The following is a 57,671-nucleotide window of genomic DNA, read 5'->3' as shown; positions in this document are numbered from 1 at the left end:
CGTCCACCACTGGACCCAGGACGTCCCGGGCTCCGGGCTGACCGCCCGCACCCAGCTCGACGCGGGCCCCGTGCCCGGCACGTCCCCGGCCGCGCTGACCGGCGCGGACGGCACGGTGGAGGTGTACCACCGGGGGCAGGCCAGGGCCGAGCTCACCGCGGTCCACGGCGACACCGCGGCGGACCTCACCGGCCTCGACGGGTACGGGCCCGTCATCGCCGCCGCCTCGCCCCGGGGCACGGTCCTGCTCGGCCGCAGCGAGGAGGGCCGACTCCAACTCCGCGCCGGCGGGGCACTCGCCGTACGGACGACCGGGCCGGTGCCCCTGGACGGGCCCGCGCTCCAGCTCGGCGCCGAGGGCCGGCCCACGGTCGTGGGGCTGGGGACGGACGCGCTGCCCTGGCTCTGGCGGCCGTGACGGCCCGCCGAGGGAGGGCGCCACTGAGCCCGTCGGCCGGACGGAGGCACACGCCGGACACCGTCGGCCCCTGCGGCTGACATGCCCGGCCCCCGGCGGCCGAGCCGGTCCTCACATGTGCCGGAGGGTGTATTCCGCGTCGGCGTACTCGCCGCCCTGCGGATCGGTCCCGGCCGGGTCCTGGCCGGCCGGAAGACGCGAGGCGAAGGCTTCGGCGTCGTCCACGGGCGTGTAGCCCAACTCCGCCCCGGCATCGGTGTCCCAGAAGCCGCGGGTGTTGGCGGACACCGCGTAGACGGTCTTGAAGCCCACGTCCGCAGCGGTGAGAGCCGTCCGGACGAAACCGAGGCCGTCGCGGGGGCTCAGCCACGTGGACAGATGCCGTCGCTCGCTCGGCTCGTCCTCGAAGCTCCCGATCCGCAGGCACACCACCGACAGGCCGAACTTGTCCGCGTACAGGCGCCCGAGCGCCTCCACCGCGACCTTGCTGACCCCGTACAGCCCGTCCGGTCGCGCGGGCATCTCGGGTGTCACGGTCTCCGCGACCGAGTAGAAGCCGCTCACACGGTTGCTGCCGGCCAGCACGACCCGCCGCACCCCCTGCCGACGCGCTCCCTCCAGCACGTGGTGCGTCCCCCGGACATTCGCGTCCAGCAGTTCCGGCAAGGGCGCCTCGTCAGGGACCCCGCCCAGGTGCACCACCGCGTCCACGCCCTCCAGGGCTGCTGCCACCGCTTCGGCACCGCGCAGGTCGAGCTGGTGAACGTCCTCTGCCGGTGTCCGCGCGGTGAGCCCCACCCGATCGATGAGCACCAACCGCGTCACCTCGTCACGCAGGCCCGCCCGCACCACCGATCCGATCCGCCCGGCAGCGCCCGTGATCGCCACAGTCCCCAGTCTCGTCCTCATGGCACCACCCTGCCGCACACCACCGACATCCACACCGGTGCTCCGCCGCCGAGGCCGCCGTACGCGAGGGGAGCTTCATCAAGGCCACGGTCGGAAACGGACCACCGACGCCCCCGGCAGACGCGACAGAAGCCCGGAGTCCGGAGTCCGGAAGACGCCTACGCCGTCAGCCGTCCTGCCCGGCAGAGTCCGCCCGGCGGTTCCCGCGCATCAGGCCCGCGACAGACCCGCCACGGCCGTCCTCGCCGAAGTCTCCCGCCCCGGCATAACGCCGTGACATGGGCAGGCGTGAGGTACCCGGCACCACCGTTCTCCGGGAATCTGGGGCCGTCGATCCGACCCCCACAGACACGCCCCGGCGTGTCCTCGCGAAACGAGGAACCATGCGCATAGCCAGGTTGGTCCCCGCCGTCTCGGCCGCGGCGGTCACCGTCCTCGCCCTGCTCTCCCCCACCGCGTCGGCCACCGAGGCCGCCCCCGCACCGGCGGCCCAGGCCGTGCAGCCCATCATCGGCGGCGGCTACGCCCAGAGCGCCCCCTGGGCCGCCCGCCTCCTGTCCAACGGCAGCGAGACCTGTTCCTCCACGCTCATCGCCCCGACCTGGATCCTCACCGCCAAGCACTGCGTCACCTCCGGCGGCCTGTCCTTCCGCATCGGCAGCCTCGACCAGTACAGCGGCGGCACCGTGGCCAACGGCGTCCAGACCTACACCCACGGCGCCGACCTCGCACTGGTACGCCTGGACCGCTCCGTGCAGGGCACCTACGCCCGGCTCGGCCAGCCCGGCACGGTGAGGGTCGGGCAGAACGTGCAGGTCTACGGCTGGGGCGCCACCTCCCAGTGCGGCTCCGAGGCCACCTGCCAGTCCCGCTACCTCAAGGTCGCCGACGTCACCGTCACCAGCGGCTGCACCGACGCCTACGGCGGCTCCGCGATCTGCGCCCGGCGCGGCAACGGCATCACCGCCGGCGGCGACTCGGGCGGCCCCATGATGGCCGGCGGCGTCCAGGTCGGCGTCGCCTCCACCAGCGACCGCCAGACCACGACGGCGTACACGAACGTCACCGCGTACCGCTCCTGGATCCAGTCGGTCGCGGGCGTCTGACCCGTCGTCCCCACGCCCGTACACGCGGAAGGGCCCCGCACCTCTGCAGAGGTGCGGGGCCCTTCTGGTGCTCTTGTGCGGAGCAACCAGGTCAGACGGTCAAGTGACTACTTGACGATCTTGGTGACCTGGCCGGCGCCCACGGTCCGGCCACCCTCACGGATGGCGAACTTCAGGCCCTCTTCCATGGCGACCGGCTGGATCAGCGCGACGGACATGACGGTGTTGTCACCCGGCATGACCATCTCGGTGCCCTCGGGAAGGGTCACAACGCCCGTCACGTCCGTGGTACGGAAGTAGAACTGCGGGCGGTAGTTGTTGAAGAAGGGGGTGTGACGGCCACCCTCGTCCTTCGACAGGATGTAGGCCTGGGCCTCGAACTCGGTGTGCGGCGTGACCGAACCGGGCTTGATGATGACCTGGCCGCGCTCGACGTCCTCGCGCTTGATGCCACGGAGGAGCAGACCGACGTTCTCACCGGCCTGGCCCTCGTCGAGCAGCTTGCGGAACATCTCGATGCCGGTGACCGTGGTGGTGGTCTTCTCCTGCTTGATGCCCACGATGTCAACGGTCTCGTTGACCTTGAGGACACCACGCTCGATGCGGCCGGTGACGACCGTACCGCGACCGGTGATCGTGAAGACGTCCTCGATCGGCATGAGGAACGGCTTGTCGACGTCACGCTCGGGCTGCGGGATGGACTCGTCGACAGCCTTCATCAGGTTGAGGACGGACTCACCCCACTCCTTGTCGCCCTCGAGCGCCTTGAGCGCCGAGACCTTGACGACCGGGAGGTCGTCGCCCGGGAACTCGTACTCGGAGAGGAGCTCACGGACCTCGAGCTCGACGAGCTCCAGGATCTCCTCGTCGTCCACCATGTCGGCCTTGTTCAGGGCGACGACGATGTACGGAACGCCGACCTGGCGGGCCAGGAGCACGTGCTCCTTGGTCTGCGGCATCGGGCCGTCGGTGGCGGCGACCACGAGGATGGCGCCGTCCATCTGCGCCGCACCGGTGATCATGTTCTTGATGTAGTCGGCGTGACCCGGGCAGTCGACGTGCGCGTAGTGACGCGACTCCGTCTGGTACTCGACGTGCGCGATCGAGATGGTGATACCGCGCTGGCGCTCCTCAGGAGCCTTGTCGATCTGGTCGAAGGCCGAGGCCTCGTTCAGGTCCGGGTACGCGTCGTGCAGCACCTTGGTAATGGCGGCCGTGAGGGTCGTCTTACCGTGGTCGATGTGACCGATGGTGCCGATGTTGACGTGCGGCTTAGTCCGCTCGAACTTTGCCTTCGCCACTGGGGTCCTCCTGAGTGGTTCTGTACGCCTTGCTTCATCGGCGCCAGGTGATCTTTGCTGGAATGCCGGTGCCGGGGGCATTCGCCGCGCTGCTCTCGCGCGACGACGAATGCCCGACCGGGCTCCGGTGACAAGCCTAAAGCGTGTGCTCGGAAGAGTTACTCGCCCTTGGCCTTCGCGATGATCTCCTCGGCGACGTTCCGCGGAACCTCGGCGTAGGAGTCGAACTGCATCGAGTAGCTTGCGCGACCCGAGGTCTTGCTGCGGAGGTCTCCGACGTAGCCGAACATCTCCGAGAGGGGCACGAGGCCCTTCACGACGCGAGCGCCGCTGCGCTCCTCCATGGCCTGGATCTGGCCACGGCGGGAGTTGAGGTCGCCGATCACATCGCCCATGTAGTCCTCGGGCGTGGTGACCTCGACGGCCATCATCGGCTCCAGGAGCACGGGGGACGCCTTGCGGGCACCCTCCTTGAACGCCTGCGAACCGGCGATCTTGAAGGCGAGCTCCGAGGAGTCGACCTCGTGGTAACCACCGTCGAGAAGGGTGACGCGGACGCCGACCATCTCGTAACCGGCCAGGATGCCGAACTGCATGGCTTCCTGGGCACCCGCGTCCACCGAGGGAATGTACTCACGGGGGATGCGGCCACCGGTGACCTTGTTGACGAACTCGTAGGAGGCGTCGCCACCCTCGATGGGCTCGAGGGCGATCTGCACCTTCGCGAACTGGCCGGTACCACCAGTCTGCTTCTTGTGCGTGTAGTCGATACGCTCGACGGTCTTGCGGATCGTCTCGCGGTACGCGACCTGGGGCTTGCCGACGTTCGCCTCGACGCGGAACTCGCGCTTCATGCGGTCGACGAGCACCTCGAGGTGAAGCTCGCCCATACCACCGATGATGGTCTGGCCGGTCTCCTCGTCCGAGTGCACCTGGAAGGAGGGGTCCTCCTCCGAGAGACGCTGGATGGCGACACCCAGCTTCTCCTGGTCGCCCTTGGACTTGGGCTCGATGGCGACCTGGATGACCGGCGCCGGGAAGTCCATGGACTCCAGGATCACCGGGTTCTTGTCGTCCGACAGCGTCTCACCGGTGGTGGTCTGCTTCAGGCCCATGACGGCGACGATGTCACCGGCGCCCACCGACGCGATCTCCTCACGCTTGTTCGCGTGCATGCGGTAGATCTTGCCGATGCGCTCCTTCTTGCCCTTGACCGAGTTCAGCACCGCGGTGCCGGCCTCGAGGCGGCCCGAGTAGACCCGGACGAAGGTGAGCTTACCGAGGTGCGGGTCGCTCATGATCTTGAACGCGAGTGCCGACAGCGGCTCGTCGTCGGACGGCTTGCGCTTGACGACCAGCTCCGGGTCCTTGACGTCGTGGCCCTCGATGGCCTCGATGTCCAGGGGGGACGGCAGGTAGCGGACGACGGCGTCGAGCAGGGGCTGAACGCCCTTGTTCTTGAACGCGGTACCGCAGAACACGGGGGTGACCGTGGTCTCGCCGGCCTTGCCGGAGTTGAGGGTGATACGGCGGACCGCCGCGTAGAGCTCCTCCACGGAGGGCTCGTTGCCCTCCAGGTACTGCTCCATCACCTGGTCGTCGTTCTCCGCGACGACCTCGACGAGCTTGGCGTGCCACTCCTCAGCGGCGTCCACGAGGTTCGCCGGGATGTCGACGGTGTCGTACATCTCGCCCTTGGAGGCTTCCGCCGAGTAGACGTACGCCTTCATGGTGACGAGGTCGACGACGCCCTCGAAGTCGGCCTCGGCGCCGATCGGCAGCTGCATCACGATCGGGGTCGCGCCGAGGCGGTCCTTGATCATGTCGACGCAGCGCAGGAACTCGGCGCCGGTGCGGTCGAGCTTGTTGACGAAGCAGATACGCGGAACGCCGTAGCGGTCCGCCTGACGCCACACGGTCTCGGACTGCGGCTCGACGCCCGCCACACCGTCGAACACGGTGACGGCGCCGTCGAGGACGCGGAGCGAACGCTCCACCTCGACGGTGAAGTCGACGTGACCCGGGGTGTCGATGATGTTGATCGTGTGATCGACATCATCGAGCGGCCAGTGACAGGTCGTCGCGGCCGACGTGATCGTGATGCCGCGCTCCTGCTCCTGCTCCATCCAGTCCATCGTGGCTGCGCCGTCGTGGACTTCACCGATCTTGTACGAAACGCCGGTGTAGAAGAGGATCCGCTCGGTGGTGGTCGTCTTGCCCGCGTCGATGTGGGCCATGATCCCGATGTTGCGGACCTTGGCCAGGTCAAGCGAAGTGGTGGCCATAAGGCTCAATCTTCTCTCGGTCTCGATGGGGAAGCGACTACCAGCGGTAGTGCGCGAAGGCCTTGTTGGACTCGGCCATCTTGTGGGTGTCCTCGCGCTTCTTGACAGCTGCGCCAAGACCGTTGGAGGCGTCGAGCAGCTCGTTCATGAGGCGCTCGGTCATGGTCTTCTCGCGGCGGGCGCGGGAGTAACCGACGACCCAGCGCAGAGCGAGGGTGGCGGCGCGACCGGGCTTGACCTCGATCGGCACCTGGTAGGTGGCGCCACCGACACGGCGGGACTTGACCTCGAGCGAGGGCTTGACGTTCTCAAGCGCGCGCTTCAGCGTGATGACCGGGTCAGCGCCGGTCTTCTCGCGGAGGCCTTCCATGGCGCCGTACACGATCCGCTCGGCGGTGGAGCGCTTGCCGTTGAGCAGGATCTTGTTGATCAGCGAGGTGACAAGAGGAGAACCGTAGACCGGGTCGATGATGACCGGGCGCTTCGGGGCGGGGCCCTTACGAGGCATTCTTACTTCTCCTTCTTGGCGCCGTAGCGGCTGCGGGCCTGCTTGCGGTTCTTGACACCCTGGGTGTCAAGGGAGCCGCGGATGATCTTGTAACGAACACCCGGCAGGTCCTTCACACGGCCACCACGCACGAGCACGATGGAGTGCTCCTGCAGGTTGTGTCCCTCACCCGGGATGTAGGCCGTGACCTCGATGCCGGAGGTCAGACGCACACGCGCGACCTTACGGAGCGCCGAGTTCGGCTTCTTCGGGGTGGTCGTGAACACACGCGTGCAGACACCGCGACGCTGGGGCGAACCCTCGAGCGCGGGCGTCTTGTTCTTCTCGACCTTGTCCTGCCGGCCCTTCCGGACCAGCTGCTGGATCGTAGGCACTACTTCTCCGGTTTCTGTGTGCCGTTCGTGAAACTAACCTGGAACACTCGCCGACCCACGCGGTCGGGTGTGTCGAATACTGCGAGCTCCCGCCGCGAGGCGGAGAAAGCGCAGATTGCAGTGACCACAAACGGACTCGCCATGCGGTTGAGGACACGCACACGAGCCCAGGCACACCCCAGGCACAAGGCTTGAGCGTACCTACCTCACGGACCTGGGTCAAAACAAATGCTGTCCACCGCGGACCGCCGGAACCCGGCATCCGGCGCCCCCGGCCGCCCCACTCCCCCGCCGCGGCGGCCGCACGTCCAGCACAACGCCTCTCACCAGCGAAAACGTCCTGGCCACGGCTCGCCCGACGCTCCCCGCCCGCACCGGCGCCGGTCACGCCGGGTGACCGACCTCACGGCCGGCCACCGGGCACGCGGAAGGGCGCCCACCCCGTACGCGACGGGGTGGGCGCCCTTCTCACTCACTTCTACTGGTTGTACGGACCGTAGTCGTAGTCCTCCAGCGGAACGGCCTGGCCGGAGCCCGTACCGAACGGCGAGTAGTCGATGTCGTCGTAACCGACGGCCGAGTACATCGCGGCCTTGGCCTCCTCGGTCGGCTCCACCCGGATGTTGCGGTAGCGGGACAGACCCGTACCGGCCGGGATGAGCTTACCGATGATGACGTTCTCCTTGAGGCCGATGAGCGAGTCGGACTTGGCGTTGATCGCCGCGTCCGTCAGCACTCGGGTCGTCTCCTGGAAGGAGGCGGCCGACAGCCAGGATTCCGTCGCCAGCGAGGCCTTGGTGATACCCATCAGCTGCGGACGGCCGGAGGCGGGGTGACCGCCCTCGGTGACCACACGACGGTTCTCGGTCTCGAACTTCGAGCGCTCGACGAGCTCGCCCGGCAGCAGCTCCGCGTCGCCGGACTCGATGATCGTCACACGGCGCAGCATCTGCCGGATGATGATCTCGATGTGCTTGTCGTGGATCGACACACCCTGCGAGTTGTAGACCTTCTGGACCTCGCCGACCAGGTGGACCTGGACCGCGCGCTGACCGAGGATCCGCAGCACGTCGTGCGGGTTGGTGGCACCGACGGTGAGCTTCTGGCCCACCTCGACCGGGTCCCCCTCGCCGACCAGGAGACGGGCACGCTTGGAGATCGGGAACGCCGTCTCCTCGCTGCCGTCGTCCGGGGTGACGACGAGCTTCTTGGTCTTCTCGGTCTCCTCGATACGGACGCGGCCCTTGGCCTCCGAGATCGGCGCGACACCCTTGGGCGTACGGGCCTCGAAGAGCTCGACGACACGCGGCAGACCCTGGGTGATGTCGTCACCGGCCACACCACCGGTGTGGAAGGTACGCATCGTCAGCTGGGTACCGGGCTCACCGATGGACTGGGCGGCGATGATGCCGACCGCCTCACCGATGTCGACCAGCTTGCCGGTGGCGAGCGAACGTCCGTAGCAGAAGGCACAGGTGCCGACCGCGGACTCACAGGTCAGGACCGAGCGGGTCTTGACCTCCTCGACGCCGGCGCCCACCAGGGCGTCGATCAGGACGTCACCGAGGTCGACGTTGGCAGGCGCGATGACCTTGCCGTCGACGACGACGTCCTCGGCGAGCATGCGGGCGTAGACCGAGGTCTCGACGTCCTCCGTCTTGCGGAGCACACCGTCCGCACCCTTGACGGCGATCTTCAGCTTGAGGCCGCGGTCGGTGCCGCAGTCCTCCTCGCGGATGATCACGTCCTGCGAGACGTCCACCAGACGACGGGTCAGGTAACCCGAGTCGGCGGTACGCAGGGCGGTGTCCGCCAGACCCTTACGGGCACCGTGCGTGGAGATGAAGTACTCCAGCACCGTGAGGCCCTCACGGAAGGACGCCTTGATCGGACGCGGGATGGTCTCGTTCTTCGCGTTCGACACCAGACCACGCATACCCGCGATCTGACGCATCTGCATCATGTTTCCTCGGGCACCCGAGTCGACCATCATGAAGATGGGGTTCGTCTTCGGGAAGTTCGCGTTCATCGCCTCGGCGACCTCGTTGGTCGCCTTGGTCCAGATCGCGATGAGCTCCTGCGTGCGCTCGTCCTTGGTGATCAGACCGCGCTCGTACTGCTTCTGGACCTTCTCGTCCTGGTCCTCGTAGCCCTTGACGATGGCCTTCTTGGCCTCGGGCACGACGATGTCCGACACGGCGACGGTGACGCCGGAGCGGGTCGCCCAGTGGAAACCGGCGGCCTTCAGGTTGTCGAGCGTCGCCGCCACGATCACCTTGGGGTAGCGCTCGGCCAGGTCGTTGACGATCTCGGAGAGCTGCTTCTTGCCCACCGAGTAGTCGACGAACGGGTAGTCCTCGGGCAGCAGCTCGTTGAAGAGCGCGCGGCCCAGGCTCGTACGCAGCCGGAAGGTGTCACCCGGCTGGTACTCGGGCTCGCCCTCCTCGGCGACCGGAGGCACCCAGCCACGCGGCGGGATGGTGCCCACCGGGAAGCGGATGTCGACCTTCGCCTGGAGCGACAGCTCGCGGGCGTCGAAGGCCATGATCGCCTCGGCCGTGGACCCGAAGGCCCGGTCCGCGCCCTTGACGTTGCGGCCCTCGTCGTCCGTGGTGAGGAAGAAGAGGCCCAGCACCATGTCCTGGGTCGGCATGGTGACGGGACGGCCGTCGGCCGGCTTCAGGATGTTGTTCGAGGACAGCATCAGGATGCGGGCCTCGGCCTGCGCCTCCGCGGAGAGCGGCAGGTGCACGGCCATCTGGTCACCGTCGAAGTCCGCGTTGAACGCGGTGCAGACGAGCGGGTGGATCTGGATGGCCTTGCCCTCGACCAGCTGCGGCTCGAAGGCCTGGATGCCGAGGCGGTGCAGGGTGGGCGCACGGTTCAGCAGCACCGGGTGCTCGGCGATGACCTCTTCGAGGACGTCGTACACGACGGTGCGGCCGCGCTCGACCATGCGCTTGGCCGACTTGATGTTCTGCGCGTGGTTCAGGTCCACCAGGCGCTTCATCACGAACGGCTTGAAGAGCTCCAGCGCCATCGCCTTCGGCAGACCGCACTGGTGCAGCTTGAGCTGCGGGCCGACGACGATCACGGAACGCGCGGAGTAGTCCACGCGCTTGCCGAGGAGGTTCTGACGGAAACGGCCCTGCTTGCCCTTGAGCATGTCGCTCAGGGACTTCAGCGGGCGGTTGCCGGGACCGGTGACCGGGCGACCGCGGCGGCCGTTGTCGAACAGCGCGTCGACGGCCTCCTGCAGCATCCGCTTCTCGTTGTTCACGATGATCTCGGGGGCACCGAGGTCGAGGAGACGCTTGAGGCGGTTGTTGCGGTTGATCACGCGGCGGTACAGGTCGTTCAGGTCGGAGGTCGCGAAGCGGCCACCGTCCAGCTGCACCATCGGACGCAGGTCCGGCGGGATGACCGGCACGCAGTCGAGCACCATGCCCTTGGGCTTGTTGCTGGTCTGCAGGAACGCGGAGACGACCTTGAGGCGCTTGAGCGCACGGGTCTTCTTCTGGCCCTTGCCGGTACGGATGATCTCGCGGAGGCGCTCGGCCTCCTCGTCGAGGTCGAAGGACTCCAGGCGCTTCTGCAGCGCGGCGGCGCCCATGCAGCCGTCGAAGTACGTGCCGAAGCGGTCACGCAGCTCGCGGTAGAGCAGCTCGTCGCCCTCGAGGTCCTGGACCTTGAGGTTCTTGAAGCGGCTCCACACCTCGTCGAGACGGTCGATCTCGCGCTGCGCACGGTCACGCAGCTGCTTCATCTCGCGCTCGGCGCCTTCGCGCACCTTGCGGCGCACGTCGGCCTTGGCACCCTCGGCCTCGAGCTCGGCCAGGTCGGTCTCGAGCTTCTTGGCGCGGTTCTCGAGGTCCGAGTCGCGGCGGTTCTCGATCTGCTGGCGCTCGACGGAGACGTGCGCCTCCAGCGACGGGAGGTCGCGGGTGCGGCGCTCCTCGTCGACGAACGTGATCATGTACGCGGCGAAGTAGATGACCTTCTCGAGGTCCTTCGGCGCGAGGTCCAGCAGGTAGCCCAGGCGCGACGGGACGCCCTTGAAGTACCAGATGTGGGTGACGGGAGCGGCAAGCTCGATGTGGCCCATGCGCTCACGGCGCACCTTGGCGCGCGTGACCTCGACGCCACAGCGTTCACAGATGATGCCCTTGAAGCGGACACGCTTGTACTTGCCGCAGTAGCACTCCCAGTCCCGGGTCGGACCGAAGATCTTCTCGCAGAAGAGTCCGTCCTTCTCGGGCTTGAGCGTGCGGTAGTTGATGGTCTCCGGCTTCTTCACTTCGCCGTGGGACCAGGTCCGGATGTCGTCCGCGGTGGCAAGGCCGATCCGCAGCTCGTCGAAGAAGTTGACGTCGAGCACTTGTCGTCAATCCCTCTTTCGGGGGTTCGAGCCCCCTCGCTTCACGCGAGAAATCGGGGCACTTCAGCAATGGTCTGAACGGGTCCGGGGAGAGCCGGCCGGATCACGGGGATCCGGCCGGACAACCCGTCAGACCTCTTCGACGCTGCTCGGCTCGCGCCGGGACAGGTCGATACCGAGCTCCTCCGCCGCGCGGAAGACGTCCTCGTCCGTGTCGCGCATCTCGATGGACATGCCGTCCGAGGACAGCACCTCCACGTTGAGGCAGAGCGACTGCATCTCCTTGATGAGCACCTTGAAGGACTCGGGAATGCCCGGCTCGGGGATGTTCTCGCCCTTGACGATCGCCTCGTACACCTTCACGCGGCCGGTCACGTCGTCGGACTTGATCGTCAGCAGCTCCTGGAGGGCGTATGCGGCGCCGTAAGCCTCAAGGGCCCACACCTCCATCTCGCCGAATCGCTGCCCACCGAACTGCGCCTTACCACCCAGCGGCTGCTGCGTGATCATGGAGTACGGGCCGGTCGAACGGGCGTGGAGCTTGTCGTCGACCAGGTGGTGCAGCTTGAGGATGTACATGTACCCGACCGAAACCGGGTCCGGGAACGGCTCGCCGGAGCGGCCGTCGAACAACTGGGCCTTGCCGGAGGGCTGCACCAGGCGGTCGCCGTCGCGGTTCGGGATCGTGGCTCCGAAGAGACCGGAGATCTCGTCCTCGCGCGCACCGTCGAAGACGGGCGTGGCGACGTTGGTGCCGGGGGCGACCTGGTCGGCGCCGATGGCCTGCAGGCGCTGTGCCCACTCGTCACCGAGGCCGGAGACGTCCCAGCCGCGGCTGGCGAGCCAGCCGAGGTGGATCTCCAGGACCTGTCCCGGGTTCATTCGGGACGGGACACCCAGCGGGTTGAGGATGATGTCGACCGGGGTGCCGTCCTCCAGGAACGGCATGTCCTCGATCGGCAGGATCTTGGAGATGACGCCCTTGTTGCCGTGACGGCCGGCGAGCTTGTCACCATCGGTGATCTTGCGCTTCTGCGCGACGTAGACGCGGACCAGCTGGTTCACGCCCGGCGGCAGCTCGTCGCCCTCTTCACGGTCGAAGACGCGGACGCCGATGACCTTGCCGATCTCGCCGTGCGGCACCTTCAGCGAGGTGTCGCGCACCTCGCGCGCCTTCTCACCGAAGATCGCGCGGAGCAGGCGCTCCTCGGGGGTCAGCTCGGTCTCACCCTTGGGCGTGACCTTGCCGACGAGGATGTCGCCGGCGACGACCTCGGCACCGATACGGATGATGCCGCGCTCGTCGAGGTCGGCGAGGACCTCTTCGGAGACGTTCGGGATGTCCCGGGTGATCTCCTCCGGGCCGAGCTTGGTGTCCCGGGCGTCGACCTCGTGCTCCTCGATGTGGATCGAGGAGAGGACGTCGTCCTGCACGAGGCGCTGCGACAGGATGATCGCGTCCTCGTAGTTGTGGCCCTCCCACGGCATGAACGCCACGAGGAGGTTCTTGCCGAGCGCCATCTCACCGTTCTCGGTGGCCGGCCCGTCGGCGAGGACCTGGCCCTCGACGACCCGGTCGCCCTCGGAGACGACGACCTTCTGGTTGACCGAGGTGCCCTGGTTGGAGCGCGAGAACTTGGCGATGCGGTACGTGGTGTACGTGCCGTCGTCGTTGGTGACGGTGATGTAGTCCGCGGAGACCTCCTGGACCACACCGTCCTTCTCGGCCTTGAGCACGTCACCGGCGTCGGTGGCGCAGCGGTACTCCATGCCGGTGCCCACGAGCGGGGCCTCCGACTTGATGAGCGGCACCGCCTGGCGCATCATGTTCGCGCCCATGAGGGCACGGTTGGCGTCGTCGTGCTCCAGGAAGGGGATCATCGCGGTGGCGACGGACACCATCTGGCGCGGCGAGACGTCCATGTAGTCGACGTCCGTGCCGGGCACGTAGTCGACCTCTCCGCCACGGCGGCGGACCAGGACGCGGGGCTCGGTGAAGCGCAGCTCGTCGGAGAGCGTCGCGTTCGCCTGGGCGATGACGAAGCGGTCCTCCTCGTCGGCGGTGATGTAGTCGACCTCGTCGGTGACCTGACCGTCGACGACCTTGCGGTACGGCGTCTCGATGAAGCCGAACGCGTTGACGCGGCCGTACGAGGCGAGCGAACCGATCAGACCGATGTTCGGGCCCTCGGGGGTCTCGATCGGGCACATGCGTCCGTAGTGGGACGGGTGCACGTCTCGGACCTCGAAGCCGGCCCGCTCACGGGAGAGACCACCCGGACCGAGCGCCGACAGGCGGCGCTTGTGGGTGAGACCCGACAGCGGGTTGTTCTGGTCCATGAACTGCGACAGCTGGCTGGTGCCGAAGAACTCCTTGATGGAGGCGACGACCGGCCGGATGTTGATCAGGGTCTGCGGCGTGATCGCCTCGACGTCCTGGGTGGTCATGCGCTCACGCACGACGCGCTCCATACGGGCGAGACCCGTACGGACCTGGTTCTGGATGAGCTCGCCGACGTTGCGCAGACGGCGGTTGCCGAAGTGGTCGATGTCGTCGGTCTCGACGACGATCTCCCGGCCCGACTCACCGATCGTCTCGGTCTCGCCGGCGTGCAGCTTCACCAGGTACTTGATGGTCGCGATGATGTCGTCGCTGGTGAGGACACCCGCGTCGAGCGGCTCGTCGGCGCCGAGCTTCTTGTTCACCTTGTAGCGGCCGACCTTCGCGAGGTCGTAGCGCTTCGGGTTGAAGTAGAGGTTCTCGAGCAGCGTCTGAGCGGCCTCGCGCGTGGGCGGCTCGCCCGGGCGCAGCTTGCGGTAGATGTCGAGCAGCGCGTCGTCCTGGCCCTGGGTGTGGTCCTTCTCCAGGGTGGCGCGCATGGACTCGTACTCGCCGAACTCCTCGAGGATCTGCTCGGTGGTCCAGCCGAGCGCCTTCAGGAGGACGGTGACGGACTGCTTGCGCTTGCGGTCGATACGGACACCGACCATGTCGCGCTTGTCGATCTCCATCTCCAGCCAGGCACCCCGGGACGGGATGATCTTGGCGGAGAAGATGTCCTTGTCGGACGTCTTGTCGATGGAGGAGTCGAAGTAGACGCCCGGCGAGCGGACGAGCTGCGACACGACGACACGCTCGGTGCCGTTGATGACGAAGGTGCCCTTGTTGGTCATGAGCGGGAAGTCGCCCATGAAGACCGTCTGGGACTTGATCTCGCCGGTCTCGTTGTTGGTGAACTCGGCGGTGACGAAGAGCGGGGCGGCGAACGTGAAGTCGCGCTCCTTGCACTCGTCGATCGAGTTCTTCGGGGGCTCGAAGCGATGGTCGCGGAACGTCAGCGACATCGACCCGGAGAAGTCCTCGATCGGGGAGATCTCCTCGAAGATCTCCTCCAGGCCGGACTTGGTGGGGACGTCTTGTCCGCTGTCCAGAGCAGCCTCGACGCGAGCCTTCCACGCGGCGTTGCCGAGGAGCCAGTCAAAGCTCTCGGTCTGCAGCGCGAGGAGGTTCGGAACCTCGAGGGGCTCCTTGATCTTTGCAAAAGAGATGCGCAGCGGGGCGGTGCTGGCACCGTTGTTCGTATTCGAGGTCGAGGCGTTGCGCGAGGCGGCCAAGAGGGGGTCCTTCCGAGGGCTCGGACTCACTACGCGCGTACCGGCCCCAAGCCACGCACAGCGACAGAAATCCCTAGGTCAGGGACGATCCGGTCATCGGTGCTAGGCGTGGGCATGCCCCTGGTGACGGGCAGGAGGCAGCTAACAGGCAGCGCAAAGGGTCAGTGTAGCCAAGTGCCACACTGATGTCCAGTCGGGGTTCTCAGAGACCCTCGTAGCTCGCAACAGCTGTTCTCAACACCTATGAATAGACCTCGCGCGGTGCGCGCTCTTCTTTACTGCCCTCTTCGCTCGCGATCCATGCCTCGGAACCGGATCGAGATGACGACGCGTCCTGAGAATTGCGCGCCGCGTGCGGTTCGTCAAGGCCCTGCGGCCCGGACGGTCGCCCCGCGATCTTCACCCGTCGCCCAGGGACACCGGTTGACGCCCCCGGAGAGACGCACGGCGAAGATCACCCTACTCGTCACCGGCAGAAGATCAAGGCAGCCTCCCGGAGCACGCCGAAGGGCGACCACCCGGATGGGTGATCGCCCTTCGCGATGGGACGTCCCCGCGCGTGGCAGGGGCCGTCCTACAGGAGTCCGGGGACTCCAGGGGTCACTTGACCTCGACGGAGGCGCCGGCGCCCTTGAGGGACTCGGCAGCCTTCTCCGCGGCCTCCTTGGCGACCTTCTCGAGGACCGGCTTCGGAGCGCCGTCGACGAGGTCCTTGGCCTCCTTCAGACCCAGCGAGGTCAGCTCACGCACGACCTTGATGACCTGGATCTTCTTCTCGCCGGCGCCGGTGAGGATGACGTCGAACTCGTCCTGCTCGGCGGCGGCCTCGACCGGAGCGCCCGGAGCGGCAACGCCGGCGGCGGCGACCGGGGCGGCGGCGGTGACGTCGAACTTCTCCTCGAAGGCCTTCACGAACTCGGAGAGCTCGATGAGGGTCATGCCTTCGAACTGCTCGAGCAGGTCGTCCTGGGACAGCTTCGCCATGACAGGCGTCCTTCCACTATTCGGCTGGTGCCGGATGTATATGTCGGCGGGCGTACGTGGAGCCCGCTGGACCGCGGAGCGTGATTACTCTGCGGCCTCGGCGGGAGCCGGAGTACCGGCACCGCCCTGCTCTTCCTTCTTGGCACGAAGCGCTTCCGCGGTGCGGACGAACTTCGAGGGCAGCGCCTGGAAGAGCGCGGCAGCCTGAGACTGCTTGCCCTTCATGGCACCGGCCAGCTTGGAGAGCAGAACCTCGCGGGACTCGAGGTCCGCGAGCTTCTTGATCTCATCGGCGGACAGCGCCTTACCGTCAAGGACACCGCCCTTGATGATGAGGTTGGGGTTGTCCTTGGCGAAGTCACGAAGACCCTTCGCCGACTCCACCGGGTCACCGGTGACGAAGGCAACCGCCGTCGGACCCGAGAACAGGTCGTCCAGCGCGTTGATCCCGGCCTCGTTGGCCGCAATCTTGGTCAGCGTGTTCTTCACCACGGCGTACTGGGCGTTCTCACCGAGCGAACGGCGCAGCTCCTTGAGCTGTGCCACGGTGAGACCCCGGTACTCGGTCAGCACGGCGGCGTTCGAGCTGCGGAACTGGTCCGTCAGCTCGGCCACCGCGGCAGCCTTGTCGGGCCTTGCCATGAGCGTCGGCCTCCTTCCGGGTGATGAGGACCGCTCAGAAGGGGCCGGGAAAGACGAAACGCCCCGGCGCAAGTGCCAGGGCGTAGCTCGACCGAACGAAATCCGGGAGACCGGACGAAATCCGGGAGCTTTCCACAGTCACCTGCGCAGGTCGTCCGTCTCGACGGATCCTTCGGTCACCCGCCCTCTGACGAGAGCGCGGCAACGACCAGCGGTCTTTGGCTTCCGGGAAAGACTACGGGAACGGATCCCGGTCAGGCAAATCGGGCCAACGAGGTGAACCTCGCCGGCCCGGCGGCGTCACTGAGCGGTGGTGTCCGCGCCCGCTCCGGCGGCACCGAGCTCTTCGAGCATCTGCGCCAGGTCGAAGGTCTCGCCGGCCGGCGGCGCCTGGACGGAGGCAGCGGTCCCGTAGTCCGAGTAGTCGGCGGTCATCCGGATCTCTCCCTGCGGACTGTCGATACCGACGTTCATCCGGATCGGGTAGCCGTCCTCGTCGACCCAGACCTCGGTGTCGTAGCCCTTGATGCCGGACTTCTCCATGCCGTCCAGCAGGTCCTTGCGCTCCTTGTCGCTGAGGACGTCGAGCGACTCGTTGGCCTCCACCATCTCGTCGGCCGTGAGGGAGCCCTTGTAGTGCTCGGTGTCGACGCCACCGATCTTCTCCGCACCCACGTGCTTGAGGTTCGGCGAGCCCAGGAGGACGGCCAGCTGCTGGGACGGGTCCTGGTTGGCGCTCTCCAGGCCGCTCGTCAGCTCCTTCTGGGCGGCCGCGTCACCGGACTGCTCCGCGATGGCGGCCAGGTCCATCTTCATCCAGCGCTTGCCGTCCATCTCCGGTACGGCCTGCTCGCCCATGTCCATGTACATGACGTTGTCGAGCATGAGCATGCGTATCTGCTCGGGCGCGTCGGCGGAGACCTGGAACGCCTCGCCCTTCATGGTCATGTCCATCACGCCGGGGTTCCACCCCAGGGTGCCGGTCATCTCCATCGTGCCGCCGGCCTCCAGGGAGGCGGGCATCTCCATCGTCATGTGCACCTTGGCGGACCCGGCGGCCGCGGTCTTCTTGTACGCCGCCGTCAGCACCTGCGTCACCGCGGCCCCCGACCCGCTCTCCGCCTTCGGCGCACCGGACGCCGGCTCCTTCTCGCCGCTCTGACAGCCCGCGGCACCGGCGACCACGATCGCTGCCACCAGCGTCACACCCGCGCGCCTCCATGTGGACGTGCTCATGTCCCCCACCCCCTGTTGTTCTGTTCTCGGTCCTTGCACCGTAACGCAGACCACTGACAGCCCGTCGGGAAAAAGCCCGCCCCCGCCGGCTCCGGAGAGCGGCGGGGGCGGGCTTCAGGTCACGGGAACCGCGACGCCGTCAGGATCAGACGGCGGCCGGGTCCTCCTCGACCAGGAGGTTGCGCACACGGTTGGCGTCCAGCGGGATGCCGGGGCCCATCGTGCTGGCGAGGGTCGCCTTCTTGATGAAGCGGCCCTTCGCGGCGGACGGCTTGAGACGGAGGATCTCCTCCAGGGCCGCGCCGTAGTTCTCGACCAGCTTCGTCTCGTCGAAGGAGACCTTGCCGATGATGAAGTGCAGGTTCGAGTGCTTGTCGACGCGGAACTCGATCTTGCCGCCCTTGATGTCGTTGACAGCCTTCACGACGTCGGGGGTGACGGTGCCGGTCTTCGGGTTCGGCATCAGACCACGCGGACCGAGCACGCGGCCCAGGCGGCCGACCTTGCCCATGAGGTCCGGCGTGGCGACGACGGCGTCGAAGTCCAGACGGCCCTTCGCCACCTCGTCGATGAGCTCGTCGGCGCCGACGATGTCGGCGCCCGCGGCTTCCGCGGCCGCAGCACGGTCACCGGTCGCGAAGACCAGGACCCGGGCGGTCTTGCCGGTGCCGTGCGGGAGGTTCACGGTGCCACGGACCATCTGGTCGGCCTTGCGCGGGTCGACACCCAGGCGGAAGGCGACCTCGACGGTGCCGTCGAACTTCGTGGTGGCGGTCTCCTTGGCGAGACGGACGGCCTCGAGCGGGGCGTAGGTACGCTCCCGGTCGATCTTCGCGTCCGCAGCGCGGAGGTTCTTGCTGCGCTTCACTTCTGCTCCTGAGGTTTTCAGAGTGTGGAGTCGTGGTGCGGACCAGCGCTTGGCCCTACCACTGGGGGCTTACGGGGCTGACTCAGCCTTCGACCGTGATGCCCATGGAACGGGCGGTGCCGGCGATGATCTTCGACGCGGCGTCGAGGTCATTGGCGTTCAGGTCGGGGAGCTTCGTCGTGGCGATCTCGCGGACCTGGGCGGCCGTCAGCTTGGCGACCTTGGTCTTGTGCGGCTCGCCGGAGCCCTTGTCCACACCCGCGGCCTTGAGGATCAGCTTGGCGGCCGGCGGAGTCTTCGTGACGAAGGTGAAGGAGCGGTCCTCGTAGACCGTGATCTCCACCGGCACGACCATGCCACGCTGCGACTCGGTCGCGGCGTTGTAGGCCTTGCAGAACTCCATGATGTTGACGCCGTGCTGGCCCAGTGCGGGACCGACCGGCGGCGCCGGGTTGGCCGCACCGGCGTTGATCTGGAGCTTGATAAGCCCCGTGACCTTCTTCTTCTTGGGAGGCATTGCTCTCTCCGGGTCCTAGTGAGAGTGTTTCGCCGCCATTCCGGTCATCCGGATGGAGGCATACCGCACAACGATAACGGGTATAGCTGTGCGACCAAAAACCGAGCAGGTCAGACCGGCGATGAAGCCGGTCCGACCTGCTCGGTAGGCATGTGTCCAGAGGGGGGCGGAACGCCCTAGTTCTTCTGGATCTGGTCGAAGCTCAGCTCGACCGGGGTCTCGCGGCCGAAGATCTCGACGAGGCCCTTGACCTTCTTCGAGTCGGCGTTGATCTCGTTGATCGTCGCCTGCAGCGTCGCGAACGGGCCGTCGGTGACGGTGACCGAGTCGCCGACCTCGAAGTCCAGCACCTGGACCTCGACCTTGCGGGCCGGAGCCGGCTTGCCCTCGGCCTCGGCCGCCTCGCGGGCCGCCTTCTCCTCGGCCTCGGGGGCGAGCATCTTGACGATCTCGTCCAGGGTCAGCGGGTACGGGTCGTAGGCGTTGCCCACGAAGCCGGTGACACCTGGGGTGTTGCGGACGACGCCCCAGGACTCGTTCGTCAGGTCCATGCGCACCAGGACGTACCCGGGGAGCTTGTTCTGACGGACGTTCTTCCGCTCGCCGTTCTTGATCTGGACGATCTCTTCCTCGGGCACCTCGGCCTGGTAGATGAAGTCCTCGACGTTGAGCGAGACGGCGCGCTGCTCCAGGTTGGCCTTCACACGCTTCTCGTACCCGGCGTACGTGTGGATGACGTACCACTCGCCCGGAAGACCGCGCAGCTCCTCGCGGAGGGCGGCGACGGCGTCGACGGGGGCGGCCGGCTCGGCGGGCTCCTCCTCGGCGGCGTCCTCGTCACCGGGCTCCTCGGCCTCGTCGGACTCGGCGGCCTCCTCGGCCTCCGCCTCCTCGTCGGACTCGGCGGCGACGGCGGCCTGCTCGGCGGGCTCGCCCGCCTCGGCGTCAGCAGCTTCGACCTGGTCCGGCGCCACGGCATCCGCCGACTCGACGATGTCGAGCTCGTCCTCGGCGGACTCGACGGCGCTCGCCGTGGGCTCGGCGTCGTCGTTCAGGTTCGGGTCAGACACGATGGCTGCTTCTTCCTGGATACAAATGGGTGGAACATGCGAAAGGGGCGCCGATGAGGCGCCCTTCGCGGGATCAGCCGAAGACGTACTTGATGACCCGCGCGAAACCGAAGTCAATCACGGTGACAAGGCCGATCATGACCACCACGAAGGCGATCACCACCGTGGTGTACGTCGTCAGCTGGCTGCGCGTAGGCCAGACGACCTTGCGGAGCTCGGCGACGATCTGGCGGTAGAACAGCGCGAGACGGCCCAGAGGGCCCTTCTTGCCGCGCTTGCCGCCCTTCCGAGGCTTTTTCGACTCGGGAGCTTCGTCCTCGGCATCAGGCATGTCGATGGAGCCCACGGCGTCCGTCACGCTACTCACCTGATTCCGGGTCGTGGCCGTGCCGCGCCCGGTGGAGCCGCACGGCGGTGCATTGAAGTACGTACATGCGCACACATCCTGGCGAAGGAGTGTGTAGCAGGGCCGGAGGGACTTGAACCCCCAACCGCTGGTTTTGGAGACCAGTGCTCTACCAATTGAGCTACGACCCTTTGTGGTTCCACCAACCTACCGCATCCTCCCCGGTGGGCCGGGTGCAAAAACGGTGCGGCTGATGAAGGCCAACGACAGGTGAGTGTACGTGCTCAGGGCCTCCGCGTCGAACAGACCACTACCGACCGGTCCTGTCCGGATGCTGTCCGAGTCCTGTCCGGTCCCTGAAACCCCTGTGCCGACGGTGTTTCCGGTCTGCGAGCATGGGGGCATGAGCGCTGCAACTTCTCCGTCCGAGCGCCGGGTCTCGGCCCGCATCGGTGCGATCTCCGAGTCCGCCACCCTCGCCGTCGACGCCAAGGCCAAGGCCCTCAAGGCCGCCGGACGTCCGGTGATCGGCTTCGGCGCCGGCGAGCCGGACTTCCCGACCCCCGGCTACATCGTCGACGCCGCGGTCGAGGCCTGCCGCAACCCGAAGTACCACCGCTACACCCCGGCCGGCGGGCTCCCCGAGCTCAAGGCCGCCATCGCGGAGAAGACGCTGCGCGACTCCGGCTACGAGGTCGACGCCTCCCAGATCCTGGTGACCAACGGCGGCAAGCAGGCCATCTACGAGGCCTTCGCCGCGATCCTCGACCCGGGTGACGAGGTCATCGTCCCCGCCCCGTACTGGACCACCTACCCCGAGTCGATCCGTCTCGCCGGCGGTGTGCCGGTCGAGGTGGTCGCCGACGAGACCACCGGCTACCGCGTCTCCGTCGAGCAGTTGGAGGCGGCCCGTACCGAGCGCACCAAGGTCGTCCTGTTCGTCTCCCCGTCCAACCCGACCGGCGCCGTCTACAGCGAGGCCGACAGCGAGGCGATCGGCCGCTGGGCCGTCGAGCACGGCCTGTGGGTCATGACCGACGAGATCTACGAGCACCTGGTCTACGGCGACGCGACGTTCACGTCGCTCCCGGCGGTCGTGCCCGAGCTGCGTGACAAGTGCATCGTGGTCAACGGCGTCGCCAAGACGTACGCCATGACCGGTTGGCGGGTCGGCTGGATCATCGGCCCCAAGGACGTCGTCAAGGCGGCGACCAACCTGCAGTCGCACGCCACCTCCAACGTGAGCAACGTCGCCCAGGTCGCGGCGCTGGCCGCCGTCTCCGGACCGCTGGACGCGGTCGCCGAGATGCGCACCGCCTTCGACCGCCGCCGCCGCACCATCGTGCGCATGCTCAACGAGATCGACGGCGTCGTCTGCCCCGAGCCCGAGGGCGCGTTCTACGTCTACCCGTCGGTGAAGGGGCTGCTCGGCAAGGAGATCCGCGGCAAGCGCCCGGCGGACTCCGTCGAGCTCGCGGCGCTCATCCTGGACGAGGCCGAGGTCGCCGTCGTCCCCGGTGAGGCCTTCGGCACCCCGGGTTACCTGCGGCTCTCCTACGCCCTGGGCGACGAGGACCTGGCCGAGGGTGTCTCGCGGATCCAGAAGCTGCTGGGTGAGGCCCGCGCCTGACCGGCACGGCACCGAAGCAGGCCTCCGGCTCCGGCCGGGGGCCTGTTTTTCTGTTCGAGGCGTCACTCCGGGCGGGATCCGCTACCGCGGCACCCCGGCGATGCGGCAAGATCCTTGAATGGAGCGTGACGTACGGCTGTTGCCCAAGGCCCATCTGCATCTGCACTTCACCGGGTCGATGCGGCCCACCACCCTGCTCGAACTGGCGGACAAGTACGGGGTGCGCCTGCCCGAGGCGCTGACCGGCGGCGAACCGCCCGAACTCCGGGCCACGGACGAGCGCGGCTGGTTCCGCTTCCAGCGCCTGTACGACATCGCCCGGTCCTGCCTGCGCGAGCCGGAGGACATCCGGCGGCTGGTGCGCGAGACGGCCATGGAGGACGTCGCGGACGGTTCGGGGTGGCTGGAGATCCAGGTCGACCCCACCTCGTACGCGCCCCTCCTCGGCGGGCTCATCCCGGCCATCGAGATCATCCTGGACGCCGTGGACAGCGCGTCGCGGGAGACCGGTCTGGGGATCCGCGTGGTGATCGCGGCGAACCGGATGAAGCACCCGCTGGACGCCCGGACGCTGGCACGGCTGGCCGTGCGGTACGCGGACCGGGGCGTCATCGGCTTCGGCCTCTCCAACGACGAACGCCGGGGCATGGCACGCGACTTCGACCGGGCCTTCGCCATCGCACGGGAAGGCGGTCTGCTCGCAGCCCCGCACGGCGGGGAGCTCTCGGGCCCCGCCAGCGTCCGGGACTGCCTGGACGACCTGGAGGCGTCCCGGATCGGGCACGGCGTACGGGCGGCGGAGGATCCCCGGCTGCTGAGCAGGCTCGCGGAGCGCGGGGTGACCTGCGAGGTCTGCCCGGCCTCCAACGTGGCGCTCGGGGTCTACGAGAAGCCCGCGGACGTGCCGCTGCGCACCCTGTTCGACGCGGGCGTCCCGATGGCCCTCGGGGCGGACGACCCGCTGCTCTTCGGTTCGCGGCTGGCCGCCCAGTACGACCTGGTACGTCGCCATCACGCGTTCACCGACGAGGAACTGGCCGAGCTGGCACGGCAGTCCGTACGGGGGTCGGCGGCGCCCGCCGACGTACGGGCGGACCTGCTGAGCGGGATCGAGGACTGGCTCGCGCCGACTCCTGAGAGCTCCTGAGAACTCCCGGGAACTCCTGGAGAGGGGGCGGGCGGAGCCGGTGCCCTCCCCGTCCGTCAGAGGCTGACGCCGACGGTCACCGGTTCGTTGACGAGCGTGACCCCGAAGGCCTCACGCACGCCGTCGACGACTTCCCGGGCCAGCGCCAGCAGGTCCTCGGTGGTCGCGCCGCCGCGGTTGGTGAGGGCGAGCGTGTGCTTGGTGGAGATGCGGGCGGGGCCGGTGCCGTATCCCTTGGTGAAGCCCGCCTTGTCGATGAGCCAGGCGGCGGAGGTCTTCACCCGTCCCTCGCCCGCGGGGAAGGCCGGAGGGGTGACGTCGTCGCCCAGGCGGTCCTTGACGCGGGCCAGGAAGGCGGCGTGGGCGTCGCCGTCGAGGATCGGGTTGGTGAAGAAGGACCCCGCCGACCAGGTGTCGTGGTCCTCCGGGTCGAGCACCATGCCCTTGTTCGCCCGCAGACGCAGGACGGTCGCGCGGGCCTCTGCGGCGGGCACCCGGTCGCCCTGCTCGACGCCCATGGCGCGGGCCGTCTCCGGGTACCGCAGCGGTGCGGAGAGCCCGCCCGCGTCCTCCAGGGCGAAGCGCACGCGCAGCACCACGAAGCGGTCGGGCTCCGCCTTGAAGCGGCTGTGGCGGTAGGAGAACGCGCACGCCTCGTTGGGGATCGTGACGGTCTCGCCCGCCTGCCGGTCGTAGGCGACGACCTCGGTGACGACCGAGGCCACCTCCTGGCCGTACGCGCCGACGTTCTGGATCGGGGTGGCACCTGCGGAGCCGGGGATCCCGGCGAGGCACTCGATGCCCGCCAGACCCGCCTCGACCGTGCGGGCCACGGCGTCGCTCCAGACCTCGCCGGCGGCGAGTTCGAGCGTCGTCCCGGTGAGCGTGAAGCCCTTGGTCGCGATGCGCAGGGCGGTCCCGTCGAAGCCCTTGTCGCCGATGACCAGGTTGGAGCCGCCGCCGATGACCAGCAGCGGGGTGCCGCTGCCGTCGGCTTCGCGTACGGCGGTGATCACCTCGTCGTCCGTGGTGGCGGTCAGCAGGCGGCCTGCGGGACCGCCGAGCCGGAAGGTGGTCAGGGGGGCGAGGGGGGCGTCATGGAGTTCCTGCACGGGGACAAGAGTACGGTCCACGGCCCGGGTCGGGGCCGTGGACCGTGTGCGTCCGGGTGGCGGGTCAGGCCGCGGCGGTGACCTTCTCGGAGGCCCGCTCGGGCACGGGGCCCCGCGCCGCACGGCGGCCCGGGATGAGCAGGGCCACGCACGCGGCGAGCGCGACCACGCCGGCGCCTATCCAGACGGCGGGCACGGTGCCGTCCGTGAAGGACCGGGCGGACCCGTAACCGCCGCGTGCGGAGAAGACGGAGGCGAGTACGGCGACGCCCAGCGCCCCGCCGACCTCCCGCAGGGCGTTGTTGGCCCCGGAGGCGATGCCCTGTTCGCCCGGCCGGACGCTGGACATCACCAGGCTGGCGGCGGGCGCGAAGTAGAGGGCCATGCCGATGCCGCCGACGATCAGCCCGGGCAGCTGCGCGGCGTACCCGACGCCAGGTTCCAGGACCGCGGCGAAGAGGCCGAGGCCCACCGCCTGGAGGGCGAGGCCGGCCACCACCACGGGACGGCCGCCGAACCGGTCGGAGAGATATCCGGCGACGGGTGCCACCAGCATCGGCATCCCGGTCCAGGGCAGCATGCGCAGGCCCGCCTCGGTGGGCGAGTAGCCCAGCGCGCTCTGGAGGAACTGGCTGAGCAGGAAGATCGAGCCGAACATGCCGAGGAACATCAGCAGGCTGGCGATGTTGATACCGAAGAAGGCGCGGTCACGGAAGAGCCGCATCGGCAGGACCGGGTTCGCGGCGCGGAAGCCATGGCGGACGAAGACGCCGAGGAGGGCCGTTCCGGCTGTCAGCCCGGTCAGTACACCGGGGCTGGTCCAGCCGTCGCCCGTGGCGCTGACCAGGGCGTAGACGATGCCGAAGAGGCCCGCGCTGATCAGGACCGTGCCGGGGATGTCGAGGCGGGCCTCGGGGGCGTACGACTCCGCCAGCCGGAGTCGCGCCAGGGGCAGCAGGACCAGGCCGATCGGCACGTTCAGCCAGAAGATCCACTGCCAGGAGAGGTGTTCGGTGAGGCTGCCGCCGATCAGTGGACCGCTGGCGACCGCGAGGCCGGTGATCGCGCTGAAGATGCCGAGGGCCGTACCGCGCCGGGCGGGCGGGACGGCGGCGGTGAGCAGGGTGAGGGTGAGCGGCATCATGACCGCGGCCCCGACGCCCTGGACCGCGCGGAAGGCGATGAGTTCACCGATGCCCGGCGAGAGGGCCGCCGCGGCGGAGGCCGCGGTGAAGACCGTCAGACCGGCCAGGAAGAGCCGACGCCTGCCGAAACGGTCCCCGAGCGCGGCGCCCGTCATCAGCAGGACCGCGAAGGTGAGGGTGTAGGCGTTCACCGTCCATTCGAGCTCCTCCAGTTCGCCGCCGAGGCTTTCGCGGATGGAGGGCAGGGCGGTGGTGACGACGAGGTTGTCGAGTGCCGCCATGAATCCGGCGATGCTCGTCAGGACCAGGGCCCAGACCGCTCCTCTGCGGCTGGACGGTTGCTGCTCCATCGTTCCCCCTGTGGGTTAGTAATTGATGACTAACTTTCATGGACAGAAAAACGGGCCGATCCCGACCCCGGAGCGACGGCCCGCCACCGGCCCGGCCGACACACCTGGCGCCGGCCGACCGACACTCCTGGCGCCGACCCGACCGACGCCCTTGACACCGGCCCGGCGTCACCCGACCGACGGTCCGGCCTCACCCGACCGACAACCCGTCCGGTGGTCCGGCGCCGCTCAGCTGACCGGCCTGGCCGAGAGGTAGAAGCCGGACCACACGCGATGTCCGGCCGGAAAGCCCAGCGACGCCAGGGTGTTGGCGAGCATGCCGTAGGCCAGGAACGTGGTGGTCTCGTCCACGTCCGCACCCAGGACGAGGTGGACGTCCTCCCACATCCGCAGCCAGCCGGCCCGCAGCCGCTCGCCGAACTCGGTGTCCCCGTCGACCTCGGCCACCGCCGTGGCCGCGTACATCTGCATCTGCATCTGGAACATGTCGGGTTCGTCGATGACGTACCGCTGATAGGCCGCCGCCATGGCGTGCAGCGCTTCCTCGCCCTCCAGCCCTTCGGAGGCACGGGCGAACACCCCCCGGGTGTCCTCCAGGCAGCGTTCGGCCGCCGCCAGGAAGAGGGCCTGCTTGTTGGGGAACAGCCGGAAGAGATAGGGCTGCGACACACCGACACGCCGGGCGATCGACTCCGTCGACGTGCCCTTGTAGCCGCCCCGGGCGAACTCGGTGACCGCTGCCCGTACGGCGCTCTCACGCCGCTCCTCCGCACTCATCCTTGCCATGGAGAGAAAGTTATTGCTCAATCACTAACTATGTCAAGCAGCTGTCGGCGGGTACGCCGGAGGGGCGCCACCAGGGCGCCCCTCCGCACGGTCACCGGCACGGCCGGCGGGTCCGTGGCCGTCAGGCCAGCCGGACCACGGCGCGGGACATGCCCAGCACCTTCTTGCCGTCGCTCATCGCGACCAGGTCCACCCGGACCAGGTTGTCGTCCAGCTTGGCCGCGACCTTGCCGCTGACCTCGACCGTGGCGCCCGTCTCGTCGTCCGGCACGACCACCGGCTTGGTGAACCGCACGCCGTACTCGACGACCGCCCCCGGGTCGCCCACCCAGTCGGTGACCACCCGGATCGCCTCGGCCATCGTGAACATGCCGTGCGCGATCACGTCCGGCAGTCCGACCTCGCGGGCGAACCGCTCGTTCCAGTGGATCGGGTTGAAGTCGCCCGAGGCACCGGCGTACTGCACCAGCGACGCCCGGGTCACCGGGAAGGACCGCGCCGGCAGTTCCGTGCCGACCTCGACCGACTCGTAAGCCTTGCTCGCCGTCATCACGCCTCCTCGGCGGCGCGCGCCACCAGCTTCGTCCACGCGGTCACCACGTGCTCGCCCGACTCGTCGTGCACCTCGCCGCGGACGTCCACGATGTCGTTGCCCGCCAGCGACTTGATGGTCTCGATCGTCGAGGTGACCGTGAGCCGGTCCCCCGCCCGCACCGGACGCGTGTACGCGAACTTCTGGTCGCCGTGCACCACACGGCTGTAGTCCAGGCCCAGTTGCGGGTCCCGGACGACCTGGCCCGCGGCCTTGAAGGTGATGGAGAACACGAATGTGGGCGGGGCGATCACATCGGGATACCCGAGAGCCTTGGCTGCCTCAGGCTCCACGTACGCGGGATTGGCGTCACCCACCGCCTCCGCGAACTCCCGGATCTTCTCCCGGCCGACCTCGTACGCCGGGGTGGGCGGATAGGTCCGCCCCACGAAGGACTGGTCGAGCGCCATGAGCCCGCTACCTCCTGATGAAAAAAGTGGAACAAAGGCGAGGAACAAACCAATACAACGACACGAGGCCGCCCCCAGTGGGGACGGCCTCGTGTACGAGCCTGTTTCAGCGCGTTTCGCGGTGCGCAGTGTGCGAGTTGCAGCGCGGGCAGTGCTTCTTCATCTCAAGACGGTCCGGGTTGTTACGCCGGTTCTTCTTGGTGATGTAGTTCCGCTCCTTGCACTCCACGCAGGCCAGCGTGATCTTCGGGCGGACGTCGGTGGCAGCCACGTGAGTGCTCCTTGGACGGACGGTGGACGGATGAACGCAAAAAAAGAGTAGCCGATCGAAGGACCGACCCCGCAATCGGCTACCGAGAGTAGCGGTGACCGGACTTGAACCGGTGACACAGCGATTATGAGCCGCTTGCTCTACCGACTGAGCTACACCGCTTTGATGACGAGTTTCCCCGCCGAAGCGGGGTCCCTCGATCACCAGAGCCCCAATGCGGAATCGAACCGCAGACCTTCTCCTTACCATGGAGACGCTCTACCGACTGAGCTATTGGGGCGAGCGAGGAAGACATTACACGGTCTGTCGCCGATCGCCCAAATCCGTTTCCACCGCTCCTGTCCGTCCCGGGACGGACCCCGGGACCCCGCCCGGCACCCATGGGCGATCCGGCCCCTGATCAGGACTTGATCGCTTCACGCGCCCTCCTGCGGTGACGTCCGGGCGCTCATGGAAACCGCTCCGGGGCGCCGCTTCCATGAGGCCGCACTCGTACGACTATTCCGCTCCTCCTCAGGACGAACCGGGCACCGTCCTAGGCTCGGCCGCACTCCGCGTGATCTTGCACTCCGCGATCCCGCCTTCCCCACCAGGAGCGCGATGCCCGACAGCCGACCGCGGCGGCCCGACGACGGCACGGCCGGACCCGGGCCGGCCGCCCTCCTGCTCAGCGGCGTCCGGCTCGCCGACGGGCGGACCGCCGACGTCAGGATCGACGGGCGGCGCATCGAGGCGGTGGCCGATGCGGGCAGCCTCGCCACCCGGGGCACCCGCCTGGACCTGCGCGGCTATCTCCTGCTGCCGGCCCCCGCCGAGCCGCATGCCCACAGCGACACCGCGCTCACGGCCGCCCCCGAGTACGCGGACGCGCACGCCGGTGACCTCCGGCGCCGCGCCACCGAGGCCGCTCTCCTCCAGCTCAGCCACGGGGCCACCGCGCTCCGCGCCCAGGTACGCGTCTCCGAGGCCACCGGTCTCGCGTCCCTCGAAGCGGTGCTGGAGGCCGCCCGCTCACTCCGCGGGCTCACCGAGGTGACCACCGTGGCCGTTCCCGGACCGCTCACCGGCCTCGCGGGAGCCGACGGGCTCGCCCTCCTCCGCGACGCCGTGGACCTGGGCGCCGACGTGGTCGGTGGCCGCCTCGACCTCGACCCCGATCCGGCCCGCCACACCGAGGCCGTACTGGAGCTCGCCGCCGGCCGCGGCCGCCCCGTCGACCTGCACACGGACGCGGAGGACCCGGGGGTCCTGGTCCGGATCGCCGCGATGGCCGGCGGGCACCACCCCGGGGTCCTGCTCAGCCCCTGCGCGGGCCTCGCCCGGCTCCCCCTGGACGTGGCCTCCCGGGTGGCCGATCGGCTCGCCGCCGCCGCGGTGTCGGTGGTCTGCCTCCCCCAGGGCGGCTGCGCGGCCTCCCGGCTCCGGGGCACGCCACCTGTACGCCTGCTGCGCGCCGCCGGCGTACGCCTCGCGGCGGGGGGCGGCGCCCTGCGTGACGCCGCCAACCCGGTCGGCCGGGGGGACCCGCTGGAGGCCGCGTACCTCTTGGCCGCGCAGCACGGCCTGGGAGCCGTGGCCGCCTACGAGGCCGTCTCCACGTCCGCCAGGGCCGCCATGGGCCTGCCCGAGGTCCGCGTCGAGGCTGGGAGCCCCGCGGAGCTGCTGGCCGTACGCGGCGGCGACCTCCCCGGGGCGCTCTCCCTGGCGTACAGCCGCATCGTGGTGCATCGCGGCCGAGTGGTCGCCCGGACCAGTGCCGTACGCGAGTACTGCGACTCCGGGACCACCGCCGCCCTGGACCTTCCGCGGCAGGGGCGTCCCGATCCAGGCCCCGGCGGCGGGCCTTGAGCGCGGGCGCGCGCACCCCGGCGTACGGTCGGGAACATGCGCATTGTCATTGCAGGTGGACACGGACAGATCGCGTTGCGGCTGGAGCGGTTGCTCGCCGCGCGCGGTGACGAAGCGGTGGGCGTCATCCGCAACCCGAAGCAGAGCGACGACCTCCGGGAGGTGGGGGCCGAGCCGTTGGTCCTCGACCTCGAATCGGCCGGCGTCGAGGAGGTCGCGGACGCGCTGCGGGGCGCGGACGCGGTGGTCTTCGCGGCGGGCGCGGGCCCGAACAGCGGCGCGGAACGCAAGGACACGGTGGACCGGGGCGCGGCGGTGCTCTTCGCGGACGCCGCGGAGCGCGCGGGCGTACGCCGCTACGTCGTCGTCTCCTCCATGGGCGCCGACCCCGATCACACGGGCGACGAGGTCTTCGACATCTACCAGCGCGCCAAGGGCGAGGCGGACGCGTACGTGCGCTCCAGGGCGGACCTGGACTGGACGATCCTGCGCCCCGGGATGCTGACGAACGACGCCGGCACCGGCCAGGTCCAGTTGGCGGTCTCGACGGGCCGGGGCCCGATCCCGCGTGACGACGTGGCGGCGATCCTGCTGGAGCTGCTGGACACCCCGGCGACGGCGGGGCTGACGCTGGAGGCCATCAGCGGAAGCAAGCCGGTGTCGGTCGCGGTCCACGACATCGCGGGGAACTGAACTCTTTCCGCCCACGCGGGAGGGAGCCCCCGTCCGGTCTGACCGGACGGGGGCTCCCTCACGGCGCGGCGGCGTTCGGGGGCGGGGAGCGGTGAGCGATGAGCTGAGCGCGTGCGGTGCGCGCACACGCGAAAACCCCGTCCGACCTGCCGTGAAGCAGATCGGACGGGGTTTCCCGTCCTGTGGCGGCGCCAGGGTTCGAACCTGGGTAGGCTGAGCCGGCAGATTTACAGTCTGCTCCCTTTGGCCACTCGGGCACACCGCCTGGAACGACGCGTCGGAGTCCTGTTCGAGGGCTCCTTGGCGACGACGTAAACGATACCTGATGCCCAGGGGTGCTCCGCCACCTGATTGATCAGTGCGTGGTGGGGGCGGGGTGGCCGAGGGCCGTCTCTCCCTCCCCGGCGGATCAGCGCGCGGCGTCAGGCGCGGTAGGCGCCGCGGGGCGGAGGGGCGTTCGCGTACCGCGTTGCCGCCACCTGACGTCAGACGCCGAAGGGCTGGAGTGATCGGCTCCCGGAACTCCCACCCTGTTCACGGGTGAGTGTCCGTTCAATCGCGGCCAGCGGCCTGTTTCCTGGACCAGGCGGTGGCGTCGGCTCCGTATCGAGTCAGGAGCCGGGCGAACTGGATCCGCTCCTCCGGTGACCAGGCGACGGTGATCTCCAGGAACGCTTCTCGCTGTTCGACGGCGAAGCGGTTGCGTTCGGCCTCGCCCTGCTCGGTGAGTTCGAGCACGGTGCGGCGTCCGTCGGACTGGGATGCCGCTCGCCGCAGCAGCCCGTCCGCTATGTAGGCGGCGACGGTCCGGCTGGCCACCGGTTGCGCGACGCCCATCTCGGCGGCAAGCCTGCCGACGGTCGTCTCGCCCGGCGCGTCGGCGATGACGTTGAGCACGAGGTTGCGGGAGAGGTCCTTGCCCGATGCCGGTGCGCGTCGCCGCAGACGGGACAGCGCCGGGCCGATCTGATCCAGCGCCCGGTCGTCGGGAGCCTGCTCGGAGGAGGACGTGCTGCTCATGCGCCGAGTCTAGGCCCGACCGGCACATTTGCATACCCTTCGATAAGTGCATAGCGTTAGGTATGTAAATCCTGAACGAGCTAGGAAATGAGGCGGCCCGCCATGGCGCTCACCGCGATCACCAACGCGCAGGTCTTCGACGGGGAAAAGGCGGTCGGCGTGCGGACCGTGGTCATCGACGGCGGGAGGATCGCCCGCGTCGGTGGCGACGCTCCCGAGGGCAGCGAGATCGTCGACGGCAGCGGCGCCACACTGCTGCCGGGACTCATCGACGCCCACGTCCACTCCGCCCCGGGCTCACTGGCGCTCGCACTGCGGTTCGGGGTGACGACCGAACTGGAGATGCAGGGGATGAACACCCGGGAGAACCGGGGGGCCATCACCGACGACGACGCACAGGCTGACGTGCGCTCCTCCGGTTTCGCGATCACACCGCCGGGCGGCCACCCGAGCGAGCTGATGCCCGAAGGGTTCCGGCCCAAGTGGGACCTTCCCCCGGTGATGCCCCTGATGCCGTTCTCCACCACACCCGAGGAGGCCGCCGCCTTCGTGCCGCAGCTCCTCGCCCGGGGATCCGACTTCATCAAGTTCATGATCGACGACGGCAGCGTGGAGGGACACCCCGGGCTGCCCGCGCTCGACCAGGCCACCGTGCGCGCCGGTGTCGCCGAAGCCAAGAAGTACGGCGCCCTGACCGTGGCCCACGCGCTGACCGTGGAGGCCACCCGGACGGCCGTCGAAGCCGGCATCGACGGCGTGACCCACGTGTTCATGGACCAGCCGCACACCGCCGAGATCATCAGCCTGATCAAGAACGCGGGCATGTTCGTCATCCCCTGCATCACTCTCAACGCCTCGATGATGGGAATCACCGGCAGCGAACTCGCCGACGACCCCCGGGTCGCCGCACGCCTGGACGCCGACTGGGACCGGACCCTGCGCTCCAGCTACGACCGCTACCCGCAGGGCGAGCTCCACGACGTGTTCGCCACCGTGCGCGCGCTGGACGCCGCCGGTGTCGACGTGCTGGCCGGCACCGATGTCTCCATGCCCGAGAGGTTCTTCGGAGGCCTGGCACACGGAGCGAGCCTGCACCACGAACTGCAGTACCTGGTGGCGGCCGGCCTCACCCCCGCACGGGCCCTGCGCGCGGCCACGGCGACCACGGCCCGCCGCTTCCGGCTCAGCGACCGGGGCCGCGTCGCCGAGGGCCTCCGCGCCGACCTCCTGCTGGTCGACGGCGACCCGACCAGCAACATCAGCGACACCCTCAACACTCGTGCCGTCTGGCGCCGCGGAACCCGCCTGGCGGCATGACCGCGGTCCCTCCTCTTCGAGGCGGCCACGCGGCGAGGTGCCGGAGCTGTCGTCGCGCGCCCGCCGGGGAGGAAGGGACAGCCCTTAGGCTTTGTGCCGTACCCAACGCATACGACGCAAGGAGCCACACGTCATGGCCGACTCCAGTTTCGACATCGTCTCGAAGGTCGAGCGGCAGGAGGTCGACAACGCCCTCAACCAGGCCGCCAAGGAGATCTCCCAGCGCTACGACTTCAAGGGCACGGGCGCCTCGATCTCGTGGTCCGGCGAGAAGATCCTCATGGAGGCCAACGGCGAGGAGCGGGTCAAGGCGATCCTCGACATCTTCCAGTCCAAGCTGATCAAGCGCGGGATCTCCCTGAAGTCGCTGGACGCGGGCGAGCCCCAGCTGTCCGGCAAGGAGTACAAGATCTTCGCCACGATCGAGGAGGGCATCTCCCAGGAGAACGCCAAGAAGGTGGCGAAGATCATCCGCGACGAGGGCCCGAAGGGCGTCAAGGCTCAGGTCCAGGGCGAGGAGCTGCGGGTCAGCTCGAAGAGCCGGGACGACCTGCAGGCCGTGCAGACGCTGCTCAAGGAGAAGGACCTGGACTTCGCGGTGCAGTTCGTCAACTACCGGTAGGTGGTCCCGCTGCCGTGTGCAGCGGGTGACGGGCGGGGCGGGGTGTGCCGGTGGCGCGCCCCGCCCCGCCTTCGTGCGCGATGTCCGAATTCCGCCGGTCGCGCGGCGGGGCGGGCCGCAGACTCGTACGTACGGGGGCGCGACGAGGAGTGGAGAGGGTGACAGGGATGACCACGGTGTACGCGAAGGTCGGCAGCCCGCTGGGTGAGCTGCTGCTCGCCGGTGAGGAGCGGCCCGGGGGCGAGGTGGCGCTGGCGTCGTTGTCGCTGCCGGGACAGAAGGGCGCGGCGGTCGTGCGGGACGGCTGGCGGCAGGCCCCGGGGGCGTTCGCCCCGGTCGCCGAGCAGCTGGCGGCGTATTTCGAGGGCCGTCTGACGCGCTTCGACGTCGTGTACGCGGACGGGGTGGGCACCGAGTTCCAGCGACGCGTCTGGGGCGCCCTGGACGCCATTCCGTACGGCGAGACGGTGTCGTACGGGCAGATCGCGGCCCAGGTGGGTTCCACGGGGGCCGGGGTGCGGGCGGTGGGTACGGCGATCGGGCGCAATCCGCTGCTGGTGGTACGGCCGTGCCACCGGGTGATCGGGGCGGACGGGGCGCTGCGGGGTTACGCGGGCGGTCTGGAGTGCAAGGAGCGGCTGCTGGGGCTGGAGGGCGCCCTGGCGGTCCGGCGCTGACGTGGCGGGGCCGAGCGGCGGACGCGGGGTCCCGGGGCCGTCCGAGGGGCTGTTCCCGCGACCGCGGAAGGTCGTGGCCCCGGGGGCCGTGCACGTGCCCGGGTGGCTGCCGGAGGAACGGCAGCGGGAGCTGGTCGAAGCCTGCCGGGAGTGGGCGCGGGGGCCCGTGCCGTTGCGGAACACCGTGCTGCCCGGGGGCGGCGTGATGTCGGTGCGGACGGTGTGCCTGGGGTGGCACTGGCAGCCGTACCGCTACGCGCGGACGGCCGACGACGTGAACGGGGCGCGGGTGGCGCCGTTCCCGGAGTGGCTGGCCGCGTGGGGGCGCGCCGCGGTGGCGGAGGCGTACGAGGACGCGGTGGCCGCCGAGGCGTACGCGCCGGACACGGCGCTGGTGAACTTCTACGACGGTGCCGCGCGGATGGGGATGCACCAGGACAAGGAGGAGCGGTCCCACGCTCCCGTGGTGTCGCTGAGCCTCGGTGACACCTGTGTGTTCCGCTTCGGCAACCCACAGGACCGGGGGCGGCCTTACACGGACGTGGAGCTGGCCTCCGGTGATCTGTTCGTCTTCGGCGGCCCGTCGCGGTACGCGTTCCACGGGGTGACGAGGGTCTTCGAGGGAACGGCCGGCGCCGCATCCGGGATGCGGGCCGGCCGGCTGAACGTGACGCTGCGCGAGACGGGGCTGTGAACGGGACGGGCCGTGCCGGGGCCGGGGTTCCGGTCAGCGGCGGTCGCGGGAGTTGCCGAAGAGCAGCCGGTACGCGATGAGCAGGACGAGGGAGCCGGCGATGGCCGCGACCCAGGTCGCCGTGTCGTAGAAGTCGGTGCTGATGGGGCGGTCGAGGAAGCGGGACGACAGCCAGCCTCCGAGGAACGCCCCGACGATGCCGATCAGCGTGGTGCCGATGATGCCGCCCGGGTCCCTGCCCGGAAGCAGGATCTTGGCTATCGCTCCGGCCAGCAGTCCGAGAATGATCCAGCTGATGATGCTCATGGTCGCCTATCTACCCGTCGGTCGGTCCTGTAGGACAGGACGCAGCCGACGGGCGTTCCGGTTGCCCGGCCGGGGGTGCTACCTGGTGGCGAACGGCTGGTCGCTGCGGACGATCTCCTTGCCGAAGGGCATCAGGGAGACCGGGATGAGCTTGAAGTTGGCGATGCCCAGCGGAATTCCGATGATCGTGACGCACAGCGCGATGCCGGTGAAGATGTGGCCGAGCGCGAGCCACCAGCCGGCCAGGATCAGCCACAGGACGTTCCCGACGCAGGACGGGCCCCCGGCGTCACGCCGGTCGACGACGGTGTAGCCGAAGGGCCACAGGGCGTAGACACCGATGCGGAACGCGGCGATCCCAAAAGGGATACCGATGATCGTGATGCACAGCAGGACGCCTGCGGCGAGGTAGCCGAGGAAGAGCCAGAAGCCGCTGAGGACGAGCCATATGACGTTCAGGATTGTCTTCACGGTCGATAGCCTGCCATCTGCTCGAGTCGGGCGATGCGTTCCGCCATGGGCGGGTGTGTGGAGAACATCTTGGACAGACCGGGGCCGGGCCGGAACGGGTTCGCGATCATCATGTGGCTCGCGGTCTCGATCCTCGGCTCGGGCGGGAGCGGTAGCTGCTTGGTACCGGCGTCGAGCTTGCGCAGGGCGGCGGCGAGGGCGAGGGGGTCGCCGGTGAGCTGGGCCCCGGAGGCGTCGGCCTCGTACTCGCGGGAGCGGCTGACGGCGAGCTGGATGACGGAGGCGGCGAGCGGGCCGAGGATCATGACCATCAGCATGCCCACGATGCCGGGCCCTTCGTCGTCGTTGGACCGGCCCACGGGGATGAGCCACGCGAAGTTCACCAGGAACATCACGACGGAGGCGAGGGCGCCGGCCACGGACGAGATGAGGATGTCGCGGTTGTAGACGTGGCTGAGCTCGTGTCCCAGGACGCCGCGCAGCTCGCGCTCGTCGAGGATCTGGAGGATGCCCTCGGTGCAGCACACGGCGGCGTTGCGCGGATTGCGGCCGGTGGCGAAGGCGTTGGGGGCCTGCGTCGGGGAGATGTAGAGCCGGGGCATCGGCTGGCGGGCCGCGGTCGAGAGCTCGCGGACGATGCGGTAGAGCTGGGGCGCCTGGAATTCGCTGACGGGGCGGGCCCGCATGGCCCTCAGGGCGAGCTTGTCGCTGTTCCAGTACGCGTAGGCGTTGGTGCCGACCGCGACGAGCAGGGCCACGATCAGCCCGGTGCGTCCGAAGAAGCTGCCGATGACGATGATGAGGGCCGACAGGCCCCCGAGAAGTACGGCGGTCTTCAATCCGTTGTGCCGGCGGTGCACGGTACGCCCTCCAAGTGGTGCAGCAGGGGAACCCTTGCTCGGTGGTGCTCCACTCCCCAGTGGAGCCTCCCGTACTGGTCAACGCGAGGCGGCGGAAGCTAGTTCCCTTGTGCCCGGTGGCGCCCCGGGGACAAGGCGAAGGGGCGGATCCGGGTGGATCCGGGTGGATCCGCCCCTGGGCCGTACGAGTGGGGGGTGCGCCGCCCTCGTACGGGTCAGCTCTTGACGGGCTGGGCGGGCAGGTTCGCCAGCGCCCGTGCCTCCGGGTCCGGTTCGACCTGGCTGGTGCAGTGGGCGCAGCGGGAGGCGACGGCCGGGATCTCCGTGTAGCAGTGCGGGCAGTCGCGGAGGGCCGCCTTGATGTCGACCTCTTCCTTCTCCTTGGCCGTGAAGCGGTTCTGCACCTTGTTCATGGGCACCACGACCAGGAAGTACAGGACGGCGGCGGTGATGAGGAAGGCGATCGCCGCGGCGAGGAACTTCCCGTAGGGGAAGATGGCGCCCTCGACGGAGAACTCCGCGGAGCTGAAGTCGCCGACGGAGCCGGTCGCCAGGCCGATCAGAGGCGTGATGAAGGCCGTGCTGAAGCCGGTGACGACGGCGGTGAACGCGGAGCCGACGGCGAGGCCGATGGCCATGGAGATGACGTTTCCGCGCAGGATGAAGTCTTTGAACCCGTTCAGCACCGCTCCGGCTCCTCTTTGCTCTCTTCAGGTGACGCGTGCAGCCAAGACCATGCCTTGTGCGCGGGCCGGCGGGCAAACCGATCTACGGCGCTCAGAAGAGGCCGACGGCGGCGAAGCGGAGGACGAGCTGGGGTGCGCCGGACAGTGCCACGCCGGCGACCGCGGTGAGGGCGATCGCGGTGGTGAGGGGCGCGGGGACCCGGGGACGGGGGGACGCCGGGGGCTGTTCGCCGCCGGTCACCGGCTCCGGTGAGCGGAAGAGCTCCGCGGTCCACCGAAGGTAGTAGTACAGCGCGATCACGACGTTGACGGCCATGACGACGGCGAGCCAGCCGAGGCCGGCGTCGACGGCCGCGGAGAAGACGGTGACCTTGGCGAAGAGCCCGATGATCCCGGGCGGCAGACCGGCCAGGCAGAGCAGGAAGAACGCCAGTGTCAGGGCGGCCAGGGGGCGGGTGGCGTAGAGGCCGCGATAGTCGCCGAGGCGGTTGCCGGGGTGGCTGCGGGCCACCAGGGCGGCGACGGCGAAGGCGCCGAGGTTCACTACGGCGTACATCAGGGCGTAGGCGACGGTGGAGCCGATCTGTTCGTCGCTGGAGTACGCGGCGGCCGCGATCGGGACGAGGAGGTAGCCGGCCTGGCCGACGGAGGACCAGGCGAGGAGGCGTACGGCACTGCGGGCCCGGGTGGCGCTCTGCCGGAGTGCGGCGACGTTGCCGACGGTCATGGTGAGCGCGGCCAGGACGGCGAGGGCGGGACCCCAGACGTCGGCGTACGACGGGAAGCCGACCACGGTGACCAGGATCAGGCCGGAGAAGCCGACCGCCTTGCCGACGACCGAGAGGTACGCGGCGATGGGCAGCGGAGCACCGACGTAGGTGTCGGGGACCCAGAAGTGGAAGGGGGCCGCGGCCGTCTTGAAGGCGAAGCCGACGAGGGTCAGGACGACGCCCGCCCCGGCGAGGGTGGCGAGCTGTCCGGGTACGTCGCCGAGGCGGCCGGCGATCTCGGTGAGGTGCATCGTGCCGGTGGCGGCGTACACGAAGCTGACGCCCAGCAGCATGACGGCGGTGGCGACGACGGAGGAGAGGAAGAACTTCAGGGCCGCCTCGGAGGAGCGCCGGTCGCCGCGCTTGATGCCGACGAGGGCGAAGGCGGGCAGGGAGGCCACTTCCAGGGCGACGACGAGGGTGGCGAGGTCGCGGGCGGCGGGCAGCAGCGTGGCACCGGCGGCGGAGGACAGCAGCAGGAACCAGAACTCCCCGGCGGGGAGCCTGCGGGTGTCACCGAGCGAGAGCAGCGCGGTGAGGAGGGCTCCGCCGAGCACGAGGGCCTGGATGACGAGGGCGAAGTGGTCGGCGGTGTAGCTGCACGCGTGTACCTCGCCGGTGAGGCAGAAGGTGGTGCGGTCGCCGGCGCGCAGGGGAACGAGGAACCCGAGCGCGACGACGAGGGCGGCGACGGTCGCGTATCCCAGGAGCGGCTTGCGCCGTTCGTCGGCGAAGAGGTCGGCGACGAGTACGCCGACGGCCGCCACCGCGACGACGACGGGGGGTGCGATCGCGAGCCAGTCGACGGACTGGACGAGGCTCGCCGCCCCGGTGGTGCTGCCGGCTGCCACGATCACGACTTGCCTCCTGCGAGGAGCTTCTGCACGGCCGGGTCGGTGAGGCCGAGGAGGACGGCGGGCCAGAGTCCGGCGAGGACGGTGAGGGCGGCGAGCGGGGTCCAGGCGGCGAATTCGTACCCCTGGACGTCGGCGACCGGGTGCGGCGCCGGGCCGCCCCGCCCGGGGCCGTCGGCGGCCGCGGGGAGGCTCTCGTCCCGGTCCCCGGCCACCGCTCGGGGATCGCCCATGCAGACGCGGCGCACCACGATCAGCATGTACGCGGCGGTGAGCAGGGTTCCGAAGGCGCCGATGGACATGAAGGTGAGGAAGGCGGGGCGACTGAGCCCGTCCGCGGGGTCGAAGGCGCCGAAGAGGGTGAGCATCTCGCCCCAGAATCCGGCGAGGCCGGGGAGTCCGAGCGAGGCCACCGCCGCGAAGGCGAGGAGCCCGCCGAGGCGCGGGGCGCGGCCGTAGAGGGCGGCCCCGGTGGCTCCGGAGAGGGTGTCGAGGTCGGCGGTGCCGTAGCGGTCCTTGACGGCGCCGACCAGGAAGAACAGCAGGCCGGTGATGAGGCCGTGGGCGATGTTGGCGAAGAGCGCGCCGTTGACCCCGGTGGGGGTCATGGTCGCGATGCCGAGGAGGACGAAGCCCATGTGGCCGACGGAGGAGTAGGCGATCAGCCGCTTGAGGTCGCCCTTCGCGCCGGGGCGGGCCAGGGCGAGGCAGGCGAGGGATCCGTAGACGATGCCGACGACGGCGAACGCGGCGAGGTAGGGCGCGAAGGTCCGCATGCCGTCGGGGGCGACGGGCAGCAGGATGCGCACGAACCCGTAGGTGCCCATCTTCAGCAGGACGCCGGCGAGGAGCACGGAGCCGACGGTGGGGGCCGCGGTGTGGGCGTCCGGCAGCCAGCTGTGCAGCGGCCACATCGGGGTCTTGACGGCGAGGCCGACACCGATGGCGAGTACGGCGATGACCTGCACGGACGTGGTGAGGCCACGGCCGTTGTCAGTGGCGAGTGCCACCATGTCGAAGGTGCCGCTCTTCAGCCCGACGAGGAGCAGCCCCAGCAGCATGACGACGGAGCCGAGCAGGGTGTAGAGGACGAATTTCCAGGCGGCGGGCTGCCTGCCCTCGCCGCCCCAGCGGGCGATGAGGAAGTACATCGGGATGAGGACCATCTCGAAGGCCAGGAAGAACAGCATGAGGTCGAGGACGGCGAACGTGGCGAGCGTGCCGGACTCGAGGACGAGGACGAGGGCGACGAAGCCCTTCGCGGACGGGCCCGCGGGGAGCTTGTAGTAGCTGTAGAGCGCGCAGAGGAAGGTCAGCAGCGCGGTCAGGACGAGAAGGGGGAGCGAGATGCCGTCGGTGCCGAGGTGGATCCGTACGTCCAGTGCCGGGATCCAGCTGATGTCGGTGGTCGCCTGCATGTTCGACGGGTGGTCGTGGTCGAAGCCCGCGACGAGGACGAGTGCGGCGAAGAGGACGACGCCGGTGACGGTCACGCCGTGGCGCAGCACCGCCTGGTCGGGGTTCTTGCCCTTGAGCCCGGGTGGTGCGGGCAGCAGCGCGGCGACGGCGCCGAGGAGCGGGGCGGCGACGACGAACGCCAGAAGGAACTGCATCACGGATGGGCTGATATCGATCACGGCTCACGCCCCGGCGTAGACGTTGGCAAAGACGACGGCGGCGATCGCCAGGACGAGGGTTCCGGCGAGCAGCGCGCCGAGGTAGGTCTGCACGTTGCCGGTCTGGGAGCGGCGGACGAGCCAACCGAGCCCGCGGGCGGAGGCGCCCGCGCCGCGTACGTAGGTGTCGACGACCTCGCGGTCCAGGAAGCGGACGAGGCGTGCGCCGGCCTGGACCGGGCGGACGAAGAGCGTCGCGTAGAGGGCGTCCAGGTGGAAGCCGGTGACCGCGTGGCGGTGGAGGGGGCCGAGCAGGAGACGGCCGGGGTCCGCAGGGTCGGGCGCGCCCGCGATCGTGCCGTAGGCGGCGGTGTGCGAGGTGATCGCCTCGGCTTCGACGAGGGCGGGCTCGGCCTGGGGGTGGGCGGAGACGGCTCCGACCGGGGGGCGTGCGGCGAGTGCGGTGGTGTGCCGCCAGGCCCCGTAGGTGACGAGTCCGCCGACAAGGCCGACGCCGGTGGACAGCACGGCGGTCGGCAGCGAGGGGGTGAGGGCGTGCCCGTCGAACCAGTCGCCGAGGGGGCCTGCGGCGAGCCCGAAGGCGATCGTGGGCACGGCCAGGACCCAGAGGACGGAGGTCATCGCGGCGGGCTGCCGGCCGTGGTCGGGCGCCTCGGGGCCTCGCCCTCGGAAGGCCAGGAGCCAGAGGCGGGTGGCGTACGCGGCGGTGAGGACGGCGGCGATCAGTCCGGCGACGAGGATCGTCCAGCCGGCCGCGGCCGGGGCGACGTCGCGGTCGCCGAAGGCGGTGTGTTCGGCGGCGACGAGGACGGCTTCCTTGGAGAAGAAGCCGGCGAACGGCGGGATGGCGGCGAGCGCGAGGAGGGCGACGGTCATCGTCCAGTAGGCGTCGGGGATGCGCGTGTGCAGGCCGCCCATGCGGGACATCGCGGCGAGTGAGTTGGTGCCCGCCGCGTGGATGACGACGCCTGCGGCGAGGAAGAGGACGGCTTTGAACGCCCCGTGCGACAGGAGGTGGAAGACGGCGGCCCCGCGGTCGCCGACGGCCAGGGCGCCGGACATGTAGCCGAGCTGGCCGATGGTCGAGTAGGCGAGGACGCGTTTGATGTCGTCCTGGGCGAGGGCGGCCAGCCCGGACCCGATCATCGTGACGGCCGCCATCACGGCGAGTACGACGAGCGCGGCGCCGGAGGCGGCGAAGACGGGGAGGAGGCGTGCCACGAAGTAGATCCCGGCGGCGACCATCGTCGCGGCGTGGATCAGCGCCGAGACGGGCGTGGGGCCGGCCATCGCGTCGGGCAGCCAGGTGTGCAGCGGGAACTGCGCGGACTTGCCGGCGACGCCCGCGAGGAGCAGCAGGGCGATGAGGGTGGGGTGGTCGAGTCCGCCGTGGGTGACGGCGGCCAGGATCTTGGTGACGCGGAAGGAGCCGGTGTCCGCGGCGAGGGCGAACAGCCCGATGAGGAACGGCACGTCGCCGAGCTTGGTGACCAGGAACGCCTTGAGGGAGGCGGCTCGGGCCTCGGGTGTCTCCCAGTAGTGGCCGACCAGGAAGTACGAGCAGATGCCCATGATCTCCCAGCCGACCAGGAGCACCATCAGGTCGCCGGAGTAGACGACGAGCAGCATCGCGGAGGTGAAGAGGGAGACGAGGGCCGCGTACGAGGGGTAGCGGGCGTCGTCCTTGAGGTAGGCGGTCGAGTAGATCTGCACGCAGGTCGCGACGAGCCCGACGAGGACGGCGACGAGGACGGCGAAGCCGTCGAGGTGCAGCGCGAGGTCGATCGGGACCGAGCCGGTCGGGGTGAGCTGGGTGGCCGCGTCGACGGCCCGGCCGCCGCCCTGGCGTGCGGCGACGACGACCGCGATGACCGCGGCGGCGAGCGTGGGCAGTACGGCGAGCGGCCGGACGAAGCCGGGGGCGGTCCGCCCGAGCAGGAGACCGGCCGCGGCGCCCAGGAGGGGAAGGAGGGGGACGAGGACGGCGAGGGTCGTGATGGTCACGCGGTGGCCTCTGCCTTCTGTGCCTTCCCTGCCGGAGCAGTGGCCTGGTCTGCGGTGGGGCGGGCGCCGTCGGTGGTGTCGTCGGCGTACGCGTCGTCCGGGAGCTCTTCGGCCTCGTCGGTCTCGGCGGTGTCGCGGAGGCGGTCGATGCCGGAACTGCCGGAGCTGCCTCGGTCGCGGTGGACGGCCAGCACGATGGCGAGACCGATGCCGATCTCGGCGGCGGCGACGGCGATGGTGAAGAGGGTGAGCGCCTGGCCGGAGTGGAGGGTGTCGCGGAGCCACACGTCGAAGGCGACCAGGTTGAGGTTGACGGCGTTGAGCATGAGCTCGACGGACATCAGGACGAGGATCGTGTTGCGGCGGGCGAGGACGCCGTACAGCCCGGTGCAGAAGAGGAGGACGGCCAGCACGGCGGGATAGGCGAGGTGCATCAGCTCTTGTCCTCTCGGGTCGCACGGGTCGTGCTCTGCCGCGCGGCGCCCTCGCCGCTCCCGCCGGTACCGGTGGCACTGCCGGCACCGCTGGCACCGCTGGCACCGCTGGCACCGCTGGCACCGCTGGCACCGCTGGCACCGCTGGCACCGCTGGCACCGCTGGCACCGGAGTCTCCGGGGGCCTCGGAGGCCTCGGGGCCCTTCCCGTCCTTGTCGGCCTTGCGGGAGAGGACGATCGCGCCGACGAGGGCGGCGAGCAGCAGGACGGAGAGCGCTTCGAAGGGCAGCACCCAGTTCCGGAAGAGGAAGGCACCGGTCACGTCCGTGGATCCCTGGGCCGGGCCGTCCAGGTCGATCCAGGTGGCCCGGAAGGCGTCCACGACGACCCAGACGAGCGCGCCCGCCGAAGCGACCGCCACGCCGAGGGCGACCCATCGGTTGCCGGAGTCGGCGTCCGGGGAACGGCCGATGGGCGCCCGCGTGAGCATGAGCCCGAACAGGAGGAGGACGACGATGGAGCCGACGTAGATCAGGACCTGCACCCAGGCGATGAACTCGGCGGTGAGCAGCAGGTACTCGACGGCCAGGCCGCCGAGTGCCACGACGAGCCAGAGTGCGGCGTGCACGAGCTGCTTGGTGGTGACGGTGACGACCGCCGCGCCGAGGGTGGCGATGCCCACGAGGAGGAAGGCGATCTCGACGCCGGTCGGAGAGAGGAAGCCGGAATGCCCGGCGGCCGCTGCGAGGTTCACCTCTGTCCCCCTTGTCCCGTGTCAGGGTCCTGCCGGGTTTCGGTGTCCTGGGCCCGCCGGGTCTGTTCCGCCTCCGCCGCCGACTGGTCCTCGGCGGCCCGCCGGGCCTCTTCCGCCTGCTGGGCCTCTTCTGCGGCCCGCAGCTTGTCGGCCGTCTTGCGGGCGGCCGCGAACTCCTTGGGCTCCTCGGCCCCCGGGTCGAGCGCGGGCGGTTCCGGGACGGTCCACATCCACTCGCGGAGCTTGTCGCGCTCGTGGGTGAGCTCGTGGATGTCCGTCTCCGCGTATTCGAACTCCGGCGACCAGAACAGCGCGTCGAAGGGGCAGACCTCGATGCAAATACCGCAGTACATGCAGAGGGCGAAGTCGATCGCGAACCGGTCCAGCACGTTGCGGCTGCGCTCACGGCCGCCCGGGGCGGCCGGGGGCACGGTCTCCTTGTGGGAGTCGATGTAGATGCACCAGTCGGGGCACTCGCGGGCGCAGAGCATGCAGACCGTGCAGTTCTCCTCGAACAGCCCGATGACCCCGCGGGTGCGGGGCGGCAGTTCGGGCTGGACGTCCGGGTACTGGGCGGTGACCGTGCGCTTCGTCATGGTCCGCAGGGTCACGGCGAGGCCCTTGGCCAGGCCTGAGCCGGGGATCGGGGGCACTAGTTGATCGCCACCTTCACGATGCCGGTGAGCGCGATCTGCGCGAGGGCGAGAGGGATGAGCGTGGTCCAGGCGAGCTTCTGCAACTGGTCCTCGCGCAGCCGGGGGTAGGTGACACGCAGCCAGATGACGACGAACGCCAGCACGGCGGTCTTCAGGAGCGTCCAGACCCAGCCGAGGCCGTCGGCACCGAGCGGACCGTGCCAGCCGCCCAGGAAGAGGACGGTGGTCAGGCCGCACAGGACGACGATCCCGGCGTACTCGGCGAGCAGGAACAGCGCGAACCGCAGTCCCGTGTACTCGGTGTACGCCCCGAAGATGATCTCGGAGTCGGCGACCGGCATGTCGAAGGGCGGCCGCTGGAGTTCGGCGAGCCCGGCCACGAAGAAGACCAGCGCGCCGACGATCTGCCAGGGCAGCCACCACCACTCGAAGGCGTCGAGGATGCCGGGCAGCGAGACCGTGCCCGCCGCCATGGCCACGGACGCCGCGGCGAGCAGCATCGGCAGCTCGTACGCGAGGAGTTGCGCGGCGGTTCGGAGCCCGCCGAGCAGGGAGAACTTGTTGGCCGACGCCCAGCCCGCCATCAGCGAACCGAGTACGCCGATGCCCATGACGGCGAGCACGAAGAAGATGCCCGCGTCGACGACCTGGCCGACGGCGCCTTCACCCGGACCGATCGGGATGGCGACGAGCACAAGAAGGTAGGGCAGGAGGGCGACGGCCGGGGCCATCTGGAAGACCCGCCGGTCCGCCTCGGCCGGGACGATGTCCTCCTTCTGCGCGAACTTCACCCCGTCCGCGACGAGCTGGGCCCAGCCGTGGAAGCCACCCGCGTACATCGGGCCGAGCCGGCCCTGCATGTGGGCCATCACCTTGTGCTCGGTCTGCCCCACGACGAGCGGGACGACGAGGAAGACGGCGAAGACGATGACCAGCCGGAGGGCGACGTCGAGTACGTCGTTCACGCGGTATCGCCTCCGGCGGGACGGTCGGTTCGGGGTTCGGCGGGGTCCGGACCGGGATCGGCGGGGTCGGTACCGGGTTCGGGGTCAGGTGCGGGGTCGGAGTCCGGCCCTCGGCCCTGGCTCTCGGCCTCGCCCGCGGGCTGCTGCGGTTCCGGGGTGGTGTCCCCCTTCGGGGGCCCCGGGGTGTCCGTCCTCGGGGACGGGGTTTCGTCGAAGGTGGGGCGGGCGTGGTGCCAGGGGGCGTCCGGGCTACGCGCGGGGCGGGCCTGCCGAGCGGGCCGGGGAGCGGCGGTCTCCACGTCGCCACCGCCACCGCCACCTGCGCCGTCGCCCGTCGTGGGATCGGCGGGCGGTACCGGCTGCGTGGCCTCCGACGCAGACGCAGACGCAGACTCAGCCTGAGCCTCGGCAGCAACCGCAGGCTCAGCCGCAGCCGTGGACGCGTCCGATTCCGCTCCGCCGGACGTCCCCGCCTCCGTCTCGGAGGGCGCGGGCGCCGACGGGGCGGCCTGGCTGGCCGAGCCCTGCGAAGCGCTGCGATTACGGCGCGGGCGCCCGGCGCGAGGGGCGTCGGGCGCACCCGGCACCCGCGTCGCCGCCTCCGGCGCGTCGGACGCGCCCGGAGTGCCGGTCGTCCCCGGCCCGGGCGCCGGACCGGAAGCCGTATCCGGGGTATCCGGGGCACCCGGCGTCGCGGTCCGCTGGGCCGCCGAGCCCTCGCTCGCGCTGCGGGACCGGCGTACGGGCCGGTCGCCCGCCGCGCCCGCCGCGCGCGCCCCCCGCGCCGGGCGGGCCGGAGCGGGCGGGAGCTGCCCCTTGAGCGGTCCCCATTCGTTCGGGTCCGGCACGCCCGGCGGCAGCATCGTGCGCCGCTTCGGCCCGCCGTGTTCCGATTCGCCCGGCTCCTTGGCGCCCGGCCAGGCCTTCGCGACCCGGGCCGCCAGGACGAAGTCCTTCCTGAGCGGGTGGCCCTCGAAGCCCTCGGGCAACAGCAGCGGAACCAGGTGCGGGTGATCCTCGAACCCGATGCCGAACATCTCGTGCGTCTCGCGCTCGTGCCAGGCGGCGCCCGCGTACACGCCGACGGCGCTGGGCAGGGTGGCCGCGTCGTGCGCGACGGTCGTACGGACGAGCAGACGCCGCACCGTGCCCCGGCCCAGGGCGGCGACATGGGCGCAGACCCGGAAGCCGGTGCCCGGCTCGTCGACCGCGCTCAGCCAGTCGAAATAGGTGCAGCCCAGCGCGGATCGGGCCGTTTCGAGGGCGGCGATCCAGTCGGCGGCGGGGACGTCGACGGTCAGCAGGTCGTAGGCGTACGCGGCCGTGGCATCCGGGCCGAAGACGTCGGTGACGGCGTCGGGCAGCCGGTCGTACGCGTCGGCGGTGCTCACTGCTCCTCCTCCCCCGGCGCCTTCGGCGCGGCGACGAGGCCGCTGCGCAGTGCGTCGGCCGAGGGGCGGGCCGTGGTCCCGTTCTCGTACCGCCCGGCGAGCGACTCGCGGGCGATCTTCTCCTGGAGCTTCAGAATGCCCTGGAGCAGCGCCTCAGGGCGCGGAGGGCAGCCCGGCACGTACACGTCGACGGGGATGATCTGGTCGACGCCCTTGGTGACGGAGTACGAATCCCAGTACGGCCCACCGCAGTTGGAGCAGGCGCCGAAGGAGATGACGTACTTCGGCTCGGGCATCTGCTCGTACAGCCGCCTCACCGCCGGGGCCATCTTGTCCGTCACCGTGCCGGAGACGACCATCAGGTCGGCCTGCCGGGGCCCGGGGGCGAACGGGATGACACCCATCCGCATGAAGTCGTGCCGTGCCATGGAGGCCGCGATGAACTCGATGGCGCAGCAGGCGAGTCCGAAGTTGAAGACCCAGAGGCTGTAGCGGCGGCCCCAGTTGAGGACCACCTTCATCGGTTCGGGCGCGAGCCGGGACAGCACGCCGAGCTTCTTCGGCTCGGGCAGCAGCGTCGGGTCGGGCAGCGGAACGGGGGGTTGCGGGTCCGGCCGGCTCGTCACGCCCATGACAGGACGCCCTTCTTCCATGCGTAGAGCAGTCCCACGGCCAGGAAACCGAGGAAGATGAACATCTCCACCAGCGTCGTCGCCCCGTACCCGGGCGCCGCGAACACCGTGGCCCAGGGGAACAGGAAGATGGAGTCGACGGCGAAGATCACGTACAGGAAGGCGTACACGTAGTAGCGGACCTGGGTGTGGGCCCAGCCCTCCCCCACGGGGTCGACGCCGCATTCGTAGGTGAGGAGTTTCTCCGGCGTCGGGACCACCGGCCTCAGCAGCCGGCCGGCGCCGAAGGCGACGGCTACGAACAGCACGCCGACCACGGCGAGCAGTCCGACCACCGAGTAGCTCTGGAAGTAGTCCGACGCGAGAACGGTCGGTTCCGGCACGTCCGCCACGTCCGTCCCTCGCTCCTTCAGCCTGTTCGACGCTCCGTACGCACGGGAGTCTAGGCCCTGCCCACCATGCCCGTTTCGCTTCGGGGTGGTTGGTCCGGTTCGCTCGCGGCTCCGGTCGGCGGTCGCCCGGCGCCGGCCGTGGGCGCCCCGTTCCGCGTGTGTCCGTTCCGCGTATGCCCGTTCCGTGCGGGGCGTCCCGTGCGGGCCGTCCCGTTCGGGTTCCGTGCCACCCGGGGGAGGTGGGGTTATCCCTACCGCATCCCACCCACGTACCCCATGGCGTGCGGCTGCGCCACCCGGCAGGCTGGTCCCATGACCATGAGCCCTCCTGTGCCGGACGCCGACCGGCCGCCGACCGCGCGTTTCGCCTTCGACCGGTGGACGTGGAAGGAGATCGCGCATCTCCTCGCCAACCTCCCGCTGGCCCTTGCCGGGTTCGTCTACGCGGTGTTCCTGGTCGGGGTGGGCGCGGGGCTCTCCGTCACCGTGGTCGGCCTGCCCCTGCTCGCGCTCGGACTGCAGGGAGCGCGCGGCTTCGGCCGGGTCGAGCGCGCCCGGGCGCGCAGGATGCTCGGGATGCGGATCGACGAGCCGAGCCCGATGACACACAGCCGCCGGGACCGGGGCTTCTTCCCCTGGCTGTGGGCGGGGCTCAAGGACCCGGTCGGCTGGCGGGCGTTGCTGTACGCGTTCATCCGCCTCCCGTGGGGCGTGGTGACCTTCACCGTGTCGCTGGTCGGCCTGTTCGTGCTCTGGCCGGTACTCCCCTTCATCGCGCGGGGATTGACGAACGCCGACCGGGCGATGGTGCGCGGACTGCTCTCGCCCTCCGACGAACTGGAGCGGCGGATCGCCGAGCTGGAGTCGGACCGTGGGGTGGTCGTGGACACCGCCGCCGCCGACCTGCGCCGCATCGAACGCGACCTCCACGACGGCGCACAGGCCCGCCTCGTCGCCCTCGCCATGGACCTCGGACTCGCCAAGGAAAAACTCACCGCCGACCCCGAAGCCGCCGCCCGCATGGTCGACGAGGCCCACGGAGAGGTCAAGGTCGCCCTCCAGGAACTCCGCGACCTCGCCCGAGGCATCCACCCCGCCGTCCTCACCGACCGCGGCCTCGACGCCGCACTCTCCGCCATCGCCTCCCGCTGCACCGTCCCCGTCAAGGTGTCCGTCGAGCTGTCCGCCCGCCCGGCGGAGGCGATCGAGGGCATCGCCTACTTCACGGTCTCCGAACTCCTCCAGAACGTGAGCAAGCACAGCCGCGCCCGGTCGGCGTCGGTCGAGGTGTGGCGCTCGGGAGACCGGCTGCTGGTCCAGGTGCAGGACGACGGGGTCGGCGGGGCGCGGATGGACGGCGGTACCGGTATGTCCGGGCTGGCCGAACGGCTGGGGGCGGTGGACGGGCTCTTCGTGCTGGACTCCCCGGAGGGCGGGCCCACCACGGTCACCGCCGAGCTGCCCTGGCGGGGCCGTACGGACGTCGCGGCCAAGCGCGTCCGGTCGTAGCCCCGCCCCCGCCTCACCGCCGGGGTGGGGAAAACCCCCGGCCGGATACGGATACCGCCCTCATGGTGCGCGAACGGCTCGCACAGCACTCTTGAGGTATCGACGGCACCGCGCTCAGCCGGTCGCCCGGCCGGTCATCGGTCGTGGTGATCATCGGTCGTAACGATCAGCAGCTGTCACGACCAGCCGTTGTCACGATCAGCGGCTGTCACGATCAGCAGCTATCCCGATCAGCGGCTGTCATGACCAGCCGCCGACAAGACCAACTGCTGACAAGACCACCAGTTGACACGACCACCTGTTGAGAAGACCAGCCGTCGTACCGGCCGCGGGACGCTCCCGCCAGGAAGAAACGGACGCCACTCATGGCCACGGCATACGGACCGGACACCCGGGACCAGTACGGCCCCGCCGCCGGCTCGGGGGGCCGTCCCCCGGCCCGACCGACGAAGCACCCCTTCCCGGCCGCGCTGCGGGCCCCCTTCGAGGGGCGTGTCTGGCGCGAGCTGGCCTATCTGTTCCTGAGCGTGCCGATCAGCACGGCCCTGTTCTGTTTCGCGATCACCATGGTGTCCCTGGGCCTCGGCATGCTGATCACCTTCCTCGGCATCCCGATCCTCGCCGCCGGGCTGGCCCTGTGCCGCGGCTTCGGGATGCTGGAACGGGCCCGGGCGCGCGCCCTGCTGCACCTGGACGTGGCGGAGCCGGCGCCGGTGCGGGGCACGGGCGGGCTGATGTCCTGGGTCGGCGCGACGCTGAAGAGCGGGGTGTCCTGGCGGCACCTGCTCTACGCGGTGCTGCACTTCCCGTGGGCCGTCTTCGCCTTCCCGGTCGCGGTGTCGTTCTGGGCGGTCGGGTGGTCCGCGTTCACCTATCCGCTGTGGCGCTGGGTGTTCCCGGCGTACGCGGGGATCGACGGCATCCAGCTGTACGGGGACGAGACCCATCAGGCCTACCTCGACTCCCCCTTCGAGATGGCGGTCACCTGCGGGATCGGCCTGGCGTTCCTGCTGGTCACCCCGTGGCTCGTCCGCGGGCTGACGACGGTGGACCGGCTGCTGGTGTCCGGCCTGCTGGGGCCCTCCACCCTGGCCACCCGGGTCTCGGAGCTGGAGTCGGACCGTGGGGTGGTCGTGGACACCGCCGCCGCCGACCTGCGCCGCATCGAACGCGACCTCCACGACGGCGCACAGGCCCGCCTCGTCGCCCTCGCCATGGACCTCGGACTCGCCAAGGAAAAACTCACCGCCGACCCCGAAGCCGCCGCCCGCATGGTCGACGAGGCCCACGGAGAGGTCAAGGTCGCCCTCCAGGAACTCCGCGACCTCGCCCGAGGCATCCACCCCGCCGTCCTCACCGACCGCGGCCTCGACGCCGCACTCTCCGCCATCGCCTCCCGCTGCACCGTCCCCGTCAAGGTCGAGGTCGACCTGCGGTCCAGGCCCGCGCAGGCCATCGAGGGCATCGCCTACTTCACGGTCTCCGAACTCCTCCAGAACATCAGCAAGCACTCACGGGCCACCCGTGCCTCGGTCGACGTGTGGCGTACGGCGGACCGGCTGATGCTCCAGGTCACCGACAACGGCCGGGGCGGGGCCGACGCCTCGTCCGGCAGCGGCCTGGCGGGACTGGCCGAGCGGCTGGACGCGGTGGACGGCGTGCTCGTCGTCGACTCCCCGGCCGGCGGCCCGACGACGGTCACCGCCGAGCTGCCCTGGCGCGGCTGACGTCCCGCGGACACCAAGGACCTACGCCGGAGAGCCGGACAGCCCGGACAGCCCGGCCAGCCCGGACAGCCCGCAGTGCCCCTCCGCCGCCCCGGCGGCCCGGGGCACTGCGGGCTGTGGCGGTCGGAAAGATCCGCGGGGCGTCCCATTCGGCCGCCGATGCTGGGATGCTGGACGTCCCGGGGCGGGACCCGGCGGAGCCGTGGGCGCCGCCAGGCGGACCGGCCGAAGAGAACGATCTCAACAGTGGGGGACACAGCGTCGTGGAGGACAGGGTGCGAGTCGTCATCGCCGAGGATTCCGTATTGCTTCGGGAGGGACTCACCCGGCTGCTGACCGATCTGGGGCACGACGTCGTGGCCGGGGTCGGGGACGCCGAGGCGCTGATCAAGACGGTGGGCGACCTCGCGGGACAGGGCGCGCTGCCGGACGTGGTGGTCGCCGACGTACGGATGCCGCCGACCCACACCGACGAAGGGGTGCGGGCCGCGGTGCGGCTGCGGAAGGACTATCCGGACATCGGGGTGCTGGTCCTCTCCCAGTACGTCGAGGAGCAGTACGCCACCGAGCTGCTGGCCGGCAGCAGCCGGGGCGTCGGCTATCTGCTCAAGGACCGGGTCGCCGAGGTCCGGGAGTTCGTGGACGCCGTGGTGCGGGTCGCCCAGGGCGGGACGGCCCTGGACCCGGAGGTGGTGGCGCAGTTGCTGGGCCGGAGCCGGAAGCAGGACGTGCTGGCGGGGCTCACACCGCGCGAGCGGGAGGTCCTCGGTCTGATGGCGGAGGGCCGGACGAATTCCGCGGTCGCGAAACAGCTGGTGGTGAGTGACGGGGCCGTGGAGAAGCACGTCAGCAACATCTTCCTGAAACTGGGCCTGTCACCGAGCGACGGTGATCATCGGCGCGTTCTCGCCGTACTCACGTATTTGAACTCCTAGTACCCCCTACGCACCCCCTACGCGGGGGCGGACCTAGGTCGGAAGGCCGAGGCGCGGGAAGTTCGCGGGAACTTTCCGCCCCGTCCGTCCGCCCCCTGTGACGTGCGACGGAACCTGAGAAATCCCTGACTGAAAAACGCTTCGGCCATATGATCGGTCCGAGGAAGGCGACCCTTACAGAAGTAGGGTGGGGCCTGGACCGCCGGCCGGGCCGGCCGGTCCCGAGCCGCCGCCCCGAGGGAGGTCCAGTTCAGTGACCAGCCAGGTCAGTAGCCCAGCCGGAAAGACCGATGAGGCCGACGAGGCTCTCGTCGGGGAACAGCGCGTCCCGCAGCTCGGCCCCGAGGGCGCCACCGAGAAGGAAATCCGCCGCCTGGACCGGGTCATCATCCGTTTCGCGGGTGACTCGGGCGACGGGATGCAGCTGACCGGCGACCGCTTCACGTCGGAGACCGCGTCGTTCGGGAACGACCTGTCGACCCTCCCGAACTTCCCCGCCGAGATCCGGGCGCCCGCCGGGACCCTGCCGGGCGTGTCGTCGTTCCAGCTGCATTTCGCGGACCACGACATCCTGACGCCGGGCGATGCGCCGAATGTTCTGGTCGCGATGAATCCCGCCGCCCTGAAGGCGAATATCGCCGATGTGCCGCGCGGGGCCGACATCATCGTGAACACCGACGAGTTCACGAAACGCCCCATGGCGAAGGTCGGTTACGAGACATCTCCGCTGGAGGACGGTTCCCTCGATGCGTACAACGTGCATCCGGTGCCGTTGACGACATTGACGATCGAGGCGCTGAAGGAGTTCGGTCTTTCCCGCAAAGAGGCCGAACGTTCGAAGAATATGTTCGCCCTCGGGCTGCTTTCCTGGATGTACAACCGTCCGACCGAGGGAACGGAGAAATTCCTCCGGGCGAAGTTCGCCAAGAAGCAGGCGATCGCCGAGGCGAACGTGGCGGCGTTCCGGGCGGGCTGGAATTTCGGTGAGACCACGGAGGACTTCGCGGTCTCCTACGAGGTGGCCCCCGCCTCGCAGGCCTTCCCGACGGGCACCTACCGCAACATCTCCGGGAACCTGGCGCTCTCGTACGGGCTGATCGCCGCGGCCCGCCAGGCGGACCTGCCGCTCTACCTGGGCTCGTACCCGATCACCCCGGCCTCCGACATCCTCCACGAGCTCAGCCGGCACAAGAACTTCGGTGTGCGCACGTTCCAGGCGGAGGACGAGATCGCGGGGATCGGGGCGGCGCTGGGCGCGGCCTTCGGCGGTTCGCTCGCGGTGACGACGACGTCGGGGCCGGGGGTGGCCCTCAAGTCGGAGACCATCGGCCTGGCGGTCTCCCTGGAGCTGCCGCTGCTGATCGTCGACATCCAGCGCGGCGGCCCTTCCACGGGTCTGCCCACCAAGACCGAGCAGGCGGACCTGCTCCAGGCGATGTACGGCAGGAACGGCGAGGCGCCCGTCCCGGTCGTCGCTCCCCGTACGCCGGCGGACTGCTTCGACGCGGCGATGGACGCGGCGCGGATCGCCCTGACCTACCGCACCCCGGTCTTCCTGCTGTCGGACGGCTATCTGGCGAACGGCTCGGAGCCGTGGCGGATCCCCGAGGTGGCGAGCCTCCCGGATCTGCGGACCCGGTTCGCGACCGGCCCGAACCACGAACTGGCCGACGGCACCCGGGTGTTCTGGCCCTACAAGCGCGATCCCGAGACGCTGGCCCGCCCGTGGGCGGTGCCGGGCACTCCCGGTCTGGAGCACCGGATCGGGGGCATCGAGAAGCAGGACGGCACGGGCAACATCTCCTACGACCCGGCCAACCACGACTTCATGGTGCGCACCCGCCAGGCGAAGATCGACGGCATCGCCGTGCCGGACCTGGAGGTCGACGACCCGGCGGACGCCCGGACGCTGGTGCTGGGCTGGGGTTCGACGTACGGCCCGATCACCGCGGCGGTCCGGCGGCTGCGGGCGGCGGGCGACACGATCGCCCAGGCCCATCTGCGGCACCTCAACCCCTTCCCGGGCAATCTCGGCGAGGTACTGGGCCGTTACGGCAGGGTGGTCGTCCCGGAGATGAACCTGGGCCAGCTCGCCACCCTGCTGCGGGCCAGGTACCTGGTGGACGTGCAGAGCTTCAACCAGGTCAACGGCATGCCCTTCAAGGCCGAGCAGCTTGCCACCGCCCTCAAGGAGGCCATCGATGCCTGACGCCAACGAACTCCTCCAGCTGGTCCCCAAGGCCGAGGGCAAGCAGTCCATGAAGGACTTCAAGTCCGACCAGGAGGTGCGCTGGTGCCCCGGGTGCGGGGACTACGCGGTCCTCGCCGCGGTGCAGGGGTTCATGCCGGAGCTCGGGCTGGCCAAGGAGAACATCACCTTCGTCTCCGGCATCGGCTGCTCGTCCCGCTTCCCGTACTACATGAACACCTACGGGATGCACTCCATCCACGGCCGCGCCCCGTCCATCGCGACGGGCCTGGCGACCTCGCGGCGGGACCTGTCGGTGTGGGTCGTCACGGGTGACGGCGACGCGCTGTCCATCGGCGGCAACCACCTGATCCACGCGCTCCGCCGGAACGTCAACCTGAAGATCCTGCTGTTCAACAACCGGATCTACGGGCTGACGAAGGGGCAGTACAGCCCTACATCGGAGCTCGGCAAGATCACCAAGTCGACGCCGATGGGGTCGCTGGACGCGCCCTTCAACCCGGTCTCCCTGGCGCTCGGGGCCGAGGCGTCCTTCGTGGCGCGGACCGTGGACTCCGACCGCAAGCACCTGACGAGCGTGCTGCGGGCGGCGGCCGACCACCCCGGCACCGCGCTCGTGGAGATCTACCAGAACTGCAACATCTTCAACGACGGCGCCTTCGAGGTGCTCAAGGACAAGGAGAAGGCGCAGGAGGCGGTCATCCGCCTCGAACACGGCCGGCCGATCCGGTTCGGCACCGACGACGCGAAGGGCGTGGTGCGCGATCCGCTCACCGGTGACCTGGAGGTCGTCACCGTGACCGAGGAGAACCAGTCCCGGATCCTCGTCCACGACGCCCACAACCCCAGTCCGACCACCGCGTTCGCCCTCTCCCGGCTCGCCGACCCCGACACGCTGCACCACACCCCGATCGGGGTGCTGCGGAGTGTGGAGCGCCCGGTCTACGACAGCCTGATGTCCGACCAGCTCGACGCCGCCGTGGAGCAGCAGGGCAAGGGCGACCTGGCCGGTCTGCTGGCGGGCAACGACACCTGGACCGTCGTGGGCTGAGGGAAACGCCGGGCGGCGCCGGACGGGCAGAGTTCGCGCCCGTCCGGCGTTTGCGCGGCGGGGTCCCGTCCCGGGCGGCCCATCATGGCGTCATGTCCCTGGACCGCCCGGTGTACCGCGTCAAGAATCGCCTGCTCGGCAAGGCGCTCACCAGCGAACACCTCAGCGACGAGAAGCTGAGCAACCGGACGGCGCTCGGTGTCCTGGCGTCGGACTGCGTCAGTTCGTCGGCGTACGGCTCGGAGCAGATGCTGCGGGTCCTGGTGCCGGCGGTGGGGGTCGCGGGCTTCACCCTCCTCATGCCGGTGACCGGGGCGATCCTGCTCGTCCTGGTCCTGCTGACGCTCTGTTACAGCGACGTCGTGATGATCTACACGCGGGCGGGCGGCTCGTACGTCGTGGCGCGGGAGAACTTCGGGCCGGACGTCGCCCAGGTCGCCGCCGTCGCCCTGCTCGTCGACTACGTGGTGACCGTGGCCGTGCAGGTGTCGGCGGGCACCAACGCGCTGATCTCGCTGGCGCATCTGGCGGGCGGCGGCTGGACCGGCATGGACCGTTTCCAGCTCCCCCTGTCGGTCGCGGCCGTGGTGCTGCTGGCGTACGGGAACCTGCGGGGTGTCCGGGAGGCCGGCCGGATCTTCGCCCTTCCCGCGTACCTCTTCATGGCGGCGATCGGCCTGGTCGTCGTCGTCTCGGCGGTCCGGGGGCTGCTCGGGGACCTGCCGCACGCCGATCTGCGCGCCGTGGGCGTCGTCCCGCTCGGCACCGGGGGCGACGGCTGGCTGTACGGGGCGTCGCTCTTCATCGTGCTGCGCGCGTTCGCCAACGGCGGTTCCTCGCTGACCGGGCTGGAGGCGATCTCGAACGGCATCTCCGCGTTCCGTGAACCGCAGGGCCGTAACGCCCGCCGGACCATGATCGTGATGAGCTGCGTGCTCGGGTTCCTCGTGCTCGGCGTCTCCACGCTGGCGCACGTCACCCACGCCGTCCCGTACACCGACGGCACGCCGACCGTGATCGCCCAGGAGGCCCATCTCGCGTTCGGCGGTGGGCCGCTGGGCACGATCGGGCTGGTGTTCGTGCAGCTGGCGACGGCTCTGGTGCTGTACACGGGGGCCAACACGCCGTTCACCGGTTTCCCCTTCCTGGCGAGCTTCGTGGCCCAGGACCGGTTCCTGCCCCGGGTGCTGACCCGGCGGGGGCACCGGCTGGCGTTCTCCAACGGCATCATCTGCCTCGCCGTGGTCTCGCTGGCCCTGCTCCTGGCGACCCGGGCCAGCGTGGACAAGCTGGTGGCGTTGTACGCGATCGGCGTCTTCACCGCCTTCACCATGGCCGGTGCCGGTCTCGCCGCGTACCACCTGCGGCGCCGTGAGCCCCACCGCCGGAAGAAGATCGCGGTGAACGCCCTGGCCTCGGTCATCTCGGCCGCCGTGGTGGTCATCTTCGCAATCACCAAGTTCACCGAGGGGGCGTGGCTGGTCGTCGTGGTCTTCCCGCTCGGCGTGTGGGCGCTGACGCGGATCAACCGCGAGTACAGGCGCGAGGCCGCCGCGCTGGAGGGCATCCAGCCCTCGGGGGCGGACCGGCCGCCGACCCACCGCCATGTGGTGTTCGTCCTCGTCCAGCGGCTGGACCTGGCGACGCTGAAGGCCCTGCGCTACGCCCACGAGCTGCGGCCCGACGGCATCAGGGCGGTGCACTTCGCGATCGACGAGCCGTACGCGGAGCGGCTGGCGGACCGGTGGTCGGACACCTCGGCGACCTCCGTGCCGCTGGACGTCGTCGCCTGCCCGGACCGGCGGCTGCACCACGCGATGGCGGAGCTCGCGGCCCGCACCACCCGGGACGGGGACACCTCGCTGACGGTCCTGGTGCCGCGCAGGCTCTACCGCCATGTCCTGGGGAAGCTGCTGCACCGGGGCACGGGCGAGGGGATGGCGAAGGTGCTGGGCACCCTGCCGCACGTCGCCGTGACGATCCTGCCCTTCGACGTGTCGCGCGCGCTGCACGTCCTGGAGGAGGGGAAGGAGCCTCAGCCGGACTGAGCGGCCCGTGCGTCGTACACGGCGCGCGCCGACTCGACCTCGTCCAGTCGCTGCTCGGCCCAGCGCGCCAGGGCCCAGACCTGGTCGGCGGCCTCCCTGCCGAGCGGGGTCAGCGAGTAGTCCACGCGGGGCGGGATCACCGGCTTCGCGTCCCGGTGCACGAAGCCGTCGCGCTCCAGTGTCTGGAGGGTCTGGGCCAGCATCTTCTCGCTGACGCCGCCGACCGTGCGGCGCAGTTCGCTGAACCGGTAGGACCGCTCCAGCAGCGCGGCCAGCACGAGCACGCCCCACCGGCTGGTGACGTGTTCGAGGACCAGCCGGGAGGGGCAGGTCTGCTGGTTGACGTCCGGGCGCCGGCCGCCCACTTGGTCCAGGATGCTTACCGTCATACCAGTACCTTACTTCAAAGTGGGTACTTTCCCCAAGTTAGTGACTCTCCTAGAGTGAGTGCTGTCCCACCCGCAGCAGATCAGCGCATCCAGGAGAGAACCCCCATGAGCATCGTCGT

Annotated in this window: 53 protein-coding genes and 4 tRNA genes (2 of these 57 only partly in view); 17 read left to right on the top strand and 40 right to left on the bottom strand. The window is 69.8% G+C overall.

The genetic code is table 11. From position 1 onward, the window contains the following. Positions 1-418 carry the 3' portion of a PIG-L family deacetylase gene (locus SACTE_RS19730; protein WP_014047778.1) on the top strand. Its footprint begins 1,664 nt before the window's first position, so 418 of the gene's 2,082 nt are visible here — the last part of the coding sequence; its start codon lies beyond the left edge, outside the window; its stop codon occupies positions 416-418. Positions 419-529: 111 nt separating this feature from the next. Here SACTE_RS19730 and SACTE_RS19725 read toward each other — a convergent pair whose 3' ends face one another. Then, positions 530-1,327 carry an NAD(P)-dependent oxidoreductase gene (locus tag SACTE_RS19725; RefSeq protein WP_014047777.1) on the bottom strand — a complete coding sequence of 266 codons (798 nt, stop codon included), beginning with the start codon at positions 1,325-1,327 and terminating at the stop codon, positions 530-532. A gap of 383 nt (positions 1,328-1,710) precedes the next feature. Here SACTE_RS19725 and SACTE_RS19720 point away from each other — a divergent pair, with 383 nt between their 5' ends. Beyond that, entirely contained in the window at positions 1,711-2,433 is a 723-nt protein-coding gene (locus SACTE_RS19720) for a trypsin-like serine protease (protein ID WP_014047776.1), read from the top strand. A 107-nt stretch (positions 2,434-2,540) separates the two neighbouring features. On the opposite strand, the gene tuf is transcribed toward SACTE_RS19720, so the two are convergent. From tuf to SACTE_RS19650, 14 genes are all read right to left on the bottom strand, one after another. Beyond that, positions 2,541-3,734: an elongation factor Tu gene (gene tuf, locus SACTE_RS19715; RefSeq protein ID WP_014047775.1), complete on the bottom strand. Its 1,194-nt coding sequence runs from the start codon at positions 3,732-3,734 to the stop codon at positions 2,541-2,543. Positions 3,735-3,892: 158 nt separating this feature from the next. Beyond that, positions 3,893-6,019, bottom strand: coding sequence for an elongation factor G (gene fusA, locus SACTE_RS19710; protein ID WP_014047774.1), 2,127 nt, complete (start codon positions 6,017-6,019; stop codon positions 3,893-3,895). A gap of 37 nt (positions 6,020-6,056) precedes the next feature. Further along, positions 6,057-6,527: a 30S ribosomal protein S7 gene (rpsG, locus tag SACTE_RS19705; protein ID WP_014047773.1), complete on the bottom strand. Its 471-nt coding sequence runs from the start codon at positions 6,525-6,527 to the stop codon at positions 6,057-6,059. Between the two features lie 2 nt (positions 6,528-6,529). Further along, positions 6,530-6,901 (bottom strand): 30S ribosomal protein S12, encoded by a 372-nt coding sequence (rpsL, locus tag SACTE_RS19700; RefSeq protein ID WP_003948652.1) that lies wholly within the window; start codon positions 6,899-6,901, stop codon positions 6,530-6,532. Between the two features lie 478 nt (positions 6,902-7,379). Next, on the bottom strand, positions 7,380-11,279 hold the full coding sequence (locus tag SACTE_RS19695) for a DNA-directed RNA polymerase subunit beta' (protein WP_014047772.1): 3,900 nt from the start codon (positions 11,277-11,279) through the stop codon (positions 7,380-7,382). A 129-nt stretch (positions 11,280-11,408) separates the two neighbouring features. After that, positions 11,409-14,894: a DNA-directed RNA polymerase subunit beta gene (gene rpoB, locus SACTE_RS19690; protein ID WP_014047771.1), complete on the bottom strand. Its 3,486-nt coding sequence runs from the start codon at positions 14,892-14,894 to the stop codon at positions 11,409-11,411. Between the two features lie 600 nt (positions 14,895-15,494). Beyond that, on the bottom strand, positions 15,495-15,878 hold the full coding sequence (gene rplL, locus SACTE_RS19685; protein WP_014047770.1) for a 50S ribosomal protein L7/L12: 384 nt from the start codon (positions 15,876-15,878) through the stop codon (positions 15,495-15,497). A gap of 84 nt (positions 15,879-15,962) precedes the next feature. Beyond that, the gene (rplJ, locus tag SACTE_RS19680; RefSeq protein ID WP_014047769.1) at positions 15,963-16,520 is read right to left on the bottom strand and encodes a 50S ribosomal protein L10; all 558 of its coding nucleotides are present in this window, start codon (positions 16,518-16,520) and stop codon (positions 15,963-15,965) included. Between the two features lie 300 nt (positions 16,521-16,820). Continuing rightward, positions 16,821-17,756: a hypothetical protein gene (locus SACTE_RS19675; protein ID WP_014047768.1), complete on the bottom strand. Its 936-nt coding sequence runs from the start codon at positions 17,754-17,756 to the stop codon at positions 16,821-16,823. A gap of 145 nt (positions 17,757-17,901) precedes the next feature. Next, on the bottom strand, positions 17,902-18,624 hold the full coding sequence (gene rplA / locus SACTE_RS19670) for a 50S ribosomal protein L1 (protein WP_014047767.1): 723 nt from the start codon (positions 18,622-18,624) through the stop codon (positions 17,902-17,904). A gap of 82 nt (positions 18,625-18,706) precedes the next feature. Further along, entirely contained in the window at positions 18,707-19,141 is a 435-nt protein-coding gene (gene rplK, locus SACTE_RS19665; protein ID WP_003967000.1) for a 50S ribosomal protein L11, read from the bottom strand. Between the two features lie 176 nt (positions 19,142-19,317). Further along, a complete protein-coding gene (nusG, locus tag SACTE_RS19660) occupies positions 19,318-20,211 on the bottom strand; it encodes a transcription termination/antitermination protein NusG (protein ID WP_014047766.1) in 894 nt (297 codons plus the stop codon). A 73-nt stretch (positions 20,212-20,284) separates the two neighbouring features. Further along, a complete protein-coding gene (secE, locus tag SACTE_RS19655) occupies positions 20,285-20,569 on the bottom strand; it encodes a preprotein translocase subunit SecE (protein ID WP_014047765.1) in 285 nt (94 codons plus the stop codon). Positions 20,570-20,675: 106 nt separating this feature from the next. Then, a tRNA-Trp gene (locus SACTE_RS19650) sits at positions 20,676-20,748 on the bottom strand. Positions 20,749-20,960: 212 nt separating this feature from the next. Between SACTE_RS19650 and SACTE_RS19645 the strand changes: the two genes are divergently transcribed. After that, entirely contained in the window at positions 20,961-22,187 is a 1,227-nt protein-coding gene (locus SACTE_RS19645; RefSeq protein ID WP_014047764.1) for a pyridoxal phosphate-dependent aminotransferase, read from the top strand. A gap of 118 nt (positions 22,188-22,305) precedes the next feature. Then, complete coding sequence (locus SACTE_RS19640) at positions 22,306-23,334, top strand: adenosine deaminase (RefSeq protein ID WP_014047763.1); 1,029 nt, start codon at positions 22,306-22,308, stop codon at positions 23,332-23,334. A 56-nt stretch (positions 23,335-23,390) separates the two neighbouring features. On the opposite strand, the gene SACTE_RS19635 is transcribed toward SACTE_RS19640, so the two are convergent. From SACTE_RS19635 to SACTE_RS19600, 8 genes are all read right to left on the bottom strand, one after another. After that, the gene (locus SACTE_RS19635) at positions 23,391-24,467 is read right to left on the bottom strand and encodes a UDP-N-acetylmuramate dehydrogenase (protein WP_014047762.1); all 1,077 of its coding nucleotides are present in this window, start codon (positions 24,465-24,467) and stop codon (positions 23,391-23,393) included. Between the two features lie 43 nt (positions 24,468-24,510). Beyond that, the gene (locus SACTE_RS19630; RefSeq protein ID WP_014047761.1) at positions 24,511-25,941 is read right to left on the bottom strand and encodes an MFS transporter; all 1,431 of its coding nucleotides are present in this window, start codon (positions 25,939-25,941) and stop codon (positions 24,511-24,513) included. Positions 25,942-26,169: 228 nt separating this feature from the next. After that, positions 26,170-26,718, bottom strand: a complete 549-nt coding sequence (locus SACTE_RS19625) for a TetR/AcrR family transcriptional regulator (protein WP_014047760.1) — start codon at positions 26,716-26,718, stop codon at positions 26,170-26,172. A gap of 130 nt (positions 26,719-26,848) precedes the next feature. After that, positions 26,849-27,277, bottom strand: a complete 429-nt coding sequence (locus SACTE_RS19620; protein ID WP_014047759.1) for a MaoC family dehydratase — start codon at positions 27,275-27,277, stop codon at positions 26,849-26,851. After that, positions 27,277-27,729, bottom strand: coding sequence for a MaoC family dehydratase N-terminal domain-containing protein (locus SACTE_RS19615; RefSeq protein WP_014047758.1), 453 nt, complete (start codon positions 27,727-27,729; stop codon positions 27,277-27,279). Before SACTE_RS19615 ends, SACTE_RS19620 begins: the two co-directional genes overlap by 1 nt. Positions 27,730-27,835: 106 nt before the next feature. Further along, a complete protein-coding gene (gene rpmG, locus SACTE_RS19610; protein ID WP_003956487.1) occupies positions 27,836-28,000 on the bottom strand; it encodes a 50S ribosomal protein L33 in 165 nt (54 codons plus the stop codon). 89 nt (positions 28,001-28,089) lie between these two features. Next, positions 28,090-28,162, bottom strand: a tRNA-Met gene (locus SACTE_RS19605). Between the two features lie 45 nt (positions 28,163-28,207). Then, a tRNA-Thr gene (locus tag SACTE_RS19600) sits at positions 28,208-28,280 on the bottom strand. 320 nt (positions 28,281-28,600) lie between these two features. Here SACTE_RS19600 and SACTE_RS19595 point away from each other — a divergent pair. Further along, a complete protein-coding gene (locus SACTE_RS19595; RefSeq protein ID WP_014047757.1) occupies positions 28,601-29,848 on the top strand; it encodes a hydrolase in 1,248 nt (415 codons plus the stop codon). 36 nt (positions 29,849-29,884) lie between these two features. Beyond that, a complete protein-coding gene (locus SACTE_RS19590) occupies positions 29,885-30,541 on the top strand; it encodes an SDR family oxidoreductase (RefSeq protein WP_014047756.1) in 657 nt (218 codons plus the stop codon). A gap of 183 nt (positions 30,542-30,724) precedes the next feature. Here SACTE_RS19590 and SACTE_RS19585 read toward each other — a convergent pair. Further along, a tRNA-Tyr gene (locus SACTE_RS19585) sits at positions 30,725-30,806 on the bottom strand. A gap of 287 nt (positions 30,807-31,093) precedes the next feature. Beyond that, the gene (locus SACTE_RS19580; protein ID WP_014047755.1) at positions 31,094-31,561 is read right to left on the bottom strand and encodes a MarR family winged helix-turn-helix transcriptional regulator; all 468 of its coding nucleotides are present in this window, start codon (positions 31,559-31,561) and stop codon (positions 31,094-31,096) included. Positions 31,562-31,663: 102 nt separating this feature from the next. On the opposite strand from SACTE_RS19580, the gene SACTE_RS19575 reads away from it, so the two are divergent. From SACTE_RS19575 to SACTE_RS19560, 4 genes are all read left to right on the top strand, one after another. Beyond that, positions 31,664-32,878, top strand: coding sequence for an amidohydrolase family protein (locus SACTE_RS19575; RefSeq protein ID WP_014047754.1), 1,215 nt, complete (start codon positions 31,664-31,666; stop codon positions 32,876-32,878). A 133-nt stretch (positions 32,879-33,011) separates the two neighbouring features. Further along, positions 33,012-33,500: a YajQ family cyclic di-GMP-binding protein gene (locus tag SACTE_RS19570; RefSeq protein WP_014047753.1), complete on the top strand. Its 489-nt coding sequence runs from the start codon at positions 33,012-33,014 to the stop codon at positions 33,498-33,500. 167 nt (positions 33,501-33,667) lie between these two features. Further along, the gene (locus SACTE_RS19565) at positions 33,668-34,177 is read left to right on the top strand and encodes a methylated-DNA--[protein]-cysteine S-methyltransferase (RefSeq protein WP_014047752.1); all 510 of its coding nucleotides are present in this window, start codon (positions 33,668-33,670) and stop codon (positions 34,175-34,177) included. A gap of 49 nt (positions 34,178-34,226) precedes the next feature. Continuing rightward, entirely contained in the window at positions 34,227-34,871 is a 645-nt protein-coding gene (locus SACTE_RS19560; RefSeq protein WP_026359185.1) for an alpha-ketoglutarate-dependent dioxygenase AlkB, read from the top strand. 33 nt (positions 34,872-34,904) lie between these two features. Here the strand turns inward: SACTE_RS19560 and SACTE_RS19555 are convergent, their stop codons facing one another. From SACTE_RS19555 to SACTE_RS19490, 14 genes are all read right to left on the bottom strand, one after another. Beyond that, positions 34,905-35,177, bottom strand: coding sequence for a GlsB/YeaQ/YmgE family stress response membrane protein (locus tag SACTE_RS19555; protein ID WP_014047750.1), 273 nt, complete (start codon positions 35,175-35,177; stop codon positions 34,905-34,907). A gap of 78 nt (positions 35,178-35,255) precedes the next feature. Continuing rightward, on the bottom strand, positions 35,256-35,648 hold the full coding sequence (locus SACTE_RS19550; protein ID WP_014047749.1) for a YccF domain-containing protein: 393 nt from the start codon (positions 35,646-35,648) through the stop codon (positions 35,256-35,258). Further along, on the bottom strand, positions 35,645-36,508 hold the full coding sequence (gene htpX / locus SACTE_RS19545; RefSeq protein ID WP_014047748.1) for a zinc metalloprotease HtpX: 864 nt from the start codon (positions 36,506-36,508) through the stop codon (positions 35,645-35,647). Before htpX ends, SACTE_RS19550 begins: the two co-directional genes overlap by 4 nt. Positions 36,509-36,723: 215 nt before the next feature. Next, positions 36,724-37,194: a large conductance mechanosensitive channel protein MscL gene (gene mscL, locus SACTE_RS19540; protein WP_014047747.1), complete on the bottom strand. Its 471-nt coding sequence runs from the start codon at positions 37,192-37,194 to the stop codon at positions 36,724-36,726. 91 nt (positions 37,195-37,285) lie between these two features. Then, positions 37,286-38,821 carry an NADH-quinone oxidoreductase subunit N gene (locus SACTE_RS19535; protein WP_014047746.1) on the bottom strand — a complete coding sequence of 512 codons (1,536 nt, stop codon included), beginning with the start codon at positions 38,819-38,821 and terminating at the stop codon, positions 37,286-37,288. Next, complete coding sequence (locus SACTE_RS19530; RefSeq protein ID WP_014047745.1) at positions 38,818-40,431, bottom strand: NADH-quinone oxidoreductase subunit M; 1,614 nt, start codon at positions 40,429-40,431, stop codon at positions 38,818-38,820. The genes SACTE_RS19535 and SACTE_RS19530 overlap by 4 nt, the downstream gene beginning before the upstream one ends. Before the next feature lie 27 nt (positions 40,432-40,458). Further along, complete coding sequence (locus SACTE_RS19525) at positions 40,459-42,459, bottom strand: NADH-quinone oxidoreductase subunit L (protein WP_014047744.1); 2,001 nt, start codon at positions 42,457-42,459, stop codon at positions 40,459-40,461. After that, positions 42,456-42,893, bottom strand: coding sequence for an NADH-quinone oxidoreductase subunit NuoK (nuoK, locus tag SACTE_RS19520; protein ID WP_014047743.1), 438 nt, complete (start codon positions 42,891-42,893; stop codon positions 42,456-42,458). The genes SACTE_RS19525 and nuoK overlap by 4 nt, the downstream gene beginning before the upstream one ends. Then, positions 42,893-43,648 carry an NADH-quinone oxidoreductase subunit J gene (locus SACTE_RS19515; protein WP_014047742.1) on the bottom strand — a complete coding sequence of 252 codons (756 nt, stop codon included), beginning with the start codon at positions 43,646-43,648 and terminating at the stop codon, positions 42,893-42,895. Before SACTE_RS19515 ends, nuoK begins: the two co-directional genes overlap by 1 nt. Beyond that, on the bottom strand, positions 43,645-44,301 hold the full coding sequence (locus SACTE_RS19510) for an NADH-quinone oxidoreductase subunit I (protein WP_014047741.1): 657 nt from the start codon (positions 44,299-44,301) through the stop codon (positions 43,645-43,647). The genes SACTE_RS19515 and SACTE_RS19510 overlap by 4 nt, the downstream gene beginning before the upstream one ends. After that, the gene (locus SACTE_RS19505) at positions 44,301-45,269 is read right to left on the bottom strand and encodes a complex I subunit 1 family protein (protein WP_014047740.1); all 969 of its coding nucleotides are present in this window, start codon (positions 45,267-45,269) and stop codon (positions 44,301-44,303) included. Before SACTE_RS19505 ends, SACTE_RS19510 begins: the two co-directional genes overlap by 1 nt. Further along, a complete protein-coding gene (locus SACTE_RS19500; protein ID WP_014047739.1) occupies positions 45,266-46,660 on the bottom strand; it encodes an NADH-quinone oxidoreductase subunit C in 1,395 nt (464 codons plus the stop codon). Before SACTE_RS19500 ends, SACTE_RS19505 begins: the two co-directional genes overlap by 4 nt. Further along, positions 46,657-47,292 (bottom strand): NADH-quinone oxidoreductase subunit B, encoded by a 636-nt coding sequence (locus SACTE_RS19495; RefSeq protein WP_014047738.1) that lies wholly within the window; start codon positions 47,290-47,292, stop codon positions 46,657-46,659. Before SACTE_RS19495 ends, SACTE_RS19500 begins: the two co-directional genes overlap by 4 nt. Beyond that, a complete protein-coding gene (locus SACTE_RS19490; protein ID WP_014047737.1) occupies positions 47,283-47,684 on the bottom strand; it encodes an NADH-quinone oxidoreductase subunit A in 402 nt (133 codons plus the stop codon). Before SACTE_RS19490 ends, SACTE_RS19495 begins: the two co-directional genes overlap by 10 nt. A 312-nt stretch (positions 47,685-47,996) precedes the next feature. Here SACTE_RS19490 and SACTE_RS19485 point away from each other — a divergent pair, with 312 nt between their 5' ends. The 6 genes from SACTE_RS19485 (at position 47,997) to SACTE_RS19460 (ending at position 57,163) form a co-directional block, all read left to right on the top strand. Then, positions 47,997-49,193 carry a sensor histidine kinase gene (locus SACTE_RS19485; protein WP_041676624.1) on the top strand — a complete coding sequence of 399 codons (1,197 nt, stop codon included), beginning with the start codon at positions 47,997-47,999 and terminating at the stop codon, positions 49,191-49,193. A 365-nt stretch (positions 49,194-49,558) separates the two neighbouring features. Then, the gene (locus SACTE_RS19480; protein WP_014047735.1) at positions 49,559-50,920 is read left to right on the top strand and encodes a sensor histidine kinase; all 1,362 of its coding nucleotides are present in this window, start codon (positions 49,559-49,561) and stop codon (positions 50,918-50,920) included. A 275-nt stretch (positions 50,921-51,195) separates the two neighbouring features. After that, entirely contained in the window at positions 51,196-51,855 is a 660-nt protein-coding gene (locus SACTE_RS19475; protein ID WP_014047734.1) for a response regulator transcription factor, read from the top strand. A 253-nt stretch (positions 51,856-52,108) separates the two neighbouring features. After that, entirely contained in the window at positions 52,109-54,064 is a 1,956-nt protein-coding gene (locus SACTE_RS19470; RefSeq protein WP_014047733.1) for a 2-oxoacid:acceptor oxidoreductase subunit alpha, read from the top strand. After that, complete coding sequence (locus SACTE_RS19465; protein ID WP_014047732.1) at positions 54,057-55,115, top strand: 2-oxoacid:ferredoxin oxidoreductase subunit beta; 1,059 nt, start codon at positions 54,057-54,059, stop codon at positions 55,113-55,115. The genes SACTE_RS19470 and SACTE_RS19465 overlap by 8 nt, the downstream gene beginning before the upstream one ends. Positions 55,116-55,207: 92 nt before the next feature. Continuing rightward, positions 55,208-57,163: an APC family permease gene (locus SACTE_RS19460; RefSeq protein WP_014047731.1), complete on the top strand. Its 1,956-nt coding sequence runs from the start codon at positions 55,208-55,210 to the stop codon at positions 57,161-57,163. Here the strand turns inward: SACTE_RS19460 and SACTE_RS19455 are convergent. After that, complete coding sequence (locus SACTE_RS19455; protein ID WP_014047730.1) at positions 57,151-57,552, bottom strand: helix-turn-helix domain-containing protein; 402 nt, start codon at positions 57,550-57,552, stop codon at positions 57,151-57,153. The two genes, SACTE_RS19460 and SACTE_RS19455, sit on opposite strands and share 13 nt — an antisense overlap. 105 nt (positions 57,553-57,657) lie before the next feature. Here SACTE_RS19455 and SACTE_RS19450 point away from each other — a divergent pair, with 105 nt between their 5' ends. Beyond that, positions 57,658-57,671 carry the beginning of an SDR family oxidoreductase gene (locus tag SACTE_RS19450; protein ID WP_014047729.1) on the top strand. Its footprint extends 847 nt past the window's final position, so only the first 14 of its 861 coding nucleotides appear in the window; its start codon is at positions 57,658-57,660; its stop codon lies beyond the right edge, outside the window.

This window comes from Streptomyces sp. SirexAA-E (genome assembly GCF_000177195.2).
Taxonomy (GTDB): Bacteria; Actinomycetota; Actinomycetes; order Streptomycetales; family Streptomycetaceae; genus Streptomyces; species Streptomyces flavovirens.
This window is presented reverse-complemented; position numbering and strand designations above follow the sequence as displayed.

Excerpts from the sequence above, each read along its gene's own strand:
- SACTE_RS19725 (WP_014047777.1), bottom strand. The coding sequence starts at position 1,327 with ATGAGGACGAGACTGGGGACTGTGGCGATCACGGGCGCTGCCGGGCGG.
- SACTE_RS19720 (WP_014047776.1), top strand. The coding sequence starts at position 1,711 with ATGCGCATAGCCAGGTTGGTCCCCGCCGTCTCGGCCGCGGCGGTCACC.
- fusA (WP_014047774.1), bottom strand. The coding sequence starts at position 6,019 with ATGGCCACCACTTCGCTTGACCTGGCCAAGGTCCGCAACATCGGGATC.
- rpsG (WP_014047773.1), bottom strand. The coding sequence starts at position 6,527 with ATGCCTCGTAAGGGCCCCGCCCCGAAGCGCCCGGTCATCATCGACCCG.
- rplL (WP_014047770.1), bottom strand. The coding sequence starts at position 15,878 with ATGGCGAAGCTGTCCCAGGACGACCTGCTCGAGCAGTTCGAAGGCATG.
- rplJ (WP_014047769.1), bottom strand. The coding sequence starts at position 16,520 with ATGGCAAGGCCCGACAAGGCTGCCGCGGTGGCCGAGCTGACGGACCAG.
- SACTE_RS19675 (WP_014047768.1), bottom strand. The coding sequence starts at position 17,756 with ATGAGCACGTCCACATGGAGGCGCGCGGGTGTGACGCTGGTGGCAGCG.
- rplK (WP_003967000.1), bottom strand. The coding sequence starts at position 19,141 with ATGCCTCCCAAGAAGAAGAAGGTCACGGGGCTTATCAAGCTCCAGATC.
- SACTE_RS19645 (WP_014047764.1), top strand. The coding sequence starts at position 20,961 with ATGAGCGCTGCAACTTCTCCGTCCGAGCGCCGGGTCTCGGCCCGCATC.
- SACTE_RS19640 (WP_014047763.1), top strand. The coding sequence starts at position 22,306 with ATGGAGCGTGACGTACGGCTGTTGCCCAAGGCCCATCTGCATCTGCAC.
- SACTE_RS19630 (WP_014047761.1), bottom strand. The coding sequence starts at position 25,941 with ATGGAGCAGCAACCGTCCAGCCGCAGAGGAGCGGTCTGGGCCCTGGTC.
- SACTE_RS19625 (WP_014047760.1), bottom strand. The coding sequence starts at position 26,718 with ATGAGTGCGGAGGAGCGGCGTGAGAGCGCCGTACGGGCAGCGGTCACC.
- SACTE_RS19620 (WP_014047759.1), bottom strand. The coding sequence starts at position 27,277 with ATGACGGCGAGCAAGGCTTACGAGTCGGTCGAGGTCGGCACGGAACTG.
- SACTE_RS19615 (WP_014047758.1), bottom strand. The coding sequence starts at position 27,729 with ATGGCGCTCGACCAGTCCTTCGTGGGGCGGACCTATCCGCCCACCCCG.
- SACTE_RS19595 (WP_014047757.1), top strand. The coding sequence starts at position 28,601 with ATGCCCGACAGCCGACCGCGGCGGCCCGACGACGGCACGGCCGGACCC.
- SACTE_RS19590 (WP_014047756.1), top strand. The coding sequence starts at position 29,885 with ATGCGCATTGTCATTGCAGGTGGACACGGACAGATCGCGTTGCGGCTG.
- SACTE_RS19580 (WP_014047755.1), bottom strand. The coding sequence starts at position 31,561 with ATGAGCAGCACGTCCTCCTCCGAGCAGGCTCCCGACGACCGGGCGCTG.
- SACTE_RS19575 (WP_014047754.1), top strand. The coding sequence starts at position 31,664 with ATGGCGCTCACCGCGATCACCAACGCGCAGGTCTTCGACGGGGAAAAG.
- SACTE_RS19570 (WP_014047753.1), top strand. The coding sequence starts at position 33,012 with ATGGCCGACTCCAGTTTCGACATCGTCTCGAAGGTCGAGCGGCAGGAG.
- SACTE_RS19565 (WP_014047752.1), top strand. The coding sequence starts at position 33,668 with ATGACCACGGTGTACGCGAAGGTCGGCAGCCCGCTGGGTGAGCTGCTG.
- SACTE_RS19555 (WP_014047750.1), bottom strand. The coding sequence starts at position 35,177 with ATGAGCATCATCAGCTGGATCATTCTCGGACTGCTGGCCGGAGCGATA.
- SACTE_RS19530 (WP_014047745.1), bottom strand. The coding sequence starts at position 40,431 with ATGCAGTTCCTTCTGGCGTTCGTCGTCGCCGCCCCGCTCCTCGGCGCC.
- nuoK (WP_014047743.1), bottom strand. The coding sequence starts at position 42,893 with ATGCACCTCGCCTATCCCGCCGTGCTGGCCGTCCTCCTCTTCTGCACC.
- SACTE_RS19495 (WP_014047738.1), bottom strand. The coding sequence starts at position 47,292 with ATGGGCGTGACGAGCCGGCCGGACCCGCAACCCCCCGTTCCGCTGCCC.
- SACTE_RS19485 (WP_041676624.1), top strand. The coding sequence starts at position 47,997 with ATGACCATGAGCCCTCCTGTGCCGGACGCCGACCGGCCGCCGACCGCG.
- SACTE_RS19480 (WP_014047735.1), top strand. The coding sequence starts at position 49,559 with ATGGCCACGGCATACGGACCGGACACCCGGGACCAGTACGGCCCCGCC.
- SACTE_RS19465 (WP_014047732.1), top strand. The coding sequence starts at position 54,057 with ATGCCTGACGCCAACGAACTCCTCCAGCTGGTCCCCAAGGCCGAGGGC.
- SACTE_RS19460 (WP_014047731.1), top strand. The coding sequence starts at position 55,208 with ATGTCCCTGGACCGCCCGGTGTACCGCGTCAAGAATCGCCTGCTCGGC.
- SACTE_RS19455 (WP_014047730.1), bottom strand. The coding sequence starts at position 57,552 with ATGACGGTAAGCATCCTGGACCAAGTGGGCGGCCGGCGCCCGGACGTC.